This is a genomic window from Streptomyces sp. NPDC058239, assembly GCF_042882185.1.
GTDB lineage: Bacteria > Actinomycetota > Actinomycetes > Streptomycetales > Streptomycetaceae > Streptomyces.
In genome coordinates, this window is the sequence record NZ_JBHVWS010000020.1 from 57,471 (window position 1) to 113,173 (window position 55,703).

Annotated in this window: 54 protein-coding genes and 3 pseudogenes (2 of these 57 cut by a window edge); 26 read left to right on the forward strand and 31 right to left on the reverse strand. The window is 70.4% G+C overall.

Annotated elements, in window-relative coordinates; genetic code table 11:
- The 4 genes from ACFVYE_RS21890 to ACFVYE_RS21905 all read left to right on the forward strand — a co-directional run.
- Positions 1–254 carry the 3' portion of a hypothetical protein gene (locus ACFVYE_RS21890; protein ID WP_114248874.1) on the forward strand. 16 nt of this gene lie to the left of the window's left edge, so the window shows 254 of its 270 coding nt (coding positions 17–270); the start codon falls outside the window, past its left edge; its stop codon occupies positions 252–254.
- Positions 255–374: 120 nt separating this feature from the next.
- On the forward strand, positions 375–629 hold the full coding sequence (locus ACFVYE_RS21895; RefSeq protein ID WP_383958687.1) for a LapA family protein: 255 nt from the start codon (positions 375–377) through the stop codon (positions 627–629).
- Positions 630–736: 107 nt separating this feature from the next.
- Positions 737–1,150 (forward strand): hypothetical protein, encoded by a 414-nt coding sequence (locus ACFVYE_RS21900; protein WP_389606955.1) that lies wholly within the window; start codon positions 737–739, stop codon positions 1,148–1,150.
- Positions 1,150–1,314 carry a hypothetical protein gene (locus ACFVYE_RS21905; protein ID WP_383958683.1) on the forward strand — a complete coding sequence of 55 codons (165 nt, stop codon included), beginning with the start codon at positions 1,150–1,152 and terminating at the stop codon, positions 1,312–1,314. Before ACFVYE_RS21900 ends, ACFVYE_RS21905 begins: the two co-directional genes overlap by 1 nt.
- Before the next feature lie 133 nt (positions 1,315–1,447).
- On the opposite strand, the gene ACFVYE_RS21910 is transcribed toward ACFVYE_RS21905, so the two are convergent.
- Positions 1,448–2,320 carry an undecaprenyl-diphosphate phosphatase gene (locus tag ACFVYE_RS21910; RefSeq protein ID WP_383958681.1) on the reverse strand — a complete coding sequence of 291 codons (873 nt, stop codon included), beginning with the start codon at positions 2,318–2,320 and terminating at the stop codon, positions 1,448–1,450.
- Positions 2,321–2,532: 212 nt separating this feature from the next.
- Positions 2,533–3,246: a TVP38/TMEM64 family protein gene (locus tag ACFVYE_RS21915; RefSeq protein WP_383958679.1), complete on the reverse strand. Its 714-nt coding sequence runs from the start codon at positions 3,244–3,246 to the stop codon at positions 2,533–2,535.
- Positions 3,247–3,449: 203 nt separating this feature from the next.
- Here ACFVYE_RS21915 and ACFVYE_RS21920 point away from each other — a divergent pair, with 203 nt between their 5' ends.
- The 4 genes from ACFVYE_RS21920 to ACFVYE_RS21935 all read left to right on the forward strand — a co-directional run bounded on the left by ACFVYE_RS21920 (position 3,450) and on the right by ACFVYE_RS21935 (position 6,643).
- Positions 3,450–3,593 (forward strand): hypothetical protein, encoded by a 144-nt coding sequence (locus ACFVYE_RS21920; RefSeq protein WP_383958677.1) that lies wholly within the window; start codon positions 3,450–3,452, stop codon positions 3,591–3,593.
- Positions 3,594–3,685: 92 nt separating this feature from the next.
- Positions 3,686–4,855 carry an elongation factor Tu gene (tuf, locus tag ACFVYE_RS21925; RefSeq protein ID WP_383958675.1) on the forward strand — a complete coding sequence of 390 codons (1,170 nt, stop codon included), beginning with the start codon at positions 3,686–3,688 and terminating at the stop codon, positions 4,853–4,855.
- Positions 4,856–4,929: 74 nt separating this feature from the next.
- A complete protein-coding gene (locus ACFVYE_RS21930; RefSeq protein WP_389606957.1) occupies positions 4,930–5,775 on the forward strand; it encodes a patatin-like phospholipase family protein in 846 nt (281 codons plus the stop codon).
- Positions 5,776–5,797: 22 nt separating this feature from the next.
- Positions 5,798–6,643 carry a spermidine synthase gene (locus ACFVYE_RS21935; RefSeq protein WP_383958671.1) on the forward strand — a complete coding sequence of 282 codons (846 nt, stop codon included), beginning with the start codon at positions 5,798–5,800 and terminating at the stop codon, positions 6,641–6,643.
- Here the strand turns inward: ACFVYE_RS21935 and ACFVYE_RS21940 are convergent.
- Entirely contained in the window at positions 6,605–7,879 is a 1,275-nt protein-coding gene (locus ACFVYE_RS21940) for an MFS transporter (RefSeq protein ID WP_383958742.1), read from the reverse strand. The two genes, ACFVYE_RS21935 and ACFVYE_RS21940, sit on opposite strands and share 39 nt — an antisense overlap.
- A 93-nt stretch (positions 7,880–7,972) precedes the next feature.
- Entirely contained in the window at positions 7,973–9,040 is a 1,068-nt protein-coding gene (locus tag ACFVYE_RS21945; protein WP_383958669.1) for a hypothetical protein, read from the reverse strand.
- 152 nt (positions 9,041–9,192) lie between these two features.
- Between ACFVYE_RS21945 and ACFVYE_RS21950 the strand changes: the two genes are divergently transcribed.
- Both ACFVYE_RS21950 and ACFVYE_RS21955 read left to right on the forward strand, forming a co-directional pair.
- Complete coding sequence (locus ACFVYE_RS21950) at positions 9,193–9,630, forward strand: DUF4442 domain-containing protein (RefSeq protein WP_383958740.1); 438 nt, start codon at positions 9,193–9,195, stop codon at positions 9,628–9,630.
- Between the two features lie 157 nt (positions 9,631–9,787).
- Positions 9,788–10,447: a DedA family protein gene (locus tag ACFVYE_RS21955; RefSeq protein ID WP_383958667.1), complete on the forward strand. Its 660-nt coding sequence runs from the start codon at positions 9,788–9,790 to the stop codon at positions 10,445–10,447.
- Positions 10,448–10,556: 109 nt separating this feature from the next.
- Here the strand turns inward: ACFVYE_RS21955 and ACFVYE_RS21960 are convergent, their stop codons facing one another.
- Positions 10,557–11,087 (reverse strand): gamma carbonic anhydrase family protein, encoded by a 531-nt coding sequence (locus ACFVYE_RS21960; protein WP_382902067.1) that lies wholly within the window; start codon positions 11,085–11,087, stop codon positions 10,557–10,559.
- Positions 11,088–11,269: 182 nt separating this feature from the next.
- Here ACFVYE_RS21960 and ACFVYE_RS21965 point away from each other — a divergent pair, with 182 nt between their 5' ends.
- Positions 11,270–12,025, forward strand: a complete 756-nt coding sequence (locus tag ACFVYE_RS21965; RefSeq protein ID WP_383958664.1) for an acyltransferase — start codon at positions 11,270–11,272, stop codon at positions 12,023–12,025.
- A gap of 22 nt (positions 12,026–12,047) precedes the next feature.
- Here ACFVYE_RS21965 and ACFVYE_RS21970 read toward each other — a convergent pair whose 3' ends face one another.
- Positions 12,048–12,914, reverse strand: a complete 867-nt coding sequence (locus tag ACFVYE_RS21970) for an EamA family transporter (protein ID WP_383958662.1) — start codon at positions 12,912–12,914, stop codon at positions 12,048–12,050.
- Between the two features lie 93 nt (positions 12,915–13,007).
- Here ACFVYE_RS21970 and ACFVYE_RS21975 point away from each other — a divergent pair, with 93 nt between their 5' ends.
- Entirely contained in the window at positions 13,008–13,580 is a 573-nt protein-coding gene (locus tag ACFVYE_RS21975) for a helix-turn-helix domain-containing protein (protein ID WP_389606960.1), read from the forward strand.
- A gap of 44 nt (positions 13,581–13,624) precedes the next feature.
- Positions 13,625–14,185, forward strand: coding sequence for a YbaK/EbsC family protein (locus ACFVYE_RS21980; protein ID WP_389606962.1), 561 nt, complete (start codon positions 13,625–13,627; stop codon positions 14,183–14,185).
- 5 nt (positions 14,186–14,190) lie between these two features.
- On the opposite strand, the gene ACFVYE_RS21985 is transcribed toward ACFVYE_RS21980, so the two are convergent.
- A complete protein-coding gene (locus ACFVYE_RS21985; RefSeq protein ID WP_383958657.1) occupies positions 14,191–15,042 on the reverse strand; it encodes an aminoglycoside N(3)-acetyltransferase in 852 nt (283 codons plus the stop codon).
- A gap of 73 nt (positions 15,043–15,115) precedes the next feature.
- Positions 15,116–15,526 carry a CoA-binding protein gene (locus ACFVYE_RS21990; RefSeq protein ID WP_383958655.1) on the reverse strand — a complete coding sequence of 137 codons (411 nt, stop codon included), beginning with the start codon at positions 15,524–15,526 and terminating at the stop codon, positions 15,116–15,118.
- Positions 15,527–15,584: 58 nt separating this feature from the next.
- On the opposite strand from ACFVYE_RS21990, the gene ACFVYE_RS21995 reads away from it, so the two are divergent.
- From ACFVYE_RS21995 to ACFVYE_RS22020, 6 genes are all read left to right on the forward strand, one after another.
- On the forward strand, positions 15,585–16,211 hold the full coding sequence (locus tag ACFVYE_RS21995) for a YigZ family protein (protein ID WP_383958653.1): 627 nt from the start codon (positions 15,585–15,587) through the stop codon (positions 16,209–16,211).
- 83 nt (positions 16,212–16,294) lie between these two features.
- Positions 16,295–17,242 (forward strand): ornithine cyclodeaminase family protein, encoded by a 948-nt coding sequence (locus tag ACFVYE_RS22000; RefSeq protein ID WP_383958651.1) that lies wholly within the window; start codon positions 16,295–16,297, stop codon positions 17,240–17,242.
- Between the two features lie 181 nt (positions 17,243–17,423).
- The gene (locus ACFVYE_RS22005) at positions 17,424–18,590 is read left to right on the forward strand and encodes an exonuclease SbcCD subunit D (protein WP_383958649.1); all 1,167 of its coding nucleotides are present in this window, start codon (positions 17,424–17,426) and stop codon (positions 18,588–18,590) included.
- Complete coding sequence (locus ACFVYE_RS22010) at positions 18,587–21,853, forward strand: AAA family ATPase (RefSeq protein ID WP_389606966.1); 3,267 nt, start codon at positions 18,587–18,589, stop codon at positions 21,851–21,853. The genes ACFVYE_RS22005 and ACFVYE_RS22010 overlap by 4 nt, the downstream gene beginning before the upstream one ends.
- 19 nt (positions 21,854–21,872) lie before the next feature.
- A complete protein-coding gene (locus ACFVYE_RS22015; RefSeq protein WP_389607028.1) occupies positions 21,873–22,250 on the forward strand; it encodes a hypothetical protein in 378 nt (125 codons plus the stop codon).
- Positions 22,216–23,274, forward strand: coding sequence for a WD40 repeat domain-containing protein (locus tag ACFVYE_RS22020; RefSeq protein ID WP_389606968.1), 1,059 nt, complete (start codon positions 22,216–22,218; stop codon positions 23,272–23,274). Before ACFVYE_RS22015 ends, ACFVYE_RS22020 begins: the two co-directional genes overlap by 35 nt.
- A gap of 121 nt (positions 23,275–23,395) precedes the next feature.
- On the opposite strand, the gene ACFVYE_RS22025 is transcribed toward ACFVYE_RS22020, so the two are convergent.
- Both ACFVYE_RS22025 and ACFVYE_RS22030 read right to left on the reverse strand, forming a co-directional pair.
- Positions 23,396–25,081, reverse strand: coding sequence for a DUF885 domain-containing protein (locus ACFVYE_RS22025; protein ID WP_389606970.1), 1,686 nt, complete (start codon positions 25,079–25,081; stop codon positions 23,396–23,398).
- Positions 25,082–25,129: 48 nt separating this feature from the next.
- Complete coding sequence (locus ACFVYE_RS22030) at positions 25,130–25,627, reverse strand: Lrp/AsnC family transcriptional regulator (protein ID WP_383958638.1); 498 nt, start codon at positions 25,625–25,627, stop codon at positions 25,130–25,132.
- Between the two features lie 59 nt (positions 25,628–25,686).
- Between ACFVYE_RS22030 and ACFVYE_RS22035 the strand changes: the two genes are divergently transcribed.
- Positions 25,687–26,988 (forward strand): trans-sulfuration enzyme family protein, encoded by a 1,302-nt coding sequence (locus tag ACFVYE_RS22035; RefSeq protein WP_383958636.1) that lies wholly within the window; start codon positions 25,687–25,689, stop codon positions 26,986–26,988.
- Here the strand turns inward: ACFVYE_RS22035 and ACFVYE_RS22040 are convergent.
- From ACFVYE_RS22040 to ACFVYE_RS22060, 5 genes are all read right to left on the reverse strand, one after another.
- On the reverse strand, positions 26,924–28,357 hold the full coding sequence (locus tag ACFVYE_RS22040; protein ID WP_389606973.1) for a GNAT family N-acetyltransferase: 1,434 nt from the start codon (positions 28,355–28,357) through the stop codon (positions 26,924–26,926). The genes ACFVYE_RS22035 and ACFVYE_RS22040 overlap by 65 nt on opposite strands.
- A 310-nt stretch (positions 28,358–28,667) precedes the next feature.
- Positions 28,668–31,340, reverse strand: coding sequence for a DUF6493 family protein (locus ACFVYE_RS22045; RefSeq protein ID WP_383958632.1), 2,673 nt, complete (start codon positions 31,338–31,340; stop codon positions 28,668–28,670).
- The gene (locus ACFVYE_RS22050; RefSeq protein ID WP_389606975.1) at positions 31,337–32,710 is read right to left on the reverse strand and encodes an SWIM zinc finger family protein; all 1,374 of its coding nucleotides are present in this window, start codon (positions 32,708–32,710) and stop codon (positions 31,337–31,339) included. Before ACFVYE_RS22050 ends, ACFVYE_RS22045 begins: the two co-directional genes overlap by 4 nt.
- A gap of 72 nt (positions 32,711–32,782) precedes the next feature.
- The gene (locus ACFVYE_RS22055; RefSeq protein ID WP_383958629.1) at positions 32,783–34,363 is read right to left on the reverse strand and encodes an alkaline phosphatase D family protein; all 1,581 of its coding nucleotides are present in this window, start codon (positions 34,361–34,363) and stop codon (positions 32,783–32,785) included.
- A gap of 91 nt (positions 34,364–34,454) precedes the next feature.
- A complete protein-coding gene (locus ACFVYE_RS22060; protein WP_383958627.1) occupies positions 34,455–35,948 on the reverse strand; it encodes a PLP-dependent aminotransferase family protein in 1,494 nt (497 codons plus the stop codon).
- Between the two features lie 47 nt (positions 35,949–35,995).
- On the opposite strand from ACFVYE_RS22060, the pseudogene ACFVYE_RS22065 reads away from it, so the two are divergent.
- Positions 35,996–36,844 (forward strand): annotated as a pseudogene (locus tag ACFVYE_RS22065) (DMT family transporter); the annotation flags it as partial.
- Positions 36,845–36,901: 57 nt separating this feature from the next.
- Here ACFVYE_RS22065 and ACFVYE_RS22070 read toward each other — a convergent pair.
- Positions 36,902–37,732, reverse strand: coding sequence for an alpha/beta fold hydrolase (locus ACFVYE_RS22070; protein ID WP_389606978.1), 831 nt, complete (start codon positions 37,730–37,732; stop codon positions 36,902–36,904).
- Positions 37,733–37,884: 152 nt separating this feature from the next.
- On the opposite strand from ACFVYE_RS22070, the gene sigJ reads away from it, so the two are divergent.
- Together sigJ and ACFVYE_RS22080 are read left to right on the forward strand one after the other, a co-directional pair.
- Complete coding sequence (gene sigJ, locus ACFVYE_RS22075; RefSeq protein ID WP_383958623.1) at positions 37,885–38,769, forward strand: RNA polymerase sigma factor SigJ; 885 nt, start codon at positions 37,885–37,887, stop codon at positions 38,767–38,769.
- Positions 38,770–39,080: 311 nt separating this feature from the next.
- On the forward strand, positions 39,081–39,848 hold the full coding sequence (locus tag ACFVYE_RS22080) for a GntR family transcriptional regulator (RefSeq protein WP_383958621.1): 768 nt from the start codon (positions 39,081–39,083) through the stop codon (positions 39,846–39,848).
- A 49-nt stretch (positions 39,849–39,897) separates the two neighbouring features.
- Here the strand turns inward: ACFVYE_RS22080 and ACFVYE_RS22085 are convergent, their stop codons facing one another.
- From ACFVYE_RS22085 to ACFVYE_RS22095, 3 genes and pseudogenes are all read right to left on the reverse strand, one after another.
- Positions 39,898–41,055, reverse strand: coding sequence for an ROK family protein (locus ACFVYE_RS22085; RefSeq protein ID WP_383958619.1), 1,158 nt, complete (start codon positions 41,053–41,055; stop codon positions 39,898–39,900).
- 106 nt (positions 41,056–41,161) lie between these two features.
- Positions 41,162–41,794 (reverse strand): annotated as a pseudogene (locus ACFVYE_RS22090) (response regulator); the annotation flags it as partial.
- Positions 41,784–41,951, reverse strand: a pseudogene (locus ACFVYE_RS22095) (two-component sensor histidine kinase); the annotation flags it as partial. The pseudogenes ACFVYE_RS22095 and ACFVYE_RS22090, both read right to left, overlap by 11 nt.
- Before the next feature lie 246 nt (positions 41,952–42,197).
- On the opposite strand from ACFVYE_RS22095, the gene ACFVYE_RS22100 reads away from it, so the two are divergent.
- A complete protein-coding gene (locus ACFVYE_RS22100; protein ID WP_383958617.1) occupies positions 42,198–42,635 on the forward strand; it encodes a hypothetical protein in 438 nt (145 codons plus the stop codon).
- Positions 42,636–42,847: 212 nt separating this feature from the next.
- Here ACFVYE_RS22100 and mug read toward each other — a convergent pair whose 3' ends face one another.
- The 8 genes from mug to ACFVYE_RS22140 form a co-directional block, all read right to left on the reverse strand.
- Entirely contained in the window at positions 42,848–43,411 is a 564-nt protein-coding gene (mug, locus tag ACFVYE_RS22105) for a G/U mismatch-specific DNA glycosylase (protein WP_383958615.1), read from the reverse strand.
- A gap of 19 nt (positions 43,412–43,430) precedes the next feature.
- Entirely contained in the window at positions 43,431–44,873 is a 1,443-nt protein-coding gene (gene purB / locus ACFVYE_RS22110; protein ID WP_383958613.1) for an adenylosuccinate lyase, read from the reverse strand.
- Between the two features lie 59 nt (positions 44,874–44,932).
- Entirely contained in the window at positions 44,933–45,781 is an 849-nt protein-coding gene (locus ACFVYE_RS22115; RefSeq protein WP_389606981.1) for an SGNH/GDSL hydrolase family protein, read from the reverse strand.
- Between the two features lie 233 nt (positions 45,782–46,014).
- Complete coding sequence (locus ACFVYE_RS22120) at positions 46,015–47,034, reverse strand: hemolysin family protein (RefSeq protein WP_383958609.1); 1,020 nt, start codon at positions 47,032–47,034, stop codon at positions 46,015–46,017.
- Positions 47,031–48,368: a hemolysin family protein gene (locus ACFVYE_RS22125; RefSeq protein ID WP_389606983.1), complete on the reverse strand. Its 1,338-nt coding sequence runs from the start codon at positions 48,366–48,368 to the stop codon at positions 47,031–47,033. Before ACFVYE_RS22125 ends, ACFVYE_RS22120 begins: the two co-directional genes overlap by 4 nt.
- A gap of 175 nt (positions 48,369–48,543) precedes the next feature.
- Positions 48,544–48,969, reverse strand: a complete 426-nt coding sequence (locus tag ACFVYE_RS22130) for a GNAT family N-acetyltransferase (RefSeq protein WP_389606985.1) — start codon at positions 48,967–48,969, stop codon at positions 48,544–48,546.
- An 87-nt stretch (positions 48,970–49,056) separates the two neighbouring features.
- The gene (locus ACFVYE_RS22135) at positions 49,057–49,215 is read right to left on the reverse strand and encodes a hypothetical protein (protein WP_383958603.1); all 159 of its coding nucleotides are present in this window, start codon (positions 49,213–49,215) and stop codon (positions 49,057–49,059) included.
- A gap of 67 nt (positions 49,216–49,282) precedes the next feature.
- Positions 49,283–52,012: a SpoIIE family protein phosphatase gene (locus ACFVYE_RS22140; protein WP_389606987.1), complete on the reverse strand. Its 2,730-nt coding sequence runs from the start codon at positions 52,010–52,012 to the stop codon at positions 49,283–49,285.
- A 271-nt stretch (positions 52,013–52,283) separates the two neighbouring features.
- On the opposite strand from ACFVYE_RS22140, the gene ACFVYE_RS22145 reads away from it, so the two are divergent.
- Together ACFVYE_RS22145 and ACFVYE_RS22150 are read left to right on the forward strand one after the other, a co-directional pair.
- Positions 52,284–52,511 carry a hypothetical protein gene (locus ACFVYE_RS22145; RefSeq protein WP_030921856.1) on the forward strand — a complete coding sequence of 76 codons (228 nt, stop codon included), beginning with the start codon at positions 52,284–52,286 and terminating at the stop codon, positions 52,509–52,511.
- The gene (locus ACFVYE_RS22150) at positions 52,508–52,879 is read left to right on the forward strand and encodes a fic family toxin-antitoxin system, toxin component (protein WP_383958599.1); all 372 of its coding nucleotides are present in this window, start codon (positions 52,508–52,510) and stop codon (positions 52,877–52,879) included. The genes ACFVYE_RS22145 and ACFVYE_RS22150 overlap by 4 nt, the downstream gene beginning before the upstream one ends.
- Positions 52,880–52,909: 30 nt before the next feature.
- Here ACFVYE_RS22150 and ACFVYE_RS22155 read toward each other — a convergent pair whose 3' ends face one another.
- From ACFVYE_RS22155 to bioB, 4 genes are all read right to left on the reverse strand, one after another.
- Entirely contained in the window at positions 52,910–53,587 is a 678-nt protein-coding gene (locus ACFVYE_RS22155; RefSeq protein WP_383958597.1) for a class I SAM-dependent methyltransferase, read from the reverse strand.
- Between the two features lie 79 nt (positions 53,588–53,666).
- Positions 53,667–54,356: a dethiobiotin synthase gene (gene bioD / locus ACFVYE_RS22160; protein ID WP_389606990.1), complete on the reverse strand. Its 690-nt coding sequence runs from the start codon at positions 54,354–54,356 to the stop codon at positions 53,667–53,669.
- A gap of 1 nt (position 54,357) precedes the next feature.
- The gene (locus ACFVYE_RS22165; RefSeq protein WP_389606992.1) at positions 54,358–55,662 is read right to left on the reverse strand and encodes an adenosylmethionine--8-amino-7-oxononanoate transaminase; all 1,305 of its coding nucleotides are present in this window, start codon (positions 55,660–55,662) and stop codon (positions 54,358–54,360) included.
- Positions 55,655–55,703 carry the 3' end of a biotin synthase BioB gene (gene bioB / locus ACFVYE_RS22170; RefSeq protein WP_383958591.1) on the reverse strand. The gene runs 1,118 nt beyond the window's last position, so the window shows 49 of its 1,167 coding nt (coding positions 1,119–1,167); its start codon lies off the right edge, out of view; it ends in the stop codon at positions 55,655–55,657. The genes ACFVYE_RS22165 and bioB overlap by 8 nt, the downstream gene beginning before the upstream one ends.

A 55,703-nucleotide genomic window follows, 5' to 3' on the forward strand; every position in this document is an offset into this window, starting at 1 on the left:
GGCAGCGGCGCGTGTACGGCGCCGACCATGACGATCCCGACCCTGGGCCCCAGCCGGGTCATTCCTACCGGGAGTTGGTGGGCGGCCCGCTCGACGGGCTGCTTCTCGATGTGACCGGCTGGACGGAGACGGCACTGCGCGAGGGAGCGGCGCTGAACACGGAGATCGGGCGGTTCGGCCCGGGCGGCCGAGCGGAGTACGGACCCAGGGACGGTGACTTCGACCGGTGGGACTGGCAGGGCGACATACCCTGACCCTCACCGCCACGCCATTTCGCTGAGGTGGTGTGGCGCTGGCCGGCGCCGAGCCCGCTGCGCAGAGCGATGAATGAGACCTGTCAGGACTAATCGCCTGAATCGCTCGATACTGGAACCATGGCACAGAAGACGTCTCGACCGCACGCCCCGCCGACCCTCTCCGTCAAGGGCCGGGACGTGCGGATACGCACCATCGGGATCTTGGTACTGATCGGTCTTGCGATCTGGTTCATCGCCGCGAACACCAAATCGGTCGGCATCCGGCTGTGGATACCCACCGTCACCCTGCCGCTCTGGGCGGTACTGACCGTGACCCTGCTGGTCGGGCTGGTGATCGGCGGGCTGCTGGCCCATCGCAGGGCGAAGCGCTGAGCCGTCGGACGGGGAGCCGGCCCCCGGGCCTCACGGGCGCGCGTACGCAGCGCCAGCCCGCCGACTCGCCATGTGCGGGCTCAGCCCCCGCCGTCACCAGCGCGCACGTGGTGGATGACGAACGGCCCGTCGTCGGCCCACCAAGGGCCGCAGGGCGAGCCAGGTCCGACCGGCCCGACTGGACCCGAGCAGCAGCCCTGGTGCCGACGGTGAAGGCGGCGCTACTGGCGTCGGCCTGCCACCCCACGGGTGCCCCGGGCGCGGACGGCCAGTCCATCATCGGCCCGGAGGGAGACACCGGTCCTGCCGGCCCGCCCGGCACCGACGGCAAGAACGGTAAAGACGACAAGGGCGGCGCCGACGGGCAGACTTGTCCGGACGGATACTCTCTCCAGGCCCCACCGGATGATCCGGATGCCCTGGTGTGCCGCCGTACTGGTGCCGAGACACCGTCCCCGGACCAGTCACGCAACCTGCTCGGCCTGGGGGCTCACAGCTACCGCCATGTACAGGAGACTTGATGGCTGATATTCCGCAGCGGCAGATGCAGCGGCGCCTCGACGACAGCGCCGCCGACCTGGGGACGCCCGTCGACCGCGGACTCGTCGAGGAGCAGCCGAAGCCCCAGTACGCCGGGCTGTTCCTCGAACCCGACATTCCGCCGGCCGCAGAGGACGCCGCCTGAGCACGCATGCCCCCGCCGCCCATCCTGGGTGGCGGGGGCATCGTCGTGTCTGAGGTCAGCGGCTGCAGCAGCGCCGACTACGGACAGGTCTCTCCGGTTCAAAGCCAGGGTCGAGGCCTGGACCGAACCCGGATCACCCCGCCGACTCGCCCGCGTGCGGGCTCAGCACCCCGGCCGCCACCAGTGCGAACAGGAGCAGCCCGAGAAGCACGCGGTAGATGACGAACGGCATGAAGCTCTTGGTCGTGATGAACTTCATGAACCAGGCAATAACGGCATAGCCCACGCCGAATGCGATGAATGTCGCGAAGATCGTCGGCCCCCACGACACATGTCCCTCCCCCGCGTCCTTCAGCTCGAAGACTCCCGAGGCGAGCACCGCCGGGATCGCGAGCAGGAAGGAGTAACGGGCCGCCGCCTCGCGGGTGTACCCCATCAGCAGACCGCCGCTGATGGTGGCGCCGGAGCGGGAGACACCCGGGATCAGGGCCATCGCCTGGCAGAAGCCGAAGATCAGGCCATCCTTGACGCCGAGTTCCTTGAGTGTCTTGCGCTCCTTGGCGGCCCGGTGCCTGCCGCCTGCCTCGTCGCGGGCGGCGAGACGGTCGGCGAAGCCGAGGACGATGCCCATGACGATCAGGGTGGTGGCGATCAGCCGCAGATCGCGGAAGGGCCCCTCGATCTGGTCCTTGAACGTTACGCCGAGCACGCCGATGGGGATGGAACCGACGATGACCAGCCAGCCCATCTGGGCGTCGTGGTCGCTGCGCATCGACCGGTCGGTCAGCGAGCGGAACCAGGCCGAGACGATCCGGACGATGTCCTTGCGGAAGTAGATGAGGACTGCCGCCTCCGTGCCGATCTGGGTGATGGCGGTGAACGCCGCACCCGGGTCGTGCCAGCCGGCGAACGCTGCGGTGAGCCGCAGATGTGCGCTGGAGGAGATCGGCAGGAACTCGGTCAGTCCCTGAACGAGGCCCAGGACGAACGATTCGAACCAGCTCATGGGGCTTTGGCCATCCCGGGGGTGATCGTGCATCGGCCGACGGCAGTGAGGGCCGTCGGCAACGTGCGCATTGCGGTCGAATGAGAGCAGGGCCGTGCCGGGCCCGGAGATCTTCGGTCGGTCGCGGGCAGGGTATCGCCCTCAGATGAACAGCGTTACGCGTACCCCCACGCCCGCCCACCGCCCCGGTGTCTGCTCCCACGCGTACCGGATCACTCGGCGGCGAGGCGGTGGCGCTTGCGCCAGGCGACGACGGCCGCGCCGAGCCCCGTCAGCACGATGAACCCCATCGCGGCCAGGAACGCGGGCGACGTCGGTGACGAGGCCTCGCTGCCCGCGACGACATACGCGGCGGTGTTCGGGACCGAGCCGAGTCCGGTGGCCATCAGGAACGGCGGATACCCCATGCGCGAGACGGCCGCGCAGTAGTTGGCCGCCGCGAACGGCACCCCGGGGAACAGCCGCAGCGCCAGCATCGAGCGGAAACCGTGCCGGCTCAGCTGACCGTCCGCCGCCTTGAGCCAGCGCCCGCGCAGCAGCGTACGGAGCGCGTCCTGCCCGAGCACCCTGCCCAGCCCGAACGAGATGCCCGCGCCGAGCACCGTACCCGCCAGCGCAGCGGCCAGCCCCGCCTGCGAACCGAAGAGCGCACCGGCGGCGAGATTGAGCAGTGGCCGCGGTACGAAGGCCACGGTGCACACGCCGTACGCGACACCGAACAGTACGACCGCGGCGGCGCCACCGCTCAGCTGGGCAGGCCAGCCGGTGGCGAGCAGCCGTTGGGGTTCGAGGAACAGCATCGTCGCCGCGGCGGCCAGCAGCACGGCCACGAGCAGCGAGAACCGGGACCAGGGCGAGAGCAGCGCCCTCGTACAGCGCACGGCGAGGCCGCCTGTGGGCCGGGCGGCGGGGACGGGGTCGAGCATGCGGGGAGACTAACCGACGCCCGCGTGTGATCGCCGCAATGTGCACGGTACGAGCCAGGCGCCCGATTCGCTCCCGCGCTGCCGGCGTCCCGCGGACCAGGCATCTCCGACGGCCGGGCGGAACCCGAACTTCCGTGTCCGGCCTGCGGTGTCCGCCGGAAAACCATTCGACGTGGCCGTGCCCGTCGGCCATGATCGGACCCATGTTCCGGTACGTCTTCCTCGCAGCGCAGTCCGCAGTCGCGGACGCGCCGAAGGCTGCCGTGAACCCCGTCACCGCAGCGGCACTTGTCGCAGCGGCAGCGTTCACCGCTGCCGCAGCGCCCATCGGCGGCGCCCGAAGCTGACCCTCCCCCGACAGTCCGGCGGACCCCGTAAGGGGAGGGTCGGCAAGGCCCTGGGGTCTTCTCTCTCAGCTTCGAATTCCAAGGAATGAGCCATGCCCAAGACGGCATACGTGCGCACCAAGCCGCACCTCAACATCGGCACCATGGGCCACGTCGACCACGGCAAGACCACCCTGACCGCCGCCATCACCAAGGTCCTCAGCGACCGCGGAACCGGCACGTTCGTCCCGTTCGACCGGATCGACCGGGCGCCGGAGGAGACCCGGCGCGGCATCACCATCAACATCGCGCACGTCGAGTACGAGACCGACACCCGTCACTACGCGCATGTCGACATGCCGGGACACGCCGACTACATCAAGAACATGGTCACCGGCGCCGCCCAGCTCGACGGGGCGATCCTCGTCGTCTCCGCGCTCGACGGGATCATGCCGCAGACCGCCGAGCACGTCCTGCTCGCCCGTCAAGTGGGTGTCGACCACATCGTCGTCGCCCTCAACAAGGCGGACGCGGGTGACCCCGAGCTGACCGACCTGGTCGAGCTGGAGGTCCGCGAGCTGCTCTCCGCGCACGGCTACGGCGGCGACGGTGTCCCCGTCGTACGGGTGTCGGGTCTGAAGGCCCTGGAGGGCGACCCGCGGTGGACCGCTGCCGTCGAGGCGCTGCTGGACGCCGTCGACACGTACGTGCCGATGCCGGTCCGCTACACCGACGCGCCGTTCCTGCTGTCGGTGGAGAACGTCCTGACCATCACCGGCCGGGGCACCGTCGTCACCGGAGCCGTCGAGCGCGGCACTGTGCGGGTCGGTGACCGGGTGTCGGTGCTGGGCCCGGACACCGAGACGGTCGTCATCGGTCTGGAGACCTTCGGGAAGCCGATGGAGTCCGCGGAGGCCGGAGACAACGTGGCCCTGCTGCTGCGCGGGGTGGAGCGAGACCGGGTGCGTCGCGGCCATGTGGTCGCGGCGCCCGGCAGCGTGACGCCGAGCCGCCGTTTCACCGCGCAGGTGTATGTCCTGTCGGCGCGGGAAGGCGGCCGGACCACCCCGGTGACCACCGGTTACCGGCCGCAGTTCTACATCCGCACCGCGGACGTCGTGGGCGACGTCGACCTCGGTACGGTGGCGGTGGCGCGACCCGGGGACACGGTCGACCTGACCGTCGAGCTGGGCCGCGAGGTCCCGCTGGAGACCGGACTCGGCTTCGCGATCCGTGAGGGCGGCCGCACCGTCGGCGCGGGTACCGTCACCGGACTGCTCTGAGCCGTCTCGCACCAGGGGCCCGCCTCCCGTACCCCACGGGAGGCGGGCCCGGTGCCGTAGGCAAGACTGACGGTATGACAGACACAGCACTGGTGCTCGGTGCCGGCGGTGTCACGGGCAGCGCCTGGGAGACCGGAATCCTGTACGGGCTCGCGAAGGCCGGCGTGGACCTGTCCACCGCCGATCTGATCATCGGCAGTTCGGCGGGCGCGGTGGTCGGCGCGCAGCTGGCCTCCGGACTGCTCGGCCTTCCGGAACTGTACGAACTCCAGCTCGCCGATCCGCAGGGCATGACCGGCGGCAAGCTCGGCGCGCTGACCTTTCTGCGCTATGCGGGGGCCGTGCTGTCCGCACGTACCCCCGAGGCATATGGGCGGAAGCTGGCCCGGATCGCGAAGGACGCCCGCCTCGGCATCACGGCGGAGGAACGGCGCGCGGCGATCGCCGGCCGTCTCCTGTCGCCCGACTGGCCCGGGCGTCCCCTGCGCATCACCGCGGTCGACGCGGCCACCGGTGAGCTCCACACGTTCGACAAGGACAGCGGAGTACCCCTCGTGGACGCCGTCACCGCGAGCTCCGCCGTCCCGGCCGTATGGCCCGTCGCCGACTTCGAGGAAAGGTCCTGGATCGACGGCGGGGTGCACTCCCCGGCCAACGCCCACCTCGCCGCAGGCTACGGGCGCGTCGTCGTCATCGCTCCGACGGCCAGTGGCAACAAGGTCGTCGTCTCGCCGCGCTCGCAGGCGGCCGAGCTGGCCGCGAAGGGCGCCCGTGTGGAGGTCATCACCCCGGACGCGGCGGCGAAGAAGGCATTCGGCCGCAACCCCCTCGACCCCAGCCGCCGGGCCGAGGCGGCCCGTGCCGGGCTCGCCCAGTCGGCGGCGCACACCGAAGCCGTCGCCGCGGTCGTGAGCAACTGATCGGGCACCCCACAATGGGGGAGTGAACGAGTCGATACCTGTCATCCGGGACGTGGACCAGGGCACCGCCAGACTCCTGCCCGACGTGGACCGGGACAGGGCCTGGCTGCTCACCGTCGACGGTGCACCCCAGTCGTACGTCGACCTCGACGCGCCGGACCACCTCGAATTCGAGTACGCGCGACGGCTCGCCCATGTCGTGGACTGCGCCGCGGCACCGGGCGCACCGCTGGACGTACTCCATCTCGGCGGTGGCGCGCTCACCCTGCCCCGCTATGTCGCCGCGGCCAGGCCGGGCTCCCGCCAGGACGTCGCCGAGGCCGACCTCGGGCTCCTCGCCCTGGTCGCCGAGCATCTGCCGGTCCCCGACGCCGGCGGGATCACTGTGCACGGCGCGGACGCGCGCAGCCGGCTGGAGCAGACCCCGCCCGGCTCCGTCGACGTGTTGATCGCGGATGTCTTCGGCGGCTCGCGAGTGCCCGCCCACCTCACCACCGTCGAGTACGCACAGGCTGCCCGTCGGGCGCTGCGCGACGGCGGAATCTACGCCGCCAACCTCGCGGACGGCGCACCCTTCGGCTTCCTCCGCTCCCAACTGGCCACCTTCGCGGCCGTCTTCGAGGAGATCGCACTGATCGCCGAACCGGCGGTGCTGCGAGGCCGGCGCTTCGGCAACGTCGTTCTCGTCGCGTCCCGAAGCCCCATCGACACGGCGACGCTGACCCGCCGCTGCGCCGCCGACGCCTTCCCCGCCAGGGTCGAGCACGGGACCTCGCTGGACCGGCTTGTCAAAGCTGCCCGGCCGGTCAGGGACGGCGAGGCGGTCGCCTCACCCGAGCCGCCCGACGGAGCCTTCAGCATCGGCTGATGCCGGGCCCTGCGTCTTGGCCGTCACCACCTCGGTGGTGACGGGGGCGCGGGTCAGATTGCGTACCTCGGGTACGAACAGCACGGCGCCGGTGACCAGTACGATCAGCCCCGCGCACCCCCACAGGGCCTCACCGCGCCCCACCAGGGCCTCCACCGGACCGGCGAGCGCGGTGGCGACCGGCATCATCGCCACCGAGCCGAACCAGTCGTACGCCGAGACGCGCGACAGCTTCTCCTCCGGGATCTCCTGATGCATGGCCGTCATCCACGAGACCCCGAACACCTCGATGGCGACCCCGCTGACGAACATCACCACGCAGAGCCCGGCCACCGGCAGCGGCACCGCGAGTCCCGCCGACGGCAGGGCCAGCGGGAACACACAGAGGGTTCCGGCCAGCAGCAGCCGCCGGGGCCTCCAGCGCATCATCAAGAGCGCCCCGCCCAGCGTGCCGACCCCGAACGCGGCGAGCGCGAAGCCCCAGGGACGGGCGCCACCGAGCTCGTCCCGGGCGACCAGCGGCCCGTACACCGACTCGGCGGCCCCCACCGCGGCTACCACCACCGAGAACTGCGCCACGATGCTCCACAGCCAGGGGCGGCCGATGAACTCCTGCCAGCCGTCCCGCAGATCGGCGAGCAGGCCGCCGCCCGGTGCGCGCGACGGAATGTGGCTGACGTCCAGGAAGGCGCGCAGCGCACCCGCCACCGCGAAGGACGCGGCATCGATGGCCAGCACCCAGCCCGGGTCCATCGCCGCGATCATGGCGCCCCCCAGCGCCGCACCGCCGATCGCGGCGCCCTGCATGGACATCCGGAAGAGGGCGAAGGCGCGGCTCGCCTGCTCACGGCTGACGCTCGACATCAGCATGCCCTCGGCCGCCGGGTTGAAGAACGCCTGCCCGGTGCCGCACAACGCGGTGAGCAGCATCATCTGCCACAGCTTCGGATCACCGGCCAGGACCAGCCAGGCGAAGGCGGCCTGCGAGACGCAGTTGAGGGCGTTCGCCGCGACCATCACCCGGTGGCGCGGCAGCCGGTCCGCGATCGCCCCGCCGATCAGCAGGAAGAGCACCAGCGGTGCGGTCCTGGCGGCGGCCACCAGACCGACGTCACCGCCGTCACCGCCCGACTCCAGAACCGCGAACGCCGCCGCGATCAGCGCGCCATGGGTGCCCAGGCCCGTGATGATCGCGGCGGCGGTCAGCAGACGGTAATTGCGGCCGGGGCGGCTCATGAGGGGTGCGGGGGCGGAAGCGGCAGTCACCGAGGGACTATCGCCGCTACGACCCCGCCTTGCCAAATGCTTTCCCGGAGGCGGTGAAGACGGTCAGGACGACGGGGCGACGTCCACCAGCCGCACGGTGCTCAGGATCTGCTGGATCGTCGTGTCCGGGAGCTCGTCCTTGACGGAATCGGCTCCGTACAGGACCCAGGAGGCGAACTCGCCCTTCTTGTTCTTGAAGGTGAAGGCGATCGTCTTGCCGTCGCTGTCACACTTCTTCCGCTTCGTGACATTGGGCGCGGTGGCCGTGACGACCTGGCCGGTCAGACCTGACTTGGTGGTGTACTGCCTGGCCGGCGTGAACTTGATGGTGCTCTGCGGCATGTGCTGCGCGTACGCGGCCCACGCCCAGGTGCCTGCCTCGCTGTGGGCGTTCTTGGCGGCGTCGGTGGCGCCCTCGGCGCCCCTGGTACCGGCACTGGCGAGGCTCATGTTCTCCATGGTGCCGTCCTTGTCGGTGTCGTCCACGCACCACTTCTTCTGGTAGAACGACGGCGCGGAGAAGCCGATGAGGGGCGAGTGGTCCCCCTTCTTTTCGTCCTCGAAGTACGAGGCCGTGCCGGGATTGCCGACCTCCCAGTCGCCGGGCACGTCGAACTGCGTGCCCCACTTGGGATTGGTGACGACCTTCCAGCCCGCGATCAGTGGCTTGGCGTCCCCGTCGGTGCCGCGCGGGTTCGCTTCGGGTGAGGACGCGGAATCGGACGGCTTGGCGGGCGCCGACGAGTTCTTGTCGTCGGCGACGTCCTTGCCCTTGTTGCCGTCCTTGTTCATCACGACGACCCCGGTGACCACGGCAGCCACGACGACGGCGGTGGCCGCGACGATCGCGATGACGGTGGTCTTCTTCTTGCTGCCGTCGGGCTGCGGACCACCGGGCGGACCGGGGACCGCGTACTGCGGCACGGTCTGCTGCTGGTACGGGTTCGGCTGCGGGTAGCCGGGCTGTTGGCCCTGCTGCGGATACCCCGGCTGCTGTCCGGGCTGTCCCTGCTGCTGATATCCCGGCTGCTGATAGGGATTCGGCTGCTGGTACCCCGGCTGCTGATACGGGTTCTGATTCTGGTCCTGCGGGTTTTGCTCGCCCCCGGGCGGCTGCTGTCCTGGCCACATGGCGAGTAACGATAGAGGGGCGGTGGCCGGTCTGCTACGCCCGCCCCCGTGAGCGGACGGTGAAGGATGCGATCAGTGGACGGGGCATGGGGACCCGGGGATGGCCAAAAGGATCTACTCGTGAGTAACATTTCGACATGAGCGCTGAACAGATGACCGTCGGCGAGATGCTCGCCGCGACGGTTCCGATGGCCCGGACCCTCAATCTCGAGTTCCTGGAGACGACCGCCGAGCGTGCGGTGGTCCGACTGCCGGACCAGGCCGACTACCACAACCACATAGGCGGACCCCACGCAGGCGCCATGTTCACGCTCGCGGAATCGGCGAGCGGCGCGATCGTCATGGCCGCCTTCGGCGACCAGCTGTCGCGTGCCGTGCCGCTGGCGGTGAAGGCGGAGATCGGTTACAAGAAGCTGGCCATGGGTGTCGTCACCGCGACGGCGACCCTCGGCCGTCCGGTGGCCGATGTCGTCGCCGAGCTCGACGAGGGCAAGCGGCCCGAGTTCCCCGTTGTCATCGAGATCCAGCGCGCGGACGGTGCGGTGACCGGTGAGATGACGGTCGTCTGGACGCTGCGTCCGAACGCCTGATACGGGACGGTTCCGTGAAGTGCCGCCGCGCACCCCATGAAGGGGGCGTGGCGGCTTTTCGCGCTGTTCGGGCAGTTGGCGGGACAGGTAGCATTCCCGCCGTGCGCCGAGGAGTTGGCCGGCGGGCAACGGGACATCAGTACGGGAGGAACCGGCGTTGCACATCCAGGAATGGCTGGAGACCGTCCCCGCGGTCAGCGTTTACGTCCTGGTGGGCGTCGTCATCGGGCTGGAGAGCCTCGGAATTCCGCTGCCTGGCGAGATCGTCCTGGTCAGCGCGGCGCTGCTGGCCGCCGGGCACGACGGAATCAACCCCTGGATCCTCGGGGCCTGCGCCTCGGCGGGCGCGGTCATCGGTGACTCGGCCGGATACGCCATCGGCCGCAAGGGCGGACGGCCGCTTCTTGCCTGGCTCGGCGGGAAGTTCCCCAAACACTTCGGGGAGAGCCAGATCGGCATGGCGGAAGGGTCGTTCCACAAGTGGGGCATGTGGGCGGTGTTCTTCGGCCGCTTCGTCGCACTGCTGCGGATCTTCGCGGGTCCACTGGCCGGCGTCCTGCACATGCCGTACTGGAAATTCCTGATCGCCAACCTGCTCGGCGGCATCGTCTGGGCCGGCGGCACCACGGCCGTCGTCTACTCGGTGGGAGTCGTCGCCGAGGCCTGGCTCAAGCGGTTCTCCTACCTCGGCCTGGTGGTCGCGGTGCTGATCGGTGTGACCTCGATGCTGGTGCTGAAGAACCGGGCCAAGAAGGCGGCGGCACAGGGGCCGGTCGTCTCCGCGCCCGACACGGGGACCATACCGGTGGCGGACTGACCGGTCGTACCGCCGCGACCGACTGACCGGGGACGGTGCGGGCGCGCGGAAACGGCCGACGCTTCCGTTCGCCCGACCGCCACCGCCCCTTGGTTCCGTTGCGTTCCGCTCAGCTCTCGTGTGCCTGGCGGTGTGCCTTGGCCAGCTCCACATAGCCCACCGCGTTGAACTTGATCCCTTCCAGCTCCTCCTCGGTCAGCTGCCGCTTGACCTTGGCGGGTACGCCCGCGACGAGCGATCCCGGCGGCACCTGCATCCCCTGCGGGACCAGCGCCTGTGCCGCGATCAGTGAACCGGCGCCTATGCGGGCGCCGTTGAGCACGGTGGACCCCATGCCGACCAGCACGTCGTCCTCGATGGTGCAGCCGTGGAGTACGGCGTTGTGCCCGACCGAGACGCGCTCGCCGACTGTGACGGGGAACCCGGGGTCGACGTGGACGCTGCAGTTGTCCTGGATGTTGCTGTCGGCGCCGATGACGATGGGACCGCAGTCGGCACGCAGTACTGCGTGGTACCAGACGCTGGAACCCGCGGCCATCGTGATCTCACCGATCACGACCGATGTCGGTGCGGTGAAGGCCTCCGCATCGATGTCCGGTTCCTTGCCGCCCATTCCCGTGATCAACGCCTGCTCTGCCATCGCCCGTTCCTCCGTGCCCCGGTGCTGTGTGGTCGCGGTCGTCCGATCGCAGCAGCTCGGTCGCCGCTGTTCGATCGCGTCGGAGGAACGGTATGCGACGGGCGGTGGAGCGCCGCCGAGTGGGGTGAACATCACAGGCTGCCGCGGTGATCACGCCGGGCGCCGCCGACTACCGTGTGCGAGTGCCCAAGAACAGGAACATGTTCTCTTCCCTCGCCGCCTGGCGGCGGCGCGCCCTGTCCCGGGCCGTCCACCGCGGCTGGCGCTGGGTGCAGGAGTCGGGTGCGGTCACCGCGGAACACCCCGGCCGGCTGCGGTTCGGCCGGATCGGTGCAGGTACCCGGCTGGCCTTCCCGCAGGGCACGGTCTTCGGGGAGCCATGGATCGAGCTCGGTGCCCACTGTGTGATCGGTGAACAGGTCACACTGACGGCCGGGCTCATGCCCGACCTGGACCTCGGATCCGAGCCGATCCTGACCCTGGGGGACGGAGTGGTGCTCGGCCGCGGCAGCCATGTCGTCGCCGACACCAAGGTGACCATCGGCTCGGACACGTACTGCGGGCCGTACGTCTACATCACGTCCACGAACCACAGTTACGACGATCCGCACGAGCCGGTCGGCAGGCAGTGGCCCCGAATGGAGCCGGTCGCCATCGGGCCGGGCTGCTGGATCGGCACCGGAGCGGTGATCCTGCCCGGGGCCACACTCGGGCGCAACGTGGTGGTCGCCGCGGGTGCGGTGGTGCGGGGTGAGGTGCCCGACCATGCGGTGGTGGCCGGTGCTCCGGCCCGTGTCGTTCGCAGTTGGGATCCGGAGAAGGGCTGGCAGCCGCCGCTGCGCACCCCTGCTCCGGTGCCGATCCCGTCGGGTGTCACGCCCGAACAGCTGCTGGCCCTGGCGGAACCGGGCGAGACATCGGGCCCGTCCGGCGACTGATGGGCGGTGGGGCGCCGGATGCTCAGCCGGTCGCCAGCAGCACCGTGCCCACCAGGGCGAGACCGGCCCCGGCCGCCTGCACCCCGCGCAGCCGTTCCTTGAGCACTCCGCGCGCGGCCAGGGCCGTGACCACCGGATAGAGCGAGGCGAGTACGGCGGCCACGGTGACCGGGCCGTGCTGTGCGGCCATCGAGTACGTGCCGTTGGCCGCGACATCCGCGAGCCCGACGAACACCAGGGCGGGCAGCGCGGCCAGCACCACGGCGGCCCCGCCCTCCTCCGGCAGCGCGCGTGCCCCGCGGCGCACCGATACGTACAGGGCGCCGCCGCCCACCGCGATGTTGGTGAGGCGCTGGACGAAGAGCGCCAGGAACAGCCCGGTCACCGTCGTGGACGCCTCCGCGATCAGGGACATCACCGACCCGAAGCCGAACGCTGCCACCAGGGTCAGCAGCACCGCCCGGCGCTGCACCGGCGCCCCGCGCAACTGTGGACCACCGGCCAGCACGATGCCCGCCACGGCGACGCCGACCCCCGCGAACTGGAGAAGCCCCGGCCGCTCCCCGACGATGAGCCCGATGCTCACCGGCACGGCGACACCCAGCGATCCGAGCGGGGAGACGACCCCCATCGGGCCGAGCGCCAGGGCCTTGTAGAAGCTCAGCATCGCAACCGGCCCGACGGCGCCGGCCGCGACGGCGAACCAGAGCTGCGGGCCCGCCTCGCTCCAGCCGCCGGTCGCGATCACGATGACGCCGAGAACGACGGCCGCGGCGGTCTGCGAGACGACGACCACGGTGAGCGCGGGCGTACGTCGCGTGAGCAGCCCGCCGCCGAAGTCGGCCAGCCCCCAGAGCAGGCTGGTGGCCAGGGCGAACAGTGCTGTCATTGCGTGCCTCGCAGTACAGTGCGATGAACGGTTGGGTACACCACACCGTAGTGCAGTATTTTCGACCCTGTCATCCAAAATATTGGACGGAATGTGTCTGACCTCGATCAGCTCACCCAGTCGCTCGCGCGCAATCTCAAGCGCTGGCGGGGGGAACGCGGCTTCACTCTGGACGCACTCGCCGCCCGTGCCGGGGTCAGCCGCGGCATGATCATCCAGATCGAGCAGGCCCGCACCAACCCGAGCGTCGGCACCACGGTCAAGCTCGCCGACGCGCTGGGTGTCAGCATCACGACACTGCTCGACTACGAGCAGGGCTCACCGGTCCGGCTGGTGCCCGAGAGCCAGGCGGTGCGCATGTGGTCCACGGAGGCGGGCAGTTCCACCACGCTGCTCGTCGGCACGGAGGCCAGGGGGCCGCTCGAACTCTGGTCATGGCGCCTGATGCCGGGCGACAGCAGCGCCTCCGACCCGCACCCCGAGGGCACCGTCGAACTGCTCCACGTCACCGCGGGCGAGCTCACGCTGATCGTCGACGGAACCTCGTACTCCGTACCCGCCGGTGGGTCCGCTTCGTTCGAGGCGCATCACCCGCACTCCTACCGCAACGACGGCTCCGAGCCGACCGAGGTCACCATGGCCGTCTCCATCCCGCCCGTACGGTGAGACGGTCAACCGGCCGCCTTCGAGACGCTGTTAGCGTTGCGCATATGCGCGCACCCATCGGATCCTTCGAGAATGCCTGCCCGGCGGTCGACCGCCTCGACCTGCTCACCGAGCCCGTCGCCGCAGCCGTGAGCGAAGGCTGGGGCGGTGTCCCCGCCGCGCAGATCATTCACGTCGACACGGATCCGGCCATCGCCGACACGGCGGTCTTCGTCGAGCACCACGGCGCGGAGCTGCTCGACCGGTCGGCCAACTGCGTCGTGGTGGCGGGCAAGCGCGGCGGCGAAGTGACACTGGCGGCCTGCCTCGTCCTCTCCCACTCCCGTGTCGACGTGAACGGCGCGGTCCGCAAACACCTGGGCGCACGCAAGGCGTCCTTCGCCCCGATGGACACGGCAGTCGGTGAGACCGGCATGGAGTACGGCGGAATCACGCCGATCGGACTCCCGGCCGCTTGGCCGCTGCTGATCGATCCCGCCGTCGTCGACGAGGAATGGGTACTGATCGGCAGCGGCAGCCGGCGGGGCAAGCTGATCGTCCCGGGCAAGGCGCTGGCGGCGCTGCCGGGCGCGGTGGTCGTCGAGGGTCTGGGCGTCAGGGTCTGAGGTTCTCAGCCGTGCGCTCGGCAGAGGGTCTGAACGGGCACTCCGCCCCGATGTGACGGCAGCCAGCTGGACGCGAAGTCGACGGCGTCGGTGAAGCGGAAGAGCCGACTCGTTGATGACCCCACCGGGCCGGTGCGGACAGCCGCGCCGTTGTCCGAGCGGGCGAAGTCCGCTCCCAGGGCCGCGAAGTCGCTGTCGTCCAGCGCGACGTCCTCGTACTCCCACCACTGGCGCCGGCCCCCGGACGTCACCACGCAGCGATAGGTGCGCCGGGGCGGGGCGGGCACCCGGTACTCGCCGAGATGGAACGCGGTGCAGGTGTCGAACCCGGTGCCCAGCAGGAGCACCTGGGCCCGCAGAGCGTAGAGCCGGGCCAACGGGGAGTCCTCGCCGAGATGGCAGTCGGGGCGGTGGTGCGCCACCAGTTTCCGGGCCGAGGGGCCGAGCGCGGCGAAGGATGTCTGGGGGTGGAGGCTGCGCGCCGCCCCCTCGGTGAGCCGCACCGCCTCCGCGAGGCGGCCCATCGACGGTGCGGCCGATGTCGCCGGGTCGAAGGGCGGCATGGTCGCCCGTACGGCGTCCCGGGCCCGGTCGGTGAGGCCGCGCACCCGGTCGAGGTAGTGCGAGGAGGTGTCGGAGTTCTCCGGGGTGAAGGCCGGGACGACAAGGGTGCCGTGCCCGCCGAGGGCGTCCCGTAACGCAGCGACCACTGCCCGGACCCCGCCGCTCACCGACCCCACCGCACGCATCGACGCATGCACCAGGAGGACGCCGCTCCGTTCCACGCCCAGCTCGGACAGTTGCCCCGCAAGCGTGGTTCGGCTGTGGCGGACGGTCGGCGCAGTGGTAGTACTCACAGCGGGTCATTCTCCCAGCCGGGCGCCGAGTGTGACACCACGCACATTCGGACGAGAGACAGGGGTGCTGCGGCTACCGGCTCAGCGCGGGAATCTCGATGGCCGGGCAGCGGTCCATGACCATGTCGACCCCGGCTGCCCGCGTGCGGTCGTACGCCTCGGTGTCGACCACGCCGAGCTGGAACCAGACCGCCCTCGCGCCCGCCGCCACCGCATCGTCGGCCACGCCGCCCGCAAGCTCGCTGTTGACGAAGACGTCCACCACATCGACCGGGAACGGAATGTCGGCCAGCGAGGCGTAGCCGTCCTCGCCATGGACCCGCTCCGCCTTCGGGTGCACCGGGACCACCCGCTTGCCGAAGCGCTGAAGCACCTCGGCGACGCCGTAGGCCGCGCGCGACCGGTTGTTGGACAGGCCCACCACCGCCCAGGTCTCGCCCGTGTCCCGGAGAATCCTGCGGATCGTCTCTGCGTCTGCGTACATGATCGGCACAACGGACAGTGGCCCCGGACCATTCCCGGCCGGGGCATAGGGTGGCCGGATGCAGGAGCAGTACCGGACAGTCGCCCGAGCGGGCGTGCACGAGAGCGAGATCAACAGGTCGCGCTTCATCTGCGCGCTCGCCCCCGCCGCCACCGAGCAGGAGGCGCAGGACTTCGTCGCACGCATCCGCAGGGAACACCCGACCGCCACCCACAACTGCTTCGCCTATGTGATCGGCGCCGACGCCTCCGTGCAGAAGGCGAGCGACGACGGCGAGCCCGGCGGCACCGCGGGCGTACCCATGCTGCAGATGCTGACACGCCGTGAGATGCGGTACGTCGTCGCCGTCGTCACCCGCTACTACGGCGGTGTGAAGCTCGGCGCGGGCGGACTGATCCGGGCGTACGGGGGAGTGGTCGGGGAGGCCCTCGACGAACTCGGCACCATCGTCCGGCAGCGGTTCCGCCTTGCCACGATCACCGTCGGCCATGAGCGCGCGGGCAAGCTGGAGAACGACCTGCGAGCCACCGGGCGGAGTGTCCGCGAGGTCCGCTACGCGGAGGCGGTCGTCATCGAGATCGGGCTGCCGGACGCCGATGTCGAGGGATTCCGCGGCTGGCTGGCGGACGCGACAGCGGGCGAGGCCGGGCTGGAACTGGGCGGCGAGGCGTACGGGGACGCCTGACCGGGTCCTCACGTCCCCACAGCTGTCCCCGGGGACCCCCGGGTGCTGCCGGGGCCTGATCCGCCCCACGGGAGGATGGGCGCATGACGCGACTCCTGACGAGCAGTGATCTCTTGGCCGTCCTCGATCCGGAAGCCTCACTGAAGGCCCTGCGGGACGGCTTCTGCCAAGCCGATTCCTCGGCGGTCACCGGGCAGCGCGTGCGCACGGATCTCCCCTTCCCGGGCACGGCGACGGCCCTGATACCCGGGCTGCTGCCGGGCATTGATGCGTACACCGTCAAGGTCAATGCCAAGTTCCCGGGCGCCCGGCCGGCGCTGCGCGGTGTGATCTGTCTGCACAGCGGCCGGGACGGCGAACTCCTCGCCCTTCTCGACTCCGCCACCGTCACGGCATGGCGGACCGGACTGGCCGCTGCCCTCGGCACTCATGTCACCGCCGCTCCCGACCCCGCGGGCGAAGCGGTGCTGGGCGTCGTCGGCGCCGGCGCACAGGCCGAGATCATGGTCCGCGGACTGCGGAGCCTGCGGAGCTTCCGGGATCTCGTGGTGCACGACACCGATCCGGAACGCGCAGCGGAATTCGCCGCCCGGCATCACGGCCGGGTCCTCGGCTCCGCGACCGAAATCGCTGCGGCCACGGATGTCGTCCTGCTCTCCACCTGGTCACGCACACCCGTGCTGAGCCTCGCCGACAGCCACCCCGGACAGCACTTCACCACGCTCGGCGCCGATGAACCCGGCAAGCAGGAACTCTCCGCCGACCTGCTCGCCGCCGCCCTCCTCGTCGTCGACGACCGTGAGCAGGCCGCGGCGATGGGCGCCCTTGCCGCAGCGGGGCTGCCGGCCTCCGCCGCCGACGCCACCCTCGGCGAACTGCTCGGCGGCGCGCATCCCGGCCGCACCTGCGGCACGACCCGTTCCGTATACGCACCCGTCGGGCTCCCCTGGCAGGACCTGGCCGTCGCCTGGGACGTGTACCAGCAGGCGGAACGGCTCTCGATCGGAACCCGGATCGATCTTCTCGGCTGAAGGCCCCGGCGGCGCCCGGCGGTGATGGGAGACTGTGGTCGGAGAGGAAACAGGGGCTCACCGGTGCCGACGTGGTCGGTGCAGACAACGAAGGACCGTGCCGGCCCGGTGTGATCACGGTGCGTGGCAGACACGGGCCCCAGGGGCGGAGGAAGAGAACAATGCAGGTCGGAGCCGGTTCTTGAGAATTCTGCACACGTCGGACTGGCACCTGGGGCGGTCGTTCCACCGGGTCTCTCTGCTCGAAGCCCAGGCCGCCTACCTGGACCACCTGGTGGCGACGGTGCGCGAGCACGAGGTGGACGCGGTCCTCGTCGCGGGTGATGTGTACGACAGGGCCGTCCCGCCGCTGTCCGCGGTCGAGCTCTTCGACGATGCACTGCACCGGCTCGCCGCCGCCGGTGTGCCCACCGTGATGATCTCCGGGAACCACGACTCCGCACGCAGGCTGGGCGTGGGCGCAGGCCTGATCGGGCGGGCCGGAATCCATCTGCGTACCGACCCCGCCCACTGCGCCACCCCCGTCATCCTGCGCGACGCACACGGCGACGTGGCGTTCTACGGACTGCCCTACCTGGAACCCGCCCTGGTGAAGGATGTCTTCAAAGCGGAGCGCGCCGGGCACGAGGCGGTGCTGACCGCAGCCATGGACCGGGTACGCGCAGACCTCGCGAGCCGCCCGGACACCACCAGGTCCGTGGTGCTCGCCCACGCCTTCGTCGCGGGCGGCGAGCCCAGCGACAGCGAGCGCGACATCACCGTCGGCGGAGTGGCTGCCGTACCCGCCGGAGTCTTCGACGGCATCGACTACGTGGCGCTCGGGCATCTGCACGGCTGTCAGACCGTCACCGATCGGGTCCGCTACTCGGGCTCGCCGCTCGCGTACTCCTTCTCCGAGGTCGCCCACCGCAAGACGATGTGGCTGATCGACCTCGACGCCTCGGGAACCATCGCCGCTGAGCGCATCGACTGCCCGGTACCCCGTCCGCTCGCCAGACTCCGCGGCCGCCTCGACACCCTCATCGACGATCCCGCGCTGGAGCAGTACCGGGAATCCTGGGTGGAGGCCACGCTCACCGACCCGGTGCGCCCGGTCGAGCCGATGGCCCGCCTCGTCGAGCGGTTCCCGCACACACTCAGTCTCGTATTCGAACCCGACCGGGCCCCCGACGACCCGCTCGCCTCGTACGCACAGCGCCTCAAGGGGCGCGACGACCAGCAGATCGCGGAGGACTTCGTGGCACATGTGCGGGGCGGGTCCGCAGCGGACGAGCGGGAGCGAACGGTGCTGCGCGGCGCCTTCGACCACGTGCGGGTGGACGACAGCGTGCGCGAGGTGAACCGTTGAGACTCCACAGGCTCAGCCTCACCGCCTTCGGGCCGTTCGGCGCCACCCAGGACATCGACTTCGACGCACTCTCCTCGGCCGGGCTCTTTCTGTTGCACGGGCCGACCGGCGCCGGGAAGACCTCGGTCCTCGACGCCGTCTGCTACGGCCTCTACGGCGCGGTGCCCGGCGCCCGCCAGAGCCCCGGCACTTCGCTGCGCAGTGACCACGCCCCGGCAGACCTTCCCACCGAGGTCACGCTGGAACTGACCGTCGGCGGCCGGCGCCTCGAGGTCACCCGGCGCCCCGCACAGCCCCGCCCCAAGAAGAAGGGCAACGGCTTCACGACGGAGAAGGCCCAGAGCCGGCTGCGGGAGTACGACCCCGACGACGGCTGGCAGCCGCTGAGCCGCTCGAACCAGGAGATCGGCGAGGAGATCACCCAGCTCATCGGGATGAGCCGGGACCAGTTCTGCCAGGTGGTGCTCCTGCCGCAGGGCGACTTCGCACGCTTCCTGCGCGCCGACGCCGAGGCGCGCGGCAAACTGCTCGGCCGGCTCTTCGACACCCGCCGGTTCGCCGCAGTCGAGGAGCGCCTGGCCGAGCTGCGCCGTACCGCCGAAGCGCAGGTCAGGGCCGGGGACGAACGCATCCTCGCGGTCGCCCAGCGGATCGCGCAGGCCGCCGGACCGGCCTCCCATGAGTTGCCGCTGCCCGACATCCAGCCCGGCGAGCCGGGGCTTGCCGGTGGTGTGCTGGAGTGGGCCGCGACGGCCCGCAGCAGCGCCCGGGAGCGGCTCGACATCGCCGAGTCCGTACTGGCCATGGCCGAAGGCCGGCAGTCGGCCGCCCGCCTGGCCCTCGACAGTGAGCGCGAACTCGCCAGGCTCCAGCAGCGTTACGAGGACACGCAGCGCCGTGCCGCCGCGATCGAAGCCGGCCGTCCCGACCACGACGGACACCACGAACGGCTCGCGCGGGCCCGCAAGGCGGACCTCGTCGCCCCCGCACTGGAGCTGCGCGACGATGCCGAGCGCGCGTATCGCACGGCCCGTGAGGCCCGTGACCGCGCCCGTGCACTGCTGCCCGGCACCCTGGCCGACGCCGGTGCCGAGCAACTGGCGGAACTGGAGCGAAGGCTGCGGCAGGAGCTCGGCGGGCTCGACGCCGCGAAGCGCGCCGAGCGGCGCAGCGCGGAGATCGACGCCGAGCGGGCCGGACTGGAGCGCCAGGCCCGGGCCGACGACGAGCTGATCCACGAGGCGAGAGGCTGGCTGGCCGGCTGGGAATCGACGCGCCACGACCTGCGGGCACGCATCGAGGAGGCTCAGGAAGCAGCCACTCGGGCCGAACAGCTCGCCGGCCGGCTGGAGCCGGCCCGCGCACGGCTGGAAGCGGCCCGCCGCCGCGACGCTCTGGCCATTCAGGCGTCGGCCGCCGCCGAGCGGCTGGCCGCGGCCCGTGAGCAGGCCTCGGGCGCCCACGAGTCGTGGCTGGGGCTTCGCGAACGACGACTGCGCGACATCGCCGCGGAGCTGGCCGCGGAGCTGGTGGACGGCGAGGACTGCAAGGTATGCGGCTCGGCCGACCACCCCAAACCCGCCCGCGCGGCCGACGGGCATGTCGACCGGGCCACCGAGGAGAGGGCTCTCGACGGGTACCGGCGGGCCGAGGAGGCGCGCACGGAGGCGGACCGGGAGCTCGGGGTCGTGCGCGAGAAATACACGGCGGCCCGTGTCGCCGCACAGTCGGCCGTGCCGCAGCCGAGGGACGGCGCTGAGCCGGCTGTGTCCGGGCGGATGGCCGGGGTCGTTGCTGCCGAGTCGGCTGCCTCCGGGACGGCAGTGGGGCTTGTTGCCACTGAGTCGGCTGCGCGGCAGCCGGTGGCCGGGGCCGAGGTCGTTGCCACTGATGCAGCCGGTTCCGAGCAACCCCTTCCCGGTGCCGCCACCGACCCCGTCGCCGACCCCACCGTCGCCGAACTCGGCGCCCTCGTCGACCGGTTGACGCGCATGCATGCCGAGGCACACCGGACCGCCGCCGGTATGCACGCGGCGCGCGAGGCCCTCGCAGCCGCCGAGCGGGAACAGGCCGAGCGCCTTGAGAGCCGGCAGCTGGCCGAGCGCCGGGCCGCGGCCCGCACTTCCCTGCGGGAAGGTCTGGACCGTGAACAGGACGCGCTGGAGGCCGAGTTGGCGTCCGCCCGCGGAGAGTCCGGCAGCGTCGCCGAGCACGCCGACCTGCTGGAGCGCCGGGTCGGCCTGCTCGCCGCGGCCGCCGAGGCGGTGCGGGAGGAGGAGGCGGCCGCGCAGCGCCGCAAGGAGGCCGACGGCCGGCTCGCGGACGCCGCGTTCCGGGCCGGGTTCGACACCCCGCAGGCCGCGGCCGCGACCCTCCTCGCCGATGCCGAACAACGCGAACTCCAGCGTCTCATCGACGCCTGGCAGTCCGAGGCGGCCGCCGTCGCCGACCGCCTCGCCGAGACCGAGACCCGAGCAGCAGCCGACGGCCCGCGAGCCGGGGTCGATGTCGCGCGGGCCGTACACGACATGGCCGAGCGACAGCTGCGGGACGCCTCCGCGGCACTGGCCGCCACACGCGAGCGCTGCGCCGAGCTCGACCGGCTGTCGCGCAGCGCCGCGGACGAGGTGCGCAGGCTCGGTCCGCTGCGTGAGGAGTACGACCGGGTGGCACGGCTGGCCGGGCTCACCGCCGGTACTTCCGCGGACAACGAACGCAAGATGCGGCTGGAGTCGTACGTGCTCGCAGCACGGCTCGAACAGGTCGCTGCGGCCGCCACCGCACGGCTGCAGCGCATGTCGTCCGGCCGCTACACGCTGGTCCACTCCGATGCCCGCACCGGAGGCCGTAGGTCGGGCCTCGGCCTGCATGTCGTCGACGCGTGGACCGGCCGCGAGCGCGATACGGCGACACTCTCGGGCGGCGAGACGTTCTTCGCCTCTCTCGCCCTCGCGCTCGGCCTCGCCGATGTCGTCACCGACGAGGCGGGCGGCGTACGGCTGGACACCCTCTTCATCGACGAGGGCTTCGGCAGCCTGGACGACCAGACCCTCGACGAAGTGCTCGACGTACTGGACTCGCTGCGCGAGCGGGACCGCAGCGTCGGCATCGTCAGCCATGTCGCCGATCTGCGCCGCCGTATCCCCGCACAGCTCGAAGTGGTGAAGGAGAGGCACGGATCGGCGGTACGGCACCGCACCACGGGCGAGGTCGTCGGCTGGTCGAAAAACCCGGGTCGCGCGCCGGACGTCCGACGCGATTGACGCGGCAGCTCTGGCCAACATCTTGCGGGGCGGCATGGACGCGCACCGGCCATGGCCCGCTGACCCGGAACCGGCCCAGGCCATTGCCGTCCTTGCACGAGCCCAGCAGGACGTGGTCTGGGACCGGGGCCAGGAACAGAACAGGCTTTGCTCGCAGCTGCGCGAGTTCTGCCCGACGGTCCTGGCCGCCGGCTGCATCGGTACTCGCTGCTGCCGCTTGACGCCTTGGCGAGGCGGGATGTCCACCGCCTCGCCGCCAACCGCGCACGAGCTGAACGAGTCGAAGCCACCTGATGGTGTGGCCGGGAAGCTCTGGACCCGGCTGACAACAGAACAGCCAAGTACCGGCCGTACACCGGCTGTTGGCGCTACCCGGCCTGTCACACCGCCCGGTTAGCCTGTTCCGCATGACTGAGAATCGGTTGATCAAAAGCAGCATGATTCCGTCCGGCTCGCCAATACGGGACTTCGCCGTGGCCGATGTGAAGGGGCGTCCACTGGTGGTGTGCGCCGACTGGTACAGCGATGTCTCGGCGTGGGACCTGCTGGGCGACGAGTGGATGAAGCGGCCTCTGGCGAAGTTCGACAACGGGGCGTACGGGATACCTGTGTACCCGGACTTCGAGCATGTGGCCGCAGACGTCGTCGATGGGCGGGTGCTGTTCGCTGCGGGCGGCCAGCACCAGGGTCCGGGCCTGTGGGATTTGATAAGCGGTGATCTGCTCAGTGCCCCGTCGGAGTTTCACACCCGTTCTCATGCGGTTGCCATGACTCGGGTGGATGGGCGCACGGTTGCCGTGGCGGGTGGGGGCGCGCCCAAGGTGTGGGTATGGGATCCGTCGGATTCCGAGGTGGAGCCGTGGGGGCCTTCGGACGACGAGTTCTCGGAGGAGCAGGAGCCTCTGGAGCTTCCCGGACACGCGGACGACATGTGTGGTCTCGTGACGGGGCGGCTCGATGGGCGGACGGTCGTTGTGTCGGGCGGCGGCAGCACAGTTGTGGTGTCGGACCTTGAGTCTGCGGGCCTGATCCATGAGTGGTCTGCCGGTGCGATGGTCCACGCTGTGGCGCTGTCCGAGATCGGTGGCCGTCCAGTCGTGCTGGCGACGACCGATGTCGGTGAGATACGGATCTGGGATCCGGTTGACGGCGGGTCGGTCGGGAATGTGCCCACCGGTCATGGGGATCGTATTTCTGCCTTGGACGCCGCTGTGGTAGGCGGTCGGACAGTCGCTGTGACCGGCAGCGACGACGGGACGGCGCGGATCTGGGATCTTGCCGGTGGCCGGCAGGTCGGGTCACCACTGGCCGGACACGGCGGCGAGATCTGGACCGTGGCGATAACACCGGTGGATGGCCGGCACGTCGTTCTGACGGCGGGCCGGGACGGCATCGTACGTGTCTGGGACCCTGCGAACTGACAGCATCGACCGTGTGTCCGACGTTTCCTGAGGGCCGGACGCATGCCCCCTCCCGGCCGCTCCCGCCCGGGACGCTCCACCAGGAGTGCCGAAAGCAGGAGAGGAGGGGGCGCGAAGCGGGTCAGAGCTTGGACAGCTCGTCCACGAGATCGTCGAGTCCGAGCGGCCCCTGCGACAGGGCGGCCATGTGCCAGGCCTTGGCGTCGAACGCGTCACCGTGTGCCTTGCGGGCGTTCTCCCGGCCGAGCAGCCAGGCGCGTTCGCCCAGCTTGTAGCCGATGGCCTGCCCCGGCATCGAGAGATAGCGCGTGAGTTCGCTCTCCACGAAGTCGGCCGGACGGCCGCTGTGGTTGCCGAAGAACTCCTGGGCCAGCTCAGGGGTCCACCGCTCGCCGGGGTGGAACGGGGAGTCCGCGGGGATCTCCATCTCCGCGTGCATGCCGATGTCCACGATCACCCGGCAGGCCCGCATCATCTGCGCGTCCAGATAGCCGAGGCGGCGCTCGGCGTCCGGCAGGAAGCCGAGCTCGTCCATGAGCCGCTCCGCGTACAGCGCCCAGCCCTCGGCATTGGCGCTGACACCGCCGATCGACGCCTGGTAGCGGGAGAGGCTGTCGGCGACATGCGTCCACTGGGCGATCTGCAGGTGGTGGCCCGGCACACCCTCGTGATACCAGGTGGAGACCAGGTCGTACACCGGGAAGCGGGTCTCGCCCATGGTGGGCAGCCAGGTGCGGCCGGGGCGCGAGAAGTCCTCGGACGGGCCCGTGTAGTACGGGGCCGCGGCGCCGCCGGGCGGGGCGATGCGGGACTCCACCTTCCGTACCCGTTCGGCGAGTTCGAAGTGCGTCCCGTCGAGGGCCTCGATCGCCTCGTCCATCAGACTCTGCAGCCAGGCCTGGACCTCATCGACCCCCTCGATGTGCTTTCCGTGCACATCGAGATGGGCCAGCGCCTCCCAGGGACCTGCACCGGGCAGGACCTTTTCGGCCTCGGTCTTCATTTCGGAGAGCAAGCGGTGGTACTCGGACCAGCCGTACGCGTACGCCTCGTCGAGATCCAGGTCGGTGCCGTTGAAGTAGCGCGACCAGCGCGCGTACCGCTCACGGCCCACAGTGTCCGGCGCGCCCTCGACCGCAGGGGCGTACACATCGCGCATCCAGTCGCGCAGCGCCGCGACCGACTCAGTGGCACGGCGGGCGCCGTCGTCCAGACCGGTACGCAAAGACGCCGGGCCGGCGGCAGCGAAGTCCTGGAAGAATCCCGTTCCGCCGTCGCCGGACCACTCGTCGAGCTGGTCGATGAAGGTGGCCGTGGCGCGCGGGCCGCCGAACAGCTTGCGCTCCAGGCCGAGCGCGAGCGACTCGCGGTAGCCCTCCAGCGCGGCGGGAACCGCTCGCAGCCTGTCCACGACCGCCGCCCAGTCCTCGTCGGTCTCGGTCGGCGTCACCGTGAACACCTCACGGATGCTGTGCGCCGGGGAGGCGAGGTTGGAGACCGTGCGCAGCCCCTCATCGGCCTCATGGACGGCGAGTTCCGCCGTGAGGCGCTCGCGCAGCAGGCGGCCGCATCGGCGCTCGGCATCGCTGTCCGCGCCGAGCAGCTGTTCAGCGGCATCGAGCTTCGCCAGGGTGGTGCGGGCGAGCTCGGCACGAGCTTCCTGCCCCGCGGGGGAGAAGTCGGGAAGGCGGCGCGAGCTTTCCGCAACACCCAGATAGGTGCCGGCGATCGGGTCGAGTTCGATGAATGCGTCGACGTAGGCGTCGGCGACCTGACGGGGCAGCGCACTGCTGAGAATGTCTGACATGCGGACATCCTCGTACGGCGGGGGCCTCGGCGTCATCATCATTCGGCCTCAGTGGCTTGTCCCGGCCGATTCTGCGGACGGTGGCAGCAGAGGTCCGCACTCCCACTGCTGGAATATCAGCCGGGTCTCGACCCTGGCAACTTCGCGGCGTGAGGTGAATTCGTCCAGCACGAGGCGCTGCAGATCCGCGGTGTCGGTGACCGCGACATGGACCAGGTAGTCGTCGGGGCCGGTCAGATGGAAGAGCGCGCGGGACTCGGGCAGCGTCCTGATGCGCTCGACGAACGGGCCGATGAGCTCTCTGCGGTGCGGGCGGACCTGTACGGAGAGCAGCGCCTCCAGGCCGCGGCCCAGCTTCGCCGGGTCGAGACGCAGCTGATGGCCGAGAATGACGCCGGAGCGGCGCAGCCTGGTCACCCGGTCCAGACAGGTCGACGGTGCGACCCCGACCTCGGCGGCCAGTTCGCGGTAGGTGGTCCGGGCATCGTTCTGCAGCAGTCGCAGAATATGCAGGTCCACCGGGTCCAGAACGACTGAATCGGGCATCTGCCGAACGTAGCACGGGTCTTTCGCATGAAGGCCCGGCATTTGTTCAGAGTTATGTCATGGACACCGAATCCTCGATGGCGCCCTCGACGACAACCCGCTCCAGGGCGCTGGCCACCGAAGCCGTGCACGCAGGCCGCGACGATCTCGCGGCCCTGGGCCTGCATGCCCCGCCGATCGATCTGTCCACCACCTACCCCTCGTACGACTCCAGGGGCGAGGCCGAGCGGATCGACACCTTCGCCGCCACCGGAGCCAGGCTCGAAGGACCACCCGTCTACGCACGGCTGGACAACCCGACGACGGCCCGCTTCGAGACCGCCCTCGCCCGGCTCGAAGGAACGGAGAGTGCCGTGTCGTTCGCCAGCGGAATGGCGGCGCTCACCGCCGTCCTGCTGGTCCGGGCGAGCATGGGACTGCGCCATGTGGTCGCCGTCCGACCGCTCTACGGCTGCAGCGATCACCTTCTCGGCGCCGGTCTGCTGGGCACCGAAGTGACCTGGACCGACCCCGCGGGCATCGCGGAGGCCATCCGTCCGGACACCGGGCTGGTGATGGTGGAGACGCCCGCCAATCCGACGCTCGCCGAGGTCGACATCCACGCGATCGCGCACTCCTGCGGTTCCGTGCCGCTGCTCGTCGACAACACCTTCGCCACGCCCGTGCTCCAGCGACCCGTCGAACACGGCGCACGGATCGTGCTGCACAGCGCCACCAAGTACCTCGGTGGGCACGGCGATGTGATGGGTGGGGTCGTCGCCTGCGACGAGGAGTTCGCGGCCCGCTTGCGGCAGGTGCGCTTCGCGACCGGCGGGGTGCTGCACCCGATGGCCGGATATCTGCTGCTCCGCGGCCTCGCCACGCTCCCGGTCCGGGTGCGTGCGGCCTCCGCGAGCGCCGCCGAACTGTCCCGCAGGCTGACGGCCGATCCGCGTATCGCCCGGGTCCACTACCCGAAACTTGGCGGGGCGATGGTCTCGTTCGAGGTGTACGGGGATCCGCACCGGGTGATTTCGGCCGTACGGCTCATCACACCCGCGGTCAGTCTCGGCAGTGTGGACACCCTGATCCAGCATCCGGCCTCCATCAGCCACCGCATTGTGGATGAGGGAGACCGGCAGGCGTCCGGGGTCGGGGACCGGCTGCTGCGGATGTCGGTCGGTCTGGAGGATGTCGAGGATCTGTGGGCCGACCTGTGCCAGGCACTGAGCTCACAGGAGGTCGGTCGTCAGGAAGTCCTCCGCCCGGAAGCCCCCCGGCATGAGGCCCTCCGCCCGGAAGTCCTCCGTCAGGAGGTCAGCGGCCGGCCTGTTCGTACGGCGGCAGCGAACGAACCGGAGTCGCGTCCAGCCGTGCGGTGATGACCAACGTGCCCTCCTCGATCTGATAGTCCAGCGGCAGGGACAGCGCACGCATGGCCGCGACCATGCCGGTGTTGGACGCCTGGGTGACGGCGTAGACACTCTCGCAGCCTGCTTCGATGGCGAGCGTCACCAGTCGGCCGAGGAGCTCGGAGCCGATGCCGCGGCGCTGCCATTCGTCCTCGACGAGGAGGGCGACCTCGGTCTCGTCGCCGTCCCAGAGGAGGTGGCCGAGGGCGACCAGCCGGCCCGAGGCCGTCTGCACGGCCAGGGTACGGCCGAAGCGAGGGCTCAGCAGGTGGTCCAGGTAGCGGTCGGCGTCACGGACCGGGCCGTGGTACCGCAGCCGCAGCGTCTGCTCGGAGCAGCGGTTGTGCATGGCACGGGCCTCTTCGAGGTCGCTGCGGTCCGCGCGGCGCACGGTGATCTCGTTGCCCTCGGGAAGGGTGAGTACCTGCTCGCTGCGCGGCACACGGGGGCCGAGCCGGGCGTCGAGCTCTACCAGGGCGCGGGCCCGGGCGAACTCGGTCGGGGTGAACGGAAGGTAGGGCCGTTCGATGGTGATGGCACCTCCGGAGGGGTCGCGCAACCGCATCACCGTCTCCTCCAGTACGCCCTCGACGGGTGCGGTCTCACCGGTTGCGCGGCCGGTGAGCGAGACGGCGGGCAGTGAATGGATCGTGCAGCGGCCGAGCAGCTGACGCAGGGCGAGGGGGAGTTCGGCGGCGTCCAGGGCCGTGCGTGTGGCGAGGCCCAGGATGCGCGTCGGGGCGTCCACCAGATCGTGCGCGTCGGCCCGCTCGATCCAGGTGGAGCCGCCCCCCGCGGCAGAGATCGCCCGGCTCAGCTGCTGGGCCTGGAGCGGAGCGGGGGCGCGCAGCAGGAACTCGTCGACCGTGCCATCCGCCAGCGGGTGCGTCTGCAGGGTGAGAATGTCGACCCGGTGCCGGGCGAGCGCGACGCACAGCGCGGCCAGACTGCCCGGGATGTCCCGAACGGTGGTACGCATCCGCCACAGCACCGTGTCCTCGGGGGAAAGGGCCGGGCCTGCGGCGGTGGGCGTGGTCACGAGCGCGGTCGCGGCGGCGTCCGTGCGGTGCGACACGCTGCCGCTGTCGGGGACGAGGTCGGTGCGGGTCGGTGGCGGGGCGTGGCTGTGGCGACGTGCCCACCAGGTGTGGAACGCGGCTGTCACGGCCAGGGCCACGGCCGAGGCGATCAGGAGATACGGTCCGTCCGGCTGGTGCCCGATCAGGTTGGCGATCGCGTCGGCCACCGCGACCGCGGTGAACAGTGCGGCCAGTTCGGTCACGTCCCGCCGCCAGTGGTGGGAGCGGCGGGCAGTCTTGGCGGATGTCACATCAGTCATGCCTTCACTGTGACTGAGCGGTGTTGCCTGATCACGAACGCTCTGTGACTGATGGGTTAAGTGTGGATCTAGTCCCCTATCGTCTGTTTTGGCGGATTAATGTCTTGATCGATTGTGGTTCGCGGCAGTACAGCAGCCTCCCGCGGGTCCGGGGCCGGAGGAGGCTGCACGGCAGTTCCCGTCCGGGCCCCGGACACCCGGGCGTCGGGCCCGGGCAGGGGCCGTCGCGCCGGACGGGTTCTGCCCGGCCCGGGCAGAACCCATCGGCCCGGACAGGTCGCTGCGGGTTACGCCAGGATGTCCTGGGCGGTCATGTCAGTACCGAACCGTGTTCCCAGGTCGCCTTCAGGCGCGCTGCTTGACGTACCAGCTGCGAGGATCCGCCGCGCGCCGCAGTTTCGGCGAGCCCGGCTATCGGTTCGGTACCTGTCGCACCACAGTGCTCCACGCACTCGGCGGCCACGGAGAGCAGGTCGCTCAGCCCGCGAGGTCCCTTCTTGTGCGCCAGCAGCCCCGGCAGAACGATGGCCAGGACGGAGAGCACCGTCCGGTATGCCCCGGTGGCGGCCGCGGTACGGGCGGAATCCGCGAGACGAGTGGGCTTCACCAGGCTGTGGTCGAGGAGGATCGCCAGCTCCTTGCCGAGCAACGCGGCGTCCAGCCGGTGCTGGGCAGCGAGTATCAGCAGGGCGTCCACCGCCGACAGCCGGTCCTCCGGGTGCCGGGCTCCCAGCCCGTATGCCACGGCGAGATGTGTGGCTTCGGAGGCGGGCCCGCCGAGTTCGACGAGTGCGGTGAGCGGCTGGGCAGCGCCCCTCAGTTCATCGGTCGCACAAGTCGCGACGGTCGGCAGCAGCCACGCGGCCAGTGTCTCTCCGTCCTCGGGCAGCGTGGCGAGCCAGGACCCCGGGTGGTCGCCCCAGTGGTAGCAGATGCGATGGCGCGGGGTATGCGGATGGCCCAGCCAGTGGAAGGAGCGAGGGAACTCCCGCTGGATGACGGGGCGTTCATTGCTGGCCATCAGGACGCGCCGCGTCCAGTCCGTCGGCTGCCGCATCTCCCAACCATGGGCCAAGGACTTCTGCTTCTCCAGATCGAACCGGAACACAGGCGCGAGCGGCTCGTCGGCCTGCAGCCAGGCGGCCAGCCGGTCACCCTCCGGGGTGCCGAGCAGGGCGGCCGCCGCCGCGGCCTCGTGCTGACCGGTGCGCCGCACGCGCAGCAGGGCCTGGGCGAAATCCGCGTCTTGGGGCCGGATTCCGAGCTGCTGATACGTACGCAGCCGCTCGACCAGCACAGCAGGGTCGAGGGAGCCGGTGTGCCACGTCGGAAAGGCCAGCAGGAACGGCGCGCTGCCGCTCAGCACGGCGTCGGCGGCCTCCCACAGCCGGGCCTTCATCACCCCTTTGAGCGCGGCATGGACGCAGGTCCCGGTGCCGGTCCAGGCGGCGCGTCCGTCATGCACGGCCTGTACCGACACCCGTCCGAGCAGTACGGCCACGACGAGCTCGATACCCGCCTTTGAGCGGAGCCGCCGCTCGACCTCCGGCAACGGTTCGTCGTCGAGCCACCACTGACCCGCCAGCGCATCACGCAGCGCGTCGGCCAGCGCCGACCGATCGGTGTGGGCTTGGCGGACCAGCCCGTCCAGCGCCCGCTCGAAGGCGGTGACATCCCACGATGCGGATCTCGCCAGGACCACCACCTCCTCGACGAGCTCGGGCAGCGTCGCCGGTGCCGGTTCGAGACGTTGCAGGGCCGGAGCGGGTGGCAGCAACTCCTCGTACGGCTCCGCCGCCGACCGGTCGTCCAGCAGGCCGCCGAACACCTCGGCCGCAGCCGTGCGGTGAGCCGGTCCCAACAGCGAGGCGGACAGGGCGAGTTCTTCCCGAACCGGGTCACCGGCGGCGGGCAAGTACCGTGCCACGAGTTTGAGCGCCCGCTCCTGGATGGCGATGTCCTCGTGCCCGAACGCTTCCGTGACGACGGGCAGCAGTTCGCGGGCCGTCGACGGATCGCGACGCAGTGCCTTGCCGATCAGCACGAGCTGGGCCCGGACCAGCTTCTTCTCGGTGCGGAACAGCATCGAACCCGACACATCCGCCAGGGCCCGCACGGGCAGTTCTCCGCGCTCGTCCAGACGGCCGAGCACATCCTGGGCATGGCCGGCCACGGTGGAGATCCCGTCCGCGGCCATTCCGATCCAGTCGGCGACCCGCTCGGCCTCTTCCTGCCCGGTCAGCGCGAGCCGGCGCAACACGGCCAGGAAGAACCGGAGATCTCCGGGCCTTCCGCCGCGCAGCAGCCGGCTCACGCAACTGTTGACGAGCACCGAGCGCTCCAGATGGCCCTCGTCCGCGAGGACGGCCAGCGCTTCGGGCCAGTGGCAAGGGTTGTCGGGTTCGTCGATCCAGGTCACCTGTGGCGGCAGTTCCGCCATCTCGAAAAGCCGCGGCACCATGACGCTCAGATGCGGGTCGGCACGGAGGATGTCGCGCAGCGGTTGCGTCCTCTGCCGCCGCCACGGTGCGGTCGATACAGTCTCGGCCCAGCCCTGCACGAAGCCATCAGTGGTGGGCACCGGGCATCGAGCGATCTTCACCAGCCCGGAGATGAGCTCGTATGCGGTCTCCGCAGTTGCGGCCCGCCCCGCCAGCCGATGCGCGACGTCACCGAGCCAGGCGGGGTCACGGTCCGCCAGGACTTCGAGAACCAGCGGGTACGGGGACCGTGCCCAGCCCAGCAGATCCCGGCCGCCGATCCAGGTGGCGCAGCCCGCGGCGCCGGTGTGACAGCCCGCCCCGGCCACCAGCAGGGCCTTCCGGATCTTGTCCTGTTCGCGCCAGTGCCAGCTCCGCGCCTCCTTGCGGAGCTCCTTCAACTCCGCCAGCGCCGACCTGCGTTCGGCATTGTCCAGTCGGGCCAGCAGCGCCGGCACGTCTTGCTTGCGTCCTTCCCGTACCGCGGTGAGCAACTCCTTCATCGCACGCCTCCGGCGACAGGTGCACCGCGACGGACCATCCGGACGGCCAGCGCGTGCTTGCACGGGCCCCGCCGCCCGCGGTAGTCCGCCCACCACTGGCACGTACAGCTCAGCACCCCGTCCCCCTCCCTCACCTGGTAGCGGCGCTCTCCCGAGGACACGGCCGCCACGTCCCCGTCGAGTACGACGGCGCCCGATCCGGCCAGCTGCCGGGCCGCCACCAGCCGCGGATTGTGCCGCTCGGCCCGGTCGGCGTCGTACGGCAGCTCGCGGTGGAAGTAGGCCGCGTCGGCGAGGTCGTAGCCGACCCGGCCCGCTGTTCCCAGCCGGGTGAGCGCGGCACGTACCCGCTCCACCGTCAGTCCCGACTGCTCCGCGAGGTCGGCGGGTTCGATCCGCGGCTCCCAGGCCAGGAGCACGGAGACCAGCTCGGCGTCGGCCGCGGCATCGTCGGTGGCCAGCGCATCGAGCACCCCGCCCTCACCGGAGAACCCGCGCGAGGCATCGGGCGACAGCGTCAGGGTGAGCCGCATGCCCGGCAGCACCACCTCCCAGGCGCTCGCGGTCGCCGCTCCGTCGGCCACCGGTCCGTACACCCGCAGTGATGTCGCATGACGCAACACCCGCTGCAGTGCCGTCAGTCGCTCCGGGCCCGGCAGACACACCGCCCCCGCCACCGGCCGTGTCGTCGGCCGCAACGTCTTCCCGGCGGGAACCACCCACTGCGCGCCCCGCGAGGCATTCCCCGACGAACGAGGCAGCGAACGCAGGAACCGCACAGCCTCCGCGGCCGACAGCTCGGCCCTCAGATCGAAACCGGCCGACACCACCTGCGCCTCGGCGAAACCGCGCAACCACCGGTCGGGCAGGGGCACCTTCTTCTCCACGACCGGACCGTCCATGGTGGTGACGGCCAACTCGTCCGGGCCCACCCGCATGTGCAGCGGATCGTCGCCCGCTATCCGGGAAAGAGCCTCCCGCAGCGGATTGTTCACATCCACATTCGTCGTACCGTGACCCGTCTGCGCACCGTCCAGACCGTCCCGCAGCACATCGAGGCGCGCATACACCCCGCAACAGCCGGAGAACGACTCGAAGCGCAGCCGGTCGCCGTTGCCCGTCACCACCGGGTCGAGCGACGAGGGCAGGGTGCGCTGGTAGTAGCGTGCGGATGCCACGTCCGCCACGGCCAGCAGGCCGCGGGCAGCGATCCTCGGCGAGGTGAGGAAACCGGAGAAGAACCGGGGGTGGGGCTCGATGCCCCGCGGCGTGTGACCACCGGCGGTCTCCAGGCCGAGGAGCTGTCCGGCCTGCGAGGACTCCAGGGCGGACGGGCGTGAGTAGGCCAATGCCTGAACGGATCGGGTCATGCAAGAACCGTAGAACCCACCACTGACAGTCGGTCCCGACCACTCACCGGGGCCGACTGTCAGCTTGCCGGTTCACTGTCCGACGCGCCCCGGCTGCAGCACCTTGCTGAACAGCACAGAACCGCCCTGCGCCCGCAGCCGCACAGTCAACTCGCCGCTGCCGCCGTCGATATCGACCTCGCCGAAGAACTGCGGAGACTCCATCGGCGACACGTTCGCGCGCTCGGGCGCCCGCACGAAGACCTGGTCGGGACCGAACGTCGCGTCGAGTGCGTTGGCCGGGAACTGACCGGCCGCCAGCGGCCCGGAGACGAACTCCCAGAACGGTGCGAAGTCCTTGAACGCTGCGCGCTCGGGCTCGTAGTGCTGCGCCGATGTGTAGTGCACATCGGCCGTCAGCCAGACCGTGCCGGTGATCCGCCGGTGCTTGATGTACCGGAGCAGTTCCGCGATCTGGAGCTCACGGCCGAGCGGGGTTCCGGGATCGCCCTGTGCGACCGCTTCGAAGTCCGTCGCACCGTCGGTGACCACCAGTCCCAGCGGCATGTCCGCGGCAATCACCTTCCACACCGCACGGGACCGCGACAGCTCGTGCTTGAGCCAGCTGAGCTGCTCGGCGCCGAGGATGCCGGTGGTGTCGTCGGGCTGCCGGCCGGGGGAGTTGGCGTTGCGGAAGGACCGCATGTCGAGGACGAAGACATCGAGCAGCGGACCGTGCCGCACCACGCGGTGCATCCGGCCCTCGCCCTTCGAGGCATGCAGAGTGGACACCGGGAAGTACTCGCGGAACGCCCGCATCGAACGATCCGCCAGCACATCGACGTTCTTCTCGGTGTAGCGGGAGTCGTCGAGGATCTGCCCGGGATACCAGTTGTTGCGTACCTCGTGGTCGTCCCACTGAACGATCGAAGGCACCTGCGCGTTGAACTCGCGGAGGTTGCGATCGAGCAGGTTGTAGCGGAAGTTCCCGCGGTACTCGGCAAGGGTCTCGGCGACCTTCGCCTTCTCCTCCGTGGTGACATTGCGCCAGACACGCCCGTCGGGCAGGGGCACGCTCGGCTCGATCACCCCATCCGCGTAGATGTTGTCGCCGCTGCAGAGAAAGAAGTCCGGGTCGAGGCGGCGCATTTCGTCGTACACCACGTAGCCGCCGATGTCCGGGTTGATGCCCCAGCCCTGGCCCGCGATGTCGCCGGACCACAGGAAGCGCACCCCGTCCCGGCGCCGGGCGGGCGCGGTCCGGAAGGTTCCGTACACCGGTTCGCCGGTGCGGCGGGGGTCTTCGGGGTCGGCGAGCGTCACCCGGTAGTGCACCTGCTCACCCGGTGGCAGCCCGTACAGCGGTGTCGTCCCGGTGAAGTCCGTGTCGGAACCGACCAGCGGACCGTGCCAGGTGCGGGCCCGCCGGAAGGACTCCGTCGCCGATGTCTCCACGACCATCCTGGCCGGACGGTCCGACCGGACCCAGACCAGCGCGGACGACGCGGTGACATCGCCCACCTGCACGCCCCATGCCGCGCGCGGCCTGCCGGACAGTGCGAAGGCGGGGGCCGCGGCGCCCACCACGGGGAGCGTGAGCGCCGCCGACGCGACGAGCGAACCGCGCAGCACACCGCGGCGGTCGAGGGACGGAATACGCGGACGGTACGACATCGAGGCGCCTCCGGGGCAGTGGTCAGCGGACGAACGGGTGGCCGGTCGACCGACCCCACCCTCGTGCCCGTCGGCGGCGCGCACACCAACCTCAGATGAACTCCCGGCCCCGGCCCTCACCGATGTCCGGTCCTTTCGCGTACCGCTGCGCCGCGGCCAGCAACCGCACACCCTGCGCGATGTCCTGGGGAGCCAGATGTGCGTAGCCGAGAACCAGGCTCACTGTCCGGTCCGTGGAGGGCACGGTGCCGAAGTCGCCCAGTGGCCGCAGGGCCACTCCGGCACCGGCCGCGCGCGCCATGAACACCGGCTCGGGGCCGTACCGTTTTGGCAGTCGGGCGATGATGTGCAGACCGGCGGCGATTCCGCTCACCTCGGTACCCGGGAAGTGCTCCGCCAGCGCCGCGGACAGCGCGTCGCGACGCTCACGGTAGGCGCGCTGGCAGCGGCGCAACTGCCGGTCGTAGCCGCCCCGGCTGATGAAGTCGGCAAGGACTGCCTGGTCGACGGTCGGATTACCCAGATCCATCGTGCGTTTGCGGGCGACGATCTCGTCGGTCATCTCCGCCGGTGCGAGCAGCCAGCCCAGCCGCAGTCCGGGGGCCAGCGACTTGCTCACCGAACCGGTGTACGCGACATGTTCGGGGTCGAGACCCTGCAGCGCGCCGACGGGCGCACGGTCATAACGGAAGTCACCGTCGTAGTCGTCCTCCACTATCAGCCCACCCGTGGAGCGTGCCCAGTCCAGAAGCCTGCTGCGGCAGGCGGCGGAGTATGCGATTCCGGTGGGGAACTGGTGCGCCGGAGTGGTCACGACGGCGCGCACGCCCGAGCGTACGAGGGGCTCGGCAGCCAGCCCTTCGTCGTCGAGCGGCAGCCCGGCGGTGGCGATTCCCGCAGATGCGAACAGCGCTGCGTGCTCGGGGCTTCCGGGATCCTCGACGCCGACGGTACGTATCCCCCGCCCGTGCAGCACAAACCCGAGCAGAGTCGTCGCCTGCGCCACGCCGGAGCACACCACCAGGCGCTCCGGATCGGCGACCACTCCACGGCGCCTGGCAAGCAGTGCGGCCAGGGCCTCTCGCAGTTCGGGCAGCCCACGCGGATCGGGGTAGCCGAGTGCGCTGTGCGGCAGCCGGCCGAGCACCGAGCGGTACGTGGCGGCCCAGGCGCTGCGCGGAAACAGTGACAGATCGGGAGTGCCGGGCCGGAAGTCCGCACGAGCACCCGGGGCGCGCGGAGCGAGATCGCGCGCCCCCGGCGTGGCGGCCCGGACCGCGCCGCTCACCCACGTGCCCGCACCCCGTCCGCTGGTCAGATACCCCTCCGCCGTGAGCTGCTCGTACGCCTCTGTGACCAGCCCCCGCGACACCCGCAGATCGGCGGCGAGCGCACGGCTGGACGGCAGCCGCGTACCCGGAACAAGACGGCCGGAGCGCACGGCCTCGCGCAGTGCCGACTGGAGTGCGCGGCCGCGTCGACGGGCCGGGGCCGCGGCAGCCGGAAGCAACAACTCCCAGGCAGCGGACACGAACTCCCCGGGCTCCACGCGGTCCGATGGTGAATTGGTCCCCGAAGACATCATGCAAGTGGACCTTAAACCGGACCGTCCGGCTGCCTAGCGTCGACTCCATGAACGCCATTTCCCTGCGCGGGGCGCTTCTCGCGGCCTTCGCCTGCATCCTTGTGGGCGCTTCCTTCACCGCCAACAGCGTGCTCGGCGACTACCCGTACGCGGGCGGCCAGACACTGCGCTACGGCCTTGCCGCGCTGCTGTTCCTGCCGCTGCTGGCTCGCGACGGGCAGCCCTGGCCGATTGTCACGCTTCGCACGCTCACCCTGTGCGAGTGGGTACGGCTCGCGCTGCTGGCAGCCGTCGGAATGGTCGGCTTCAACCTGGCCGTACTCGCAGCGGAACGATCCGCGGAACCCGCCGTTCCAGGGGTGTTCGTCGGCTGCGCCCCGATCCTCGTCGCCGTCCTCGTACCGCTGCTGGACGGCCGGCGCCCGATGCGCGCGGTCCTGTACGCGGCCGCGCTCGTTGCCGCCGGGGCCTTCACCGTTCAGGGGTGGGGCCGTACGGATACGGAGGGAATCCTCTGCTCGGTCGGCGCGCTGGCGGGCGAGGTCGGCTTCGCCGTCCTCGCGGTACCGGTGCTGCGCCCGCTGGGACCGAAACTGCTGTCCGCCACGGTCTGCGGCATCGCCGCCGCGGAGTCCATGCTGCTCGGTGTGCTGATCGACGGCGGGGCCGTTCTGCGGATCCCCACACCTGGCGAGGCCGTGGCGCTGCTCTGGCAGGCAGCCGTGGTCACCGTTGTCGGTTTCGTCTGCTGGTACATGGGCATGCAGCGCATCGGCGCCGAACGCGCCACACTTTTCTCCGGCCTGATCCCGGTCTCCGCCGCGCTCACCGCACCGCTCGTCGGCACCGGTTCGTACGGGATCCCGCAGGCCGGCGGCAGCCTTCTGGTCGGGCTGGGTGTGGTGCTCGGCTCGGGCGTCCTGCCTCGCAGTGGCGCGGCGCGGGGTGCCGACTCAGCGGCTGGTGTCGAGAATGACGCGCGCGACGAGCGCCGGATCATCGTTCATCGGAACATGCCCGCAACCGGGCAGCCGCACCAGCCGGGCACCGGGAATGGTGTGCTTGGCCCTGATTCCCTGGCGACGCAGCAGCAGCCGGTCGCGGCTGCCCCAGGCGACGGTCACGGGCAGCCCCGGCACGTCGTCGGTGAACGTGACACTCCGCCCGACGGCAAGCGTCTGGCGGAAACCGGTCGCCTCGCGCAGGGCGATGGTCTCCGCGACGACGGCGCCGGGTGAACGGCGGCCGGGCCGGGCGTAGATGGTGCTGGTCAGCGCCGCACGTCCGGCCGTACTGCGTGAGAGCCGTTCGATCAGCGGCATGGGCATCGACAGCGCGCCCCGTCGCATTGCCCGCAGCGTACCGAAGGCATAGCGCCGCTCGCTCTCCGTCCAGAAACCGGCGGGCGACAGCGCCGTCACCGACCGCACGAGCTTCTCGCGGCCCAGCCCCAGCGCCAGCAGACCGCCCAGCGAATTGCCTGCCACATGCGGCCGGTCCAGGCCGAGCTCCTCGCAGAACGCTCCGAGCACCGGGACCATGTTCGCCAGGCCGTACGGAACACCGTCGGGCAGCGCCGAGGAGGCACCGAAACCGGGAAGGTCCACGGCTATCACATCCCGTTCCACGGCCAGGACGGGCAGCACCGGATCCCAGGCCTGACGGTGATGACCGATGCCGTGGAGCAGGAGCAACGGCTCCCCGGAACCGGTCCGTTCATACGCGATGGACACGGCCCGAGGCCCTTGAGGTGAGTCGACGCCGAACGAGACCGTGGTGGCCATGCTGGTGCTCCTGGGGTGATCCGGCATGAACGGGCCATGCCTGAGGTGACTTAGACGTCTCGTCAACAACAATTACCGCTCGGTAGCTTGCAGTTCAAGAGGCCGGGCGCTTCGTGCTGGACAGTCTGTGGAGTCTCGGCTGGGATGGAGGGGTGACAGCCGACACCGCGAACGACGTCTTCGAGGACCACCGCCCCGTGCTCACCGGGGTTGCCTACCGAATGCTGGGCAGGATCGCCGATGCCGAGGATGTGGTGCAGGAGGCATGGCTGCGCTGGTCGTCCGCATCGCGTGAGGATGTACGGGAGCCGCGCGCCTTTCTCGTAAGGATCACCACCCGTCTCGCCGTCGACCGGTTGCGGCAGGTGCAGTCGCGGCGCGAGGCGTACGTCGGGCCGTGGCTGCCGGAGCCCCTCGTCACCGACTTCGGGCCGGCCGTGCCCGACACCGCGGAACAGGCAGTTCTCGCCGACTCCGTATCGGTCGCCGTGCTTGTCGTCCTCGAATCGCTGTCGCCGCTGGAGCGGGCTGTCTTCGTCCTGCGCGAGGCGTTCGGCTTCCCGTACGCCGAGATCGCCGCCACCCTGGACCGGACCGAGGCCGCGGTTCGGCAGCTCGCGGGGCGTGCGCGGCGCCATGTCGAGAAGCGCAAACCGCGCTACGACGTCGACCCGGCCCAGCGCCGTGACCTCACGGAGCGGTTCCTCGCCGCGGCGGCGGGCGGTGACATCGAGGAGCTTCTGGTCCTGCTCGCACCCGATGTGCGCCTCGTCGGCGACAGCGGCGGAAAGTCCAAGGCGCCGCTGCGGGTCATCGAGAGCGCCGACAAGGTCGGCCGCTTCCTCGTCGCCGTGGCCCACGGCCAGGCCCAGGAACTCGATGTGCGGTTCCTGGAGCTCAACGGCGCGCCGGGCCTGCTGGTCCTCGAAGGAGGAAAGCCCGACTCCGTCTTCCAGGTGGACGTCAGGGACGGGCTCATTCAGTGCGTATATATCGTGCGTAATCCTGACAAACTCACCAACCTCGCCGGAGTGTAGCCGGACCTCCCGGCCGCTGGTCGCGCTCCCGATCGTCGCAAGCGCCTCCGGTTTGCCCAGCCCGGGGATCCCTCTGCTGTCCCCGCCCTGAGCCCCACGGTCTGCCCGGCCGTGGGGCCTTGTGCTGCGGGCGCCTCACGGCACCACGAACGTCCTGTGAACGCTCTGCGGCAGAGGGCCGTTTCGCTGCGTGACCGAAGGAGGATTGGTCTTGACCAAGGGTGCGTGCCGTCCTATGGTCTCAACGTTAAGACAGGAACCTTTAATAAATAACGTCGCGGAAAAGCCGCTGGGCGATTGCGGAGGACAGGGTGGGGACCACGCAGCTGGAAACGGTGCAGGAGCCGAAGTACTGGCACCTCAAGACCGTGCTCAGTGAGGCACTCGACTCGGACTTTGCGGTGGGCGAGATCCTGCCCAACGAGCGCGAGCTCGCCGCCCGGTTCGGAGTCGCCCGAGCCACGCTCCGGCAGGCTCTGGAACAGCTCGAACTCGAAGGCAGGCTGCAGCGCCGCCGCGGCGTCGGGACCACCGTCGCCCCGCCGCGCGTCGGGGTCGCCGTCTCCACGGCGCAGCGGGACTGGTCCGACGGCGGTGTCGGCGAGGCATGGCAGCCCGTGGACTGCACGACGGCGGTCGCACCGGCATCCGTGGTGGCCATGCTCGACGTGGACGGCGACGAGCCGGTGCACATCGTCCGCCGGATCCGGGCAACCCACGGTCAGGCGGTCGCGGCGGAACTGCTGTACGTCCCGTCGTCGTCCGTGCCCGAACTCTCCGCGATCGACGCCCCGTCCGGTCCCGCCCGGGCCCGCAGCGTCCTGCGCGAGCTGCACCGTCTCGGCCTCGACGGCCAGGACCGTTCGGTGGAGCTCGGATCGGCGCGCGTGGACGACGCCAAGGAGCTCGACCGGCTTCCCGGCGCCCCTGTTCTCGTCGTCACCACCCGATATCTCGTGGCGGGCGCCGCCGCGGCGCTCTCCGTGGCCACCTACCGGGCCGACACCTGCCGGCTCACCTTCGGTGACTCGGGCGGCCTCGAGATCAGCCATCACGGCCAGGAGCGCCAGGCCTCCTGAGCACGACCGGCTCCGCCGGTCCGCCATGCCCGTGTACGGCCCGTCGCACTCAGCGGCGGGCCGTCACCGTTGCCTCCACCGCGAAGAGCTGCTCCTCGACATGGTCGAGGGCCAGCCGCAGAGCCCCCGTGGCCACCGCCGCCTCTCCGAGCAGCGACAGCGTGACCCGCGGTGGCCGAAGGCAGTAGCGGGACAGCTCACGGCGGAGCGGATCCAGCACACCGTCCAGCCCCGCGGCCCAGCCGCCGATCACCACAAGCTCGGGGTCCAGCGCCAGCACCAGAGCCGCGACGTCATGCACCAGGCGCTGAATGAACCGCTCGACCGCCGCCTGCGCCCGGACCTCGCCATGCCGTGCCTTTGCGAACACGGCGGCGACCGCAGGCTCGTCCAACGGGTCCAAAGGCGTGTCCGTCGTCGACAGAAGCTTCTCCGGCGTCGCCTCCCGGCCGAGGAGATGCAGCGCGCCGATCTCCCCCGCCGCACCTCCGAAACCGCGGTGCAGCCGCCCACCGATCAGCGAACCGGCGCCCGGGCTCAGCCCTGCCAGGACGAACACGATGTCGTCGGACTCGGTGGCTGCACCCTTCCAGTGCTCCGCGACCGCCGCGGCATTGGCATCGTTCTCCACGAGGACGGGGCAGCGGAAGGAGCGCCTCAGCCGCTCACCCAGCGCCAGACCGGTCCAGTCCGGCAGCGCGGTGCCCAGCCGTACGGTCCCGTCGGCCTCCACGATGCCCGGGCTGCCGACCCCGACCGCACGCAGACTGCTCCGGGCCACGCCCGTCCGCCGCAGGACATCGGCGACCACTGCCCTGACCTTGTCGAGCCGGTCGTCGGCGCAGGCCGTTTCCGACACCTCGCGGGAGCCCGCCCCGATGATCCGGCCGTCCAGCCCCGACAGCAGTGCGGAGATCCGGTGCGGGCCGATCTCGATGCCGAGCAGATGCCCGGCCTCGGCGCGGAACCGGAACCGGCGGGCCGGTCGCCCCTGACGTCGGGTCTCACCCCCGTCGGGCAACGACTCCACGACCAGTCCGGCCTCGAAGAGCCCCTCCATGACGCCCTCGACCGTCGGCCGGGACAGACCTGTGATCCGGGTCAGGTCCGTGAGGGTGGGGGAGCCGGCACCCCGGAGGGCGTGCAGTACCACCGCGGAATTGATCCGTCGCAGCAGCGACGGGTCCCCACCGGTCAGCCGGCCCACGGTGTGTCCTCCCAGCTCGTGCGCATGTCAGGCGGATGGTACTCGCTGTCCGGGTGCGGGGCGACCGCGGGCCCGAACGGCTGTCCGGGGCCGGTGGCCTTCGGCTCGGAGCGACGAACCCGGACTCGTACGCTGCGATCACCGCTCGGGTACGGTCCCTGGCACCCAACTTGGCCAGTGCGGCGCTGACATGGGTCTGCACCGTCTCGACACCGACCACGAGCCTGGCGGCGATCTCCGCGTTCCACAGGCCACGGGCCACGGGCCATGAGCCGGAGGACCGCAGCCTCACGCCCGGTCAGCGATGCCCGGTCCATGGCCGCCCGCGCCTTGCCCGTGCCGTACTCGACGGCGAGTTGCCGGACCGCCGCCGGGAACAGCGATGACTCGCCCTCCGCGACCAGCCGCACCGCATGCACGATCTCGGCGGGCCGGGCGCGCTTGAGGAGCGAACCGTCCGCTCCGGCGCGCAGCGCCTCGTACACGTACTCGTCGTTCTCGAATGTGGGGACCACCAGGATCTTCGGGGGGTGCGGCTCGGTCCGCAGCACCACCCGCGTCGCCTCGATGCCATCCGTCAGCGGCATCCTGACGTCCATGGCCACCACACCGGGGCGCAGCTGATGCGGCAACGGGATCACTGCGGCGCCGTCACCCGCGTCGCCACCACCTCGATATCGGGCTGAGCCTCAAGAACCGCGCGCAGCCCCGCCCGTACGAGGGGTTCGTCATCGACCAGAAGAACGGTGACCGGCCTCGGGTCGGCCCAGGCCGTTCAACGGAAGACTTGCGTGCACCCTCCATTCGCCGTCGTACGGACCGGTCTTGGCCTTTCCGCCCAGCAGCGCGGCCCGCTCGCGGATGCCCCGCAGCCCGCTCCCACCGCCCGGCGTGCCCATGGAATCAGTGATCTGCCCGACCGGGCAGGACAGTTGGTGCTCGAGCAGAACCCCGAAGGCAGTCTCGGACGGTGGAGCGGTCCCGCGGTGGCAGCGGCCGCACTGCCGGCAGGATGGTGCGCGATCCGGCGAAGGGACGCACAGCCCGCTGCCACGTTCTCAAAGATGGAGCAAGACGGCTGAAAGCCCCTCAAAGCTCATGACACGGAGCGGCTTGTCAGTGCTGGGCGGTTTACTGGCGCCATGACCACCGCACATCACCTCCGCCTCATCGACGGGATGCGCACCCGGGACTTCCCCGCGGAGCGCATCCGGTCAGGCTCGGGAGTCAGCGGGCCCGGCTATCACGCAGCGTCCTTGCACGCGGACATCGACCACTGGGACGACGACGAGGCCGGGCGACTGGAGCACCGGGCCCAGTGCCTCGCAGAGCATGACGCGCTGCTGACGCTGCTCGTCGGCCGCTGGGGCGAGCCGCAGACGATCAGCCTGTGGAGTGCGCAGGAGCGGATGATGGCCGGTGAGGAGATTCCGGAGGCGTGGGCCGAGACGGTCGCGGGCTGCGAGTACCTCCAGCTCTGGCGGATCGAGGACCGATGGGTTGCCATGGGGCTCTACCTGGAGGAGGAAGGCCCCGGTTGCGAGCTGAGCGTTGTGGTGACGGAGATAGATCCACCGTGACAAGAGCAGGCTGCTGCCCGCTGAGACGGAATGGGGCAGCCGTCCGCTGTGTCGGCCCGGGTATCCGCCTCCTGCGGACGGGCCCTGTCACCAACCTTCCGCGACGGCCCCGCCGCCGCTCACCGTGATGGGCCAGGCACCGGCCCTCTGCCACGGACAGAACCACAACCGGACGGCCATCGGCGTCAAGCCGCCGTGCGGGCGCCGGGGCGTCAGGCTCCTTCGGTGGTGCTGACGCCGTCGCATTCGACAGTGGCGCGGAGGCGTCCGTACTCCTCTGCCATCGTCTGAGCGGTCCAGTGGGCGTTCAGGCCGCTGGGGTTGGGCAGGGCCCAGACGCGGGCGCCGCCGATCGTGTGGTCCTGCGGACCGATCCGGGCGGTTCGTCTACCGAAGGCGGTGCGGTACGCAGTGACCCCCACGACGGCCAGCCACCGCGGTCGCAGCTGCTCGACCTTGGCTGCCAGGATCTGTCCGCCCTCGCGGAACTCCACTGTGGACAGCTCGTCCGCCCGTGCGGTGGCCCGGGCGACCACATTGGTGATGCCCAGGCCATATCGCAGCAGTTCGGTCTGTTCTGCCGGCTTCAGCTGCCGAGGGGTGAAGCCGGACCGGTGCAGTACCGGCCAGAAGCGGTTGCCGGGGTGGGCGAAGTGGTGGCCCGTTGCCCCTGTCATCAGGCTCGGGTTGATCCCGCAGAACAGCACATGCAGGCCGCCCGCGACCACATCGGGAACGGTGCGGTCGCGGGCGGCCTGGAGCTCTTCGGGTGTCATCCGGCTGTGGTGGCGGCTGTCAGAGGATGGAGCCCGGCGTGTATCCGGCGGCCTCGGGGTGCTGCTTGGTGATCTCCTCGATGCGGGAGATCAGCGCGGTGACCTGGTCGCCCGCCGCTCCCGTGAAGGAGAGCTTGTCGGCCATCAGCGCGTCCAGCTGTGCGCGGTCCAGCGGGATGCGCTCGTCGGCGGCCAGCTTGTCGAGCAGCTCGTTGCGCTCGGCACCCTGCTCGCGCATGGCCAGGGCCGAGGCGACCGCGTTCTCCTTGATCGCCTCGTGGGCGACCTCGCGGCCGACACCGGCGCGCACCGCACCCATCAGGACCTTGGTCGTGGCGAGGAACGGGAGGTAGCGGTCCAGCTCCCGGGCGACGACGGCCGGGAACGCCCCGAACTCGTCGAGCACTGTCAGGAAGGTCTCCAGGAGACCGTCGAATGCGAAGAACGCGTCGGGGAGCGCCACACGGCGGACCACGGAGCAGGACACATCGCCCTCGTTCCACTGGTCGCCGGCCAGCTCGCCGGTCATCGACGCGTAGCCGCGCAGGATGACCATCAGGCCGTTGACGCGCTCGCAGGAGCGGGTGTTCATCTTGTGCGGCATCGCGGAGGAGCCGACCTGACCCGGCTTGAAGCCCTCGGTCACCAGCTCGTGCCCGGCCATCAGACGGATCGTCTTCGCGACCGACGAGGGCGCCGCGGCCAGCTGCACCAGTGCCGTCACCACGTCGTAGTCGAGTGAGCGCGGGTAGACCTGGCCGACCGATGTGAAGGCTTGAGCGAAACCGAGGTGCCCGGCGATGCGCTGCTCCAGCTCGGCGAGCTTTCCGGCGTCGCCGCCCAGCAGGTCGAGCATGTCCTGGGCCGTGCCCACAGGGCCCTTGATACCCCGCAGCGGGTAGCGGCCCAGCAGGTCCTCAAGCCGCCCGTAGGCCACCAGCAGCTCGTCCGCCGCGGTCGCGAAGCGCTTGCCGAGCGTGGTCGCCTGCGCGGCGACATTGTGCGAGCGGCCGGCCATGACCAGCTCGCGGTACTCGCCCGCCAGCTTGCCGAGCCGGGCAAGGACTGCCACCGTGCGGTCGCGCATCAGCTCCAGGGAGAGCCGGATCTGAAGCTGTTCCACGTTCTCGGTGAGGTCACGGGAGGTCATGCCCTTGTGGACCTGCTCATGGCCGGCGAGGGCGTTGAACTCCTCGATGCGGGCCTTGACGTCGTGACGGGTGACCTTTTCGCGCTCGGCGATCGAGGCCAGGTCGACCTGGTCGACGACACGTTCGTAATCGGTGAGGGCGGCGTCCGGCACCTCGATCCCGAGGTCCTTCTGAGCGCGCAGCACCGCCAGCCACAGCTGGCGTTCCAGCTTCACCTTCTGCTCGGGGGACCAGAGGACGGCCAGCTCCGTGGAGGCGTAGCGGCCGGCCAGGACATTGGGGATGCGAGGCTTCGCAGACACAGCAGTCACGTGTCCAGATTCTACTGGCGGTTTCTGCAGGTCGGCGCCGCGGTCCGGTTTGTGGGTTGCTACGAGAGCGGAGTCACATTCACCTGGCGCCACGTCGCCACCGGGCCGGGGGCGTGGGCATCCTCGGGGGTGACCCAGAACGCTCTCCCCAGTTCGGCGCTGTACTGAGTGCCCGTCCGCCCGTCTCCGGACGAACGGCCGGTCAGACGGCGGCCGATCCACGGCATGAGGTGCCGGCGGGCGAAACGGAGGTCGTCGATGCGTCGTATCGCCCATTTCGGAGGTACGGCGGCCGGGAGCGGCATCCGCCAGTCGTTCTCCGGCGGCAGCCCGAGCGTCTGCCAGACCGCCTCCGCCACCCGGCGGTGGCCGTCGGCCGTCAGATGCAGCCGGTCGACGTCCCACAGACGGGGATCGCCCAGGGCCGGTGCTCCGTACAGATCGACGACCGACGCTCCGTGGCGGGAAGCCAACTCGTCGACCAGGGAGAACAACTCCTCCATCCGAGGACGGAAACGTTCCATCACCGGGCCGTTGCGGCCGGGGCTGCGCATGAGCACAAGCTTCCTGCATGAGGGCGCGAGACGCTCCACGGCCTCTTCGAGCCTTCCGCGGACCATGCCCATGTCGCATTTGGGCCGCAGCGTGTCGTTGAGACCGCCGACGAGCGTGATGACATCCGCCTGCATGGCGGCGGCCGCATCGACCTGCTCGTCGACGATCTGGGCGATCAACTTGCCCCGTACGGCGAGATTCGCGTACCGGAATCCCGGAGTGCGGACCGCGAGCCGTCCGGCGAGGACGTCTGCCCAGCCCCGGTACGAGCCGTCGGGCAGCAGGTCCGACATGCCCTCGGTGAACGAGTCGCCGACCGCGACAAAACTGGTGTAGGAGGCATTCATTTCCATGGCGATGCGATCGTATCGCGGTGGGATCCGGCCGCTTCCAGAAGGCGCCGGCCAGGTGCCGGGCGTTGCAGTGCGCTGTCGGCGATTGCGTCCTCAGTCGCTCAGGGCCGGCCGCAGCCCGAACCAGGCGATGACGGTCCCGGCGATCCGGTCAAGCAGCTGACGGGCCTGCGGGCGCTGCAGCCGGCCCCGCAGCACCTGGGCGAAGGCGGCCGGCAGCCCCCGCCCACCGGTCAGCGCGCCTGAGGTCGGCCCACCAGTTCGCGCAGCACGTCCTCCATCGTGACCATTCCGGCGAGCCGATCGTCCTCGTCCAGAACCGCCGCCAGATGTGTGCGGCTGCGCCGCAGCGCGGTCAGCACGTCGTCGAGCGGTGTGGCGGCCCGCACCCGGGCGATCGGCCGCATCGCCGACACGGGGAACGGCACATTGCGCGGTGTGGCGTCCAGGGCGTCCTTCACATGGAGGTAGCCCAGGATCCGCTTCTCGCTGTCCATCACCGGGAAACGCGAGAAACCGGTCTCGTACGAGAGCTGTTCCAGTTGTTCCGGCGTCGTCCCGATCCTCGCGTACACCACCCGCTCCACCGGCATCACCACATCCCGCACCGGGCGACGGCCCAGCTCAAGGGCGTGATGCAGCCGCGCGGCCGCGCGGTCGTCGACCAGCCCGGCGTCCCCGGCGTCCTTCACCAGCCGGGCCAGTTCGTCGTCCGAGAAAGTGGCGGACACCTCGTCCTTCGTCTCGACCCGCAGGAGCTTCAGCAGCGCGTTGGCGAAGGCGTTGACGGTGAAGATCACCGGGCGCAGCGCCCTGGCGAGGGCCACCAGCGGCGGTCCGAGCAGCAGCGCGGTCCGCACGGGCTCGGCCAGAGCGATGTTCTTCGGCACCATCTCGCCGAGCAGCATGTGCAGATAAGTCGCCACGGACAGCGCGATCACGAACGAGATCGGATGGATCAGTCCGTGCGGCACACCCACCGCGGTGAAGACGGGTTCCAGCAGATGCGCGATGGCCGGTTCGGCGACGATGCCGAGGACCAGCGTGCAGAGGGTGATGCCCAGCTGTGCCGCCGCGAGCAGCGCCGATACGTGTTCGAGGCCCCAGATGACGCTTCGCGCCCGCCGGTTCCCGTTCTCGGCTTCCGGCTCTATCTGGCTGCGGCGTACGGAGATCAGCGCGAACTCCGCGCCGACGAAGAAGGCGTTGACGACCAGTGTCATCAGTCCGATGAAGAGCTGGACGGCGGTCATCGTGCGTCCTCCGTCTGCTCGTCGTCGCCGGGCAGCGGCGCATGCAGCAGGGCTCGCGCGGCACGGCGCCCGGAGGCGTCCACCACATCGAGCCGCCAGCCGGCCAGCTCGATCGAATCACCGACGGCAGGGATGCGGCCGACCTCGGTGGCGACAAGTCCGGCGAGTGTCTCGTACGGTCCGTCCGGCACCCGCAGTCCGATCCTCTTCAGCTGATCGAGGCGGGCGGCGCCGTCGGCCGACCACAGGGTCCGTCCGTCGGCGTCCTCACCCGCCGGTGCCAGGTCCGGCGTCTCGTGCGGGTCGTGCTCGTCGCGCACCTCGCCGACCACCTCTTCGACGATGTCCTCCAGAGTCACGACGCCGGCCGTCCCGCCGTACTCGTCGATGACGACGGCCATGGCGAGCTTGCCGGACAGCCGGTCCAGGAGCCGGTCCACGGTGAGGGTCTCCGGCACGAGCAGGGGCTCGCGCAGCATCTCCGAGACGCGTGTACGGGGCCGCTGCTCGGTCGGGATGGCCAGCACGTCCTTGATGTGTGCCACGCCGACGACGGTGTCCAGGTTGCCCCGGTAGACGGGGAAGCGGGACAGCCCGGTCGCACGGGTGGCGTTCGCGACGTCCTCGGCGGTCGCCTGCACCTCGAGTGCGGTGACCTGCACCCGCGGGGTCATGACGTTCTCCGCCGTGAGCTCCGCCAGATTGAGGGTGCGGACGAACAGTTCCGCGGTGTCGGCCTCCAGCGCGCCCGCCTTCGCCGAGTGCCGGGCCAGCGCCACCAGTTCCTGCGGGCTGCGGGCGGAGGCCAGCTCCTCGGCCGGTTCCAGGCCGATGCGGCGCACGATCCGGTTCGCGGTGTTGTTGAGGTGGCTGATGAACGGCCGGAAGACGGCGGTGAAGGCCCGCTGCGGGGTCGCCACGGCCTTCGCCACGGCGAGCGGGGAGGAGATCGCCCAGTTCTTCGGGACGAGTTCGCCGACGACCATCAGGAACACGGTGGACAGCGCGGTTCCCAGGACGAGGGCCAGGGAGGACGCCACGCCGGGGGACAGGCCCAAGGCCTCCACCGGACCGCGGATCAGCTTCGCGATCGACGGTTCGGAGAGCATGCCGACCACCAGGTTGGTGACGGTGATGCCGAGTTGTGCGCCGGAGAGCTGGAAGGTCAGGCTGCGTACGGCCTTCATGGCGCTCGCCGCGCCGCGCTCACCCTGCTCCACGGCCCGTTCGAGCTGACCGCGCTCGACGGTCGTCAGAGAGAACTCGGCCGCGACGAAGGCGCCGCAGGCGAGCGAGAGGAATACCGCCACGAGCAGCAGAAGCACTTCGGTCATCGGTTCACCTCCGTCCCATGATCGGGCAGCGGCAGGAGGATCGCTCGATGTCGGCGGTGCCGACTACTGGGAGGCTCGCCCATGGGCGGACGCTCACACCTTTCGGAAGGATCGGTCAGGAGACTCACCCATCGTAAAGGATCGGCAAAGTCGTCCGCCCGCGCGGGTGATCGCGTCAGTCAGTGAGGGGCTTCACCCAGCGCCGCCAGTGATCCTCGCGGTGGTAGCCACCCGCAGCCCACGTGTGGTGCGCCCGTTCGTTGGCTTCCAGGACCATGGCGTCCACCCGTCGCCCGCCCAGGGAGACGAATCGCTGTTCCGCTGCTTCCATCAAGGCGGTGGCGATACCTTGCCGGCGGCAGTCCGGGTGTACGGCCAGCCGGTAGGCGGAGCAGCGCCAACCATCGAAACCGGCTATGACGGTTCCCGCGAGAAGTCCGTCGCGCTCTGCGAGAAGCAGGGCCCCGGGGTCCCTTGAGATGAGTCGCGCCACCCCGTCGTGGTCGTCGCTGATGCTCGTTCCTTCTGCGGCTTCGCGCCAGAACCGCAACACGGGGTCGATATCGATGAGGCCGGCGCAGCGGATGTGGAGATCACTCATGGGGCGAGCCAAGCAGAGGGACGGCTCGCCCGGCGAACGATTTCCGCGCGGAGATCCGGGCGACGTCCGATCTGCCCACTGCCGTGTTCACCAGCCGGTGACAGCGTCCCCCGGCACCTTGCTGCCGATCCGAGAAGCGAGGTGCTCCGCTCGGTCGAGGTCACCGAACTCGGTCACGTGCACGAAGACCGTATGGAACTCGGCCCATCGTTCCCAGCCGATGTCGTCGCTGTTGAAGACAGCCATCGCGCACCGTCGCATACGGGTGGGATGTGCGCCGCAATTCTCCCTCGGGGACCTGGCGATCCGGCCGTCAGAGTTCCGTGTCGAGGATGTTCAAGAACGCCGTGCCGTCCGCACTTCCGTCGGGTCGGGGCAGTGCCAGCTCTGCCCAGATGACCTTTCCCTGGGGGGTGTAGCGGGTGCCCCAGCGTTCGGCCAGTTGCGCGACGAGGAACAGGCCGCGGCCTCCTTCGTCCAATGCGGCGGCATACCGCAGATGGGGCGAGGTACTGCTGCTGTCGGCCACCTCGCAGGTCAGGGTGCGGTCGCGCAGCAGTCGTATCGTGACCGGTGCGGAACCGTGGCGGATGGCGTTGGTGATCAGCTCACTGAGCACCAGCTCCATGGCGAACGCAAGCTCGGACAGACCCCAGTCGTCGAGCTTCTCGGTCACGGCGGCGCGCATCCCAGCCACAGCGGCGGGATCGAACGGCACGTCCCAGTCGGCGACGCGGTCGGGCGGGATCGCCCGTGTGCGAGCGATGAGCAGCGCCACATCGTCCTTCGGCCGGCTGGGCAGGAGCTCGTCGAGCACCGCCCGGCAGCTCTCCTCCGGCGGCCGGTCGGGATGGGACGCCAGCGCCTGACGCAGCAGCTCCATCCCCACGTCGATGTCCCGGGTGCGGTCCTCGATGAGCCCGTCGGTGTAGAGGACGAGCTGCGTGCCCTCCGCCAGCTCCAGTTCCGCGGTCTCGAACGGCATACCGCCCACACCCAGGGGCGGCCCGGCCGGCAGATCGGGGAACGACACGCTGCCGTCGGGCTGGACCAGCGCGGGCAGGGGATGCCCGGCCCGTGCCATGGTGCAGCGACGGGATACGGGATCGTAGATCGCGTACAGGCAGGTGGCTCCTGTGATCACCGCACCGGCGGTCGTCTCCACATCCTCCTGGTCGATACGCCCGACCAGGTCGTCGAGGTGGCCGAGGATCTCGTCGGGCGGCAGGTCGAGTGTGGAGAAGTTGTGCACGGCGGTGCGCAGTCGTCCCATCGTGGCGGCTGCGTGCAGGCCGTGGCCGACGACATCTCCGACGACCAGCGCCACCCGGCTGCCCGGGAGCGGGATCACATCGAACCAGTCGCCACTCACCCCGGAGAGCGCGGGCAGATAACGATGGGCGACCTCGAGGGCGCTCTGCTCGGGCAGGGCCCGCGGGAGCAGGCTGCGCTGCAGAGTCACGGCCATGGCGTGCTCACGGGTGTAGCGGCGGGCGTTGTCGATGCTGACCGCCGCCCTGGCGACCAGTTCTTCGGCCAGGGACAGGTCGTCCTCCTCGAACGGCTGGGGCTTTTCCGAGCGCCAGAAATTGACCATGCCCAGGATGACGCCCCGCGCCTGAAGGGGCACCGTTATGAGTGAATGGATGCCGTACTCGACGACCCTGTGTGTCCGCTCCGGTTCCTGGGCGAGCCAGCCGGGTGCGGCGGACAGGTCGGGCACCAGCTCCGACCGGCCGCTGCCGAAGGCCTGTGCCTGCGGTGTGGAGGGGAGAAAGTCGATCAGGCGGCCGCGTTCATAGAGGGGGTGGTCGTCACGGATGCCCTGGATGGCGGTGCGGCGCATGTCCGCGCCAGTACTGGTCGGCTCGTCCCCGTGCAGGACCGGGTCGGCCAGATCGACGGTGACGAAGTCGGCCAGCCGGGGGACCGCGACCTTCGCCAGTTCCTCGGCCGTGCTCACGACGTCGAGGGTGGTACCGATGCCGAGCCCGGCGTCGTACAGCAGTCTCAGCCGCTGGCGGGCCACCTCAGCCTTTCCGGACAGCGCCCGCAGCTCAGTGGAGTCACGCAACGTCGCGACCGTTCCCTCGGGGCCACCGTGACGATCCGTGGGCCGCTGGTTCACCGCGAGCAAGCGGTCCCCGGCAAGGAGCACTTCGTCAGTGGCCGCACGGCCCGAGGTCAGCAGCTCCACCATGCCGGGATCAAGACCGGGCAAGTCCGGGATGTGCCGCCCCTCGGCGTCGTGCGGAAGATCCAGCAGGCGTCTGGCCTCGTCGTTCGCCAGCAGCAGCCGACCGTCGTTGCCGACGATGAGCACGCCTTCGCGTACGGCGTGCAGCACCGCGTCGTGATGCTCGTACATGCGAGTCATCTCGGCGGGGCCCAGACGGTGGGTCTGCCGCCGCAGCCGCCTGGCCACCAGCGCCGTCCCGGCCGTGGCGACGGCCAGCGCGGCGGCCCCGGTGCCGAGGATGATCGGAATCTGCCGTGACACCACGCTGGTCACGTTCTTGACCTTCATGCCGGCCGACACCAGGCCCACGACCTTGTGACCGAGGTCGTAGATGGGGACGGTCGCCTGCACCTCGCGGCCGAGCGGGCCGTTCACGGTCTCGGTGTACACCTGGCCGGCCAGCGATGGCCCGATGGTGCCGACGAACTTCTTCCCGATCAGGTTCGGCTCGGGATGCGTGTAGCGGGTCCCCTTCGTGTCCAACACCACGATGAAGTCGACGCCGGCTGCTTTCCGAGCCGCCTCGGTGAGCGGCTGGAGCACTTTGGAGGGATCGGGAGACTTCAGCGCGGCCAGGACTCCCGGTGCGTGCGCGAACGTCTCTGCGACGGCGATCGAACGCTGTCGCGCCTCCGTGTTGGTGTCGTGCTGGGACTGCAGCAGGAGTGCCAGCACCGCGGCCGCCACGAGGAGCACCACCAGAGCCACCTGCAGGGCGAAGACCTGCCCGGCAAGGCTCCAGGGGTGTTTCTCCGTGAGTGACCGAACCGGTGCGTTCCGGAATCGGCCGAAACGTCTGGCCACACTGCCCTTTGTAGCACCGCAAGGTCGACGGCGCGTGAGGCGAAGCCGGCCGGGGAGGGCCTTTCGGGCGGGAGCGTACGGCTGTCGCCATCGGCTTCCGAGAGGCCGCCGCATCCCGGCGGTGCCCTTGTCCTTGCCCTGGGCGGCGCTCTCGCAGAGCCGACGGAGAATGCGGAGGACGAATTCCGCCATGCGGTCACCTGTGACCGGTGTACGGAGCACCGGAAGGCTCCCCTTGCCGGTGCTAGCGCACCCGCGCTAGCGTGTTTCTGTGCCCAAGACTCAGCTGAACGTGAGAGTGGACGAGGCCACGGCCGAGGCCGCGCGACAGCGCGCGCTGCAGAGGGGAATGAGCGTGAACCGCTACATAGAGGAGCTCGTGAAGCAGGATGCGGGCGAGGTCGGACACACCTTTGTCGAAGCCGCGGCCGACTTCATGAAGCAGTACGAGTCGGTGTTCGCCGAGGAGTTCGGCCCGGAGCGCAAAGGCACGCGTTGAACCTCCAGATCGACCTTTCCTGGCTGCTCATGGTGGCAGAGCACAAGACTCCCGGCGATCCGCAGGTCGTCGACTGGGGTGCGCTCGTGGCTGCGGTGGCCCGTCATGAGGCCGAGATCTTCGGCAGCCCCGTCTACAGCGACCCGCACTCCAGGGCCGCTGCCCTTCTGCAGTTGCTGCTCCATGTTCCAGCGCTCGAACACTCGAACGCCATGTTCTCCTCGGCCGTCGCATACGGCTATCTCGTCGCCTCCGGGCTGAAGGTCATCACCTCGCCCGAGCAGGTGCGCGACCTGGCTCGACTGGTGAAGGAGGGCAAGGCGGACGTCCGGGCAATCGCCGAGGAACTGCGCCAGTGGAGTCTGTGACACCGCCGGTACGCGGTGGTGGCCGATGCGTCAGTCGACCACGGCAGGCCGCCGCGCCACGCCCAGCACACATGTGGAGGTGGGCAGCCGGATTCCCCAGTCGGGCATCCTGACCCTGCGGTACGTCTCCACCGTGAACCCGGCCCTTTCGATGGCGGCCAGGGTGTCGCGCGCCGTGTGACACCCGCCCGTCACCAGCGGCCAGACCGTACGGTCCAGCGCCCGCTGGGTCGCTGCCATGGCCCGGTCATCGGCCCGCACATGTTCGAAGAAGCGCAGCTCGCCGCCCGGCCGCAGCACCCGTACGATCTCCGCGAGCGAACGCTCCACATTCCGTACGGTGCACAGCACCAGCGAAGTGACGGCACCGTCGAACGCCTCGCTCTTCACCGGCAGGGCCTCCGCCGCGCCCGGCACCACATCCACCGGAATTCCGGCACGCAGCGCCGACCGCACCGCCAACTGCCGCAGGCTGCGCTCGGGTTCGATGGCCACCACCTCCGACACCGCGGGCGGGTAGTGCGCGAAGTTCAGGCCGTTGCCCGCACCTATCTCGATGACCCGGCCGGACATACCGGCCAGCAGCTCCGATCGCACCGCGCCCAGCCCCGCCCCGGTCTCCGCGGCCACGCTCATCCGGGCGTAGAACCGGGCGAAGACGGGGTGGTGCACCGCGTCCTCCGGGATTTTCGTGCTGCGCAGACGCATGACGGGCCTCCTCGACACGGCGCTCGACCGGAAAGGTACGGCTCCTTCCATCTTCCCCCGTCCCGCGCGGCTCAGGCGCTCAATCGGCCGGCCGATTACCGCCCAGTTCCGCCGCCAGCCAACTTCCGGCCAGGACACGGAAGTCGGCAGGTACCAGCGCCCCCGCACCGGCCGGTACGGCACCCAGCAGCGGGGCGCCCGCAGCCACCGGAAGGTCCGCCAGATTGCAGCGCGCCGCAAGGTCCGGCTCGGCGGGCATGCTGCCCACCACCACACCGAGGCAATCCAGCCCCCGGGCCCGCAGGGCCTCCGAGGTCAGCGCGGTCGTATTGAGCGTGCCCAGTCCGGCCGCCGCCACGACCAGGACCGGTGCGCCCAGCAGCCGTGCTGCGTCGGCCAGGGTCGCGCCGTCGTCGTCGAACCGTACGAGCAGTCCGCCCGCACCCTCGACCAGCACCAGATCGTGTTCGGTCGCCAGCTTCTCGGCCGCCTCGGCGATCTCGTGCGGCCGTACCGGCGGGAGACCTGCCCTGCGGGCGGCCGTGGCAGGTGCCAACGGCTCGGGGAACCGGGCCAGTTCGACCGCGGTCACATGGCCGCCCGCCAGCCGTGCCACCTCTGCGGCATCCCCGGGCTCGCCGGGGGCCAGGCCCGTCTGGGCGGGCTTGAGCACCGCGACACTGCGATCCCGGCACGCCGCCGCCACGGCCGCGGTCACGACCGTCTTGCCGATCTCCGTGCCCGTACCTGTCACCACCAGAACCGTCATCTCAGCCCTCCCGAGCAGCCGCGCACACGGCGCGGGAGATCCGCGCCACATCCTCGTCACCGGTCACATACGGCGGCATCGTGTAGATGAGATCGCGGAACGGCCGCAGCCACACGCCCTCCCGCACCGCCGCCCGGGTCGCGGTCTCCATGTCCACCTCGTGATCGAGCTGTACGACGCCGATGGCGCCCAGCACCCGCACATCCCGTACCCCGGGCAGCTCCGCCGCCGGGGCGAGACCGTCCCGCAGCCCGCCGCCGATCCGCTCGACCTCTTTCTCCCAGTCCTGGCCGAGCAGCAGGTCGATGGAGGCGCACGCCACCGTGGAGGCGAGCGGATTGCCCATGAACGTGGGCCCGTGCGCCAGCACCGGCACCTCGCCGCGCGAGATGCCCTCCGCCACCCGTGCGGTGCACAGCGTCGCCGCCATTGTCAGATAGCCGCCGGTCAGCGCCTTGCCCACGCACATGACGTCGGGCGAGATCCCCGCATGCTCCGCGGCGAACAGCTTCCCCGTACGGCCGAAACCGGTGGCGATCTCGTCGAACACCAGCAGCACGTCATGCGCATCGCACGCCTCGCGCAGCACTCGCAGATAGGCGGGGGAGTGAAACCGCATTCCGCCCGCGCCCTGCACCACCGGCTCCACGATCACCGCGGCCAGCCGGTCGGCGTGCTCCGCGATCAGTTCCCACAGGTGTCGTACGTACGCGGCATCCGGCTCCGCGTCGAAGCCGGCCGGCGGCTCGTTCGCGAAGATCTGCCGGGGCAGTACGCCCGACCACAGCTCGTGCATGCCACCTTCGGGGTCGCACACCGACATCGGCTGCCAGGTGTCCCCGTGATAGCCGCCGCGCCAGGTCAGCAGCCGCTGCTTGGCCGGCCGCCCGGCCGAGCGCCAGTACTGCAGACACATCTTCACCGCGACCTCGACCGACACCGATCCGGAGTCGGCGAGGAAGACATGCTGCAGCGGCTCCGGGGTGATCTCGACCAGCCGCTTGGCCAGCCGCACGGCGGGCTCGTGGGTGAGCCCGCCGAACATCACATGACTCATCCGGTCCAGCTGACCGCGTGCCGCTTCATTGAGCACCGGATGGTTGTAGCCGTGCACCGCCGACCACCAGGACGACATGCCGTCGACCAATTCGTGCTGCCCGTGGGCCGGTTCGGCGAGCCGGAGCCGTACTCCGGACGCGGACTCCACGACCAGCGGCTCCTGACGCCCCGGCATCGGGCCGTACGGATGCCAGACGTGGGCCCGGTCCAGGGATCGCAGTTCGGCCGGGGAGAGGGCGTCAGGCATTGGGGGCGAGATCCGTTCCCGCGCCGCGACGGCGGACCGCC

Excerpts from the sequence above, each read along its gene's own strand:
- ACFVYE_RS21930 (WP_389606957.1), top strand. The coding sequence starts at position 4,930 with ATGACAGACACAGCACTGGTGCTCGGTGCCGGCGGTGTCACGGGCAGC.
- tuf (WP_383958675.1), top strand. The coding sequence starts at position 3,686 with ATGCCCAAGACGGCATACGTGCGCACCAAGCCGCACCTCAACATCGGC.
- ACFVYE_RS22130 (WP_389606985.1), bottom strand. The coding sequence starts at position 48,969 with ATGAGTGATCTCCACATCCGCTGCGCCGGCCTCATCGATATCGACCCC.
- ACFVYE_RS21940 (WP_383958742.1), bottom strand. The coding sequence starts at position 7,879 with ATGAGCCGCCCCGGCCGCAATTACCGTCTGCTGACCGCCGCCGCGATC.
- bioD (WP_389606990.1), bottom strand. The coding sequence starts at position 54,356 with ATGACGGTTCTGGTGGTGACAGGTACGGGCACGGAGATCGGCAAGACG.
- mug (WP_383958615.1), bottom strand. The coding sequence starts at position 43,411 with ATGACACCCGAAGAGCTCCAGGCCGCCCGCGACCGCACCGTTCCCGAT.
- ACFVYE_RS21980 (WP_389606962.1), top strand. The coding sequence starts at position 13,625 with ATGCGCGCACCCATCGGATCCTTCGAGAATGCCTGCCCGGCGGTCGAC.
- ACFVYE_RS22045 (WP_383958632.1), bottom strand. The coding sequence starts at position 31,340 with ATGAAGGAGTTGCTCACCGCGGTACGGGAAGGACGCAAGCAAGACGTG.
- ACFVYE_RS22120 (WP_383958609.1), bottom strand. The coding sequence starts at position 47,034 with ATGACCGCCGTCCAGCTCTTCATCGGACTGATGACACTGGTCGTCAAC.
- ACFVYE_RS22100 (WP_383958617.1), top strand. The coding sequence starts at position 42,198 with ATGACCACCGCACATCACCTCCGCCTCATCGACGGGATGCGCACCCGG.
- ACFVYE_RS21950 (WP_383958740.1), top strand. The coding sequence starts at position 9,193 with ATGACCGTCGGCGAGATGCTCGCCGCGACGGTTCCGATGGCCCGGACC.
- ACFVYE_RS22115 (WP_389606981.1), bottom strand. The coding sequence starts at position 45,781 with ATGGAAATGAATGCCTCCTACACCAGTTTTGTCGCGGTCGGCGACTCG.
- ACFVYE_RS21895 (WP_383958687.1), top strand. The coding sequence starts at position 375 with ATGGCACAGAAGACGTCTCGACCGCACGCCCCGCCGACCCTCTCCGTC.
- ACFVYE_RS22050 (WP_389606975.1), bottom strand. The coding sequence starts at position 32,710 with ATGACCCGATCCGTTCAGGCATTGGCCTACTCACGCCCGTCCGCCCTG.
- ACFVYE_RS21970 (WP_383958662.1), bottom strand. The coding sequence starts at position 12,914 with ATGACAGCACTGTTCGCCCTGGCCACCAGCCTGCTCTGGGGGCTGGCC.
- ACFVYE_RS21945 (WP_383958669.1), bottom strand. The coding sequence starts at position 9,040 with ATGTGGCCAGGACAGCAGCCGCCCGGGGGCGAGCAAAACCCGCAGGAC.
- ACFVYE_RS22030 (WP_383958638.1), bottom strand. The coding sequence starts at position 25,627 with ATGCCCGATTCAGTCGTTCTGGACCCGGTGGACCTGCATATTCTGCGA.
- ACFVYE_RS21910 (WP_383958681.1), bottom strand. The coding sequence starts at position 2,320 with ATGAGCTGGTTCGAATCGTTCGTCCTGGGCCTCGTTCAGGGACTGACC.
- ACFVYE_RS21995 (WP_383958653.1), top strand. The coding sequence starts at position 15,585 with ATGCAGGAGCAGTACCGGACAGTCGCCCGAGCGGGCGTGCACGAGAGC.
- ACFVYE_RS22000 (WP_383958651.1), top strand. The coding sequence starts at position 16,295 with ATGACGCGACTCCTGACGAGCAGTGATCTCTTGGCCGTCCTCGATCCG.
- ACFVYE_RS22055 (WP_383958629.1), bottom strand. The coding sequence starts at position 34,363 with ATGTCGTACCGTCCGCGTATTCCGTCCCTCGACCGCCGCGGTGTGCTG.
- ACFVYE_RS21960 (WP_382902067.1), bottom strand. The coding sequence starts at position 11,087 with ATGGCAGAGCAGGCGTTGATCACGGGAATGGGCGGCAAGGAACCGGAC.
- ACFVYE_RS22025 (WP_389606970.1), bottom strand. The coding sequence starts at position 25,081 with ATGTCAGACATTCTCAGCAGTGCGCTGCCCCGTCAGGTCGCCGACGCC.
- ACFVYE_RS21905 (WP_383958683.1), top strand. The coding sequence starts at position 1,150 with ATGGCTGATATTCCGCAGCGGCAGATGCAGCGGCGCCTCGACGACAGC.
- ACFVYE_RS22040 (WP_389606973.1), bottom strand. The coding sequence starts at position 28,357 with ATGACTGATGTGACATCCGCCAAGACTGCCCGCCGCTCCCACCACTGG.
- ACFVYE_RS22060 (WP_383958627.1), bottom strand. The coding sequence starts at position 35,948 with ATGATGTCTTCGGGGACCAATTCACCATCGGACCGCGTGGAGCCCGGG.
- ACFVYE_RS22165 (WP_389606992.1), bottom strand. The coding sequence starts at position 55,662 with ATGCCTGACGCCCTCTCCCCGGCCGAACTGCGATCCCTGGACCGGGCC.
- ACFVYE_RS22125 (WP_389606983.1), bottom strand. The coding sequence starts at position 48,368 with ATGACCGAAGTGCTTCTGCTGCTCGTGGCGGTATTCCTCTCGCTCGCC.
- ACFVYE_RS22070 (WP_389606978.1), bottom strand. The coding sequence starts at position 37,732 with ATGGCCACCACGGTCTCGTTCGGCGTCGACTCACCTCAAGGGCCTCGG.
- ACFVYE_RS22155 (WP_383958597.1), bottom strand. The coding sequence starts at position 53,587 with ATGCGTCTGCGCAGCACGAAAATCCCGGAGGACGCGGTGCACCACCCC.
- ACFVYE_RS22135 (WP_383958603.1), bottom strand. The coding sequence starts at position 49,215 with ATGGCTGTCTTCAACAGCGACGACATCGGCTGGGAACGATGGGCCGAG.
- ACFVYE_RS21915 (WP_383958679.1), bottom strand. The coding sequence starts at position 3,246 with ATGCTCGACCCCGTCCCCGCCGCCCGGCCCACAGGCGGCCTCGCCGTG.
- ACFVYE_RS21990 (WP_383958655.1), bottom strand. The coding sequence starts at position 15,526 with ATGTACGCAGACGCAGAGACGATCCGCAGGATTCTCCGGGACACGGGC.
- ACFVYE_RS21920 (WP_383958677.1), top strand. The coding sequence starts at position 3,450 with ATGTTCCGGTACGTCTTCCTCGCAGCGCAGTCCGCAGTCGCGGACGCG.
- ACFVYE_RS22035 (WP_383958636.1), top strand. The coding sequence starts at position 25,687 with ATGGACACCGAATCCTCGATGGCGCCCTCGACGACAACCCGCTCCAGG.